52 protein-coding genes (2 of these 52 running past the window's edge) are annotated in these 55,366 nt (G+C 68.4%); 31 read left to right on the plus strand and 21 right to left on the minus strand.

The genetic code is table 11. The features are described 5' to 3' along the window. Positions 1-109: the end of an ATPase gene (locus AC07V5_RS13620; RefSeq protein WP_495116215.1), read on the plus strand. It extends 512 nt beyond the left edge of the window; only the last 109 of its 621 coding nucleotides appear in the window; the start codon falls outside the window, past its left edge; its stop codon occupies positions 107-109. A 36-nt stretch (positions 110-145) separates the two neighbouring features. Beyond that, positions 146-781, plus strand: coding sequence for a response regulator transcription factor (locus AC07V5_RS13625; protein WP_495116216.1), 636 nt, complete (start codon positions 146-148; stop codon positions 779-781). Between the two features lie 10 nt (positions 782-791). Here the strand turns inward: AC07V5_RS13625 and AC07V5_RS13630 are convergent, their stop codons facing one another. From AC07V5_RS13630 to xdhA, 4 genes are read right to left on the minus strand one after another with little or no spacing between them, the layout of a single operon-like run. Then, positions 792-1,733 carry a gliding motility protein GldB-related protein gene (locus AC07V5_RS13630; RefSeq protein ID WP_495116217.1) on the minus strand — a complete coding sequence of 314 codons (942 nt, stop codon included), beginning with the start codon at positions 1,731-1,733 and terminating at the stop codon, positions 792-794. After that, entirely contained in the window at positions 1,733-2,329 is a 597-nt protein-coding gene (locus tag AC07V5_RS13635) for a peptidoglycan recognition protein family protein (RefSeq protein WP_495116218.1), read from the minus strand. The genes AC07V5_RS13630 and AC07V5_RS13635 overlap by 1 nt, the downstream gene beginning before the upstream one ends. Beyond that, the gene (gene xdhB, locus AC07V5_RS13640) at positions 2,326-4,644 is read right to left on the minus strand and encodes a xanthine dehydrogenase molybdopterin binding subunit (RefSeq protein WP_495116219.1); all 2,319 of its coding nucleotides are present in this window, start codon (positions 4,642-4,644) and stop codon (positions 2,326-2,328) included. Before xdhB ends, AC07V5_RS13635 begins: the two co-directional genes overlap by 4 nt. After that, the gene (xdhA, locus tag AC07V5_RS13645; protein WP_495116220.1) at positions 4,641-6,116 is read right to left on the minus strand and encodes a xanthine dehydrogenase small subunit; all 1,476 of its coding nucleotides are present in this window, start codon (positions 6,114-6,116) and stop codon (positions 4,641-4,643) included. The genes xdhB and xdhA overlap by 4 nt, the downstream gene beginning before the upstream one ends. A 39-nt stretch (positions 6,117-6,155) precedes the next feature. On the opposite strand from xdhA, the gene guaD reads away from it, so the two are divergent. From guaD to AC07V5_RS13675, 6 genes are all read left to right on the plus strand, one after another. Next, positions 6,156-7,463, plus strand: coding sequence for a guanine deaminase (guaD, locus tag AC07V5_RS13650; protein ID WP_495116221.1), 1,308 nt, complete (start codon positions 6,156-6,158; stop codon positions 7,461-7,463). Positions 7,464-7,620: 157 nt separating this feature from the next. Continuing rightward, positions 7,621-9,558: a S9 family peptidase gene (locus AC07V5_RS13655; protein ID WP_495116222.1), complete on the plus strand. Its 1,938-nt coding sequence runs from the start codon at positions 7,621-7,623 to the stop codon at positions 9,556-9,558. Positions 9,559-9,572: 14 nt separating this feature from the next. Next, positions 9,573-9,764, plus strand: a complete 192-nt coding sequence (locus AC07V5_RS13660) for a hypothetical protein (protein WP_495116223.1) — start codon at positions 9,573-9,575, stop codon at positions 9,762-9,764. 293 nt (positions 9,765-10,057) lie between these two features. Further along, positions 10,058-10,849, plus strand: a complete 792-nt coding sequence (locus AC07V5_RS13665; RefSeq protein ID WP_495116224.1) for an ABC transporter substrate-binding protein — start codon at positions 10,058-10,060, stop codon at positions 10,847-10,849. 92 nt (positions 10,850-10,941) lie between these two features. Further along, on the plus strand, positions 10,942-11,697 hold the full coding sequence (locus tag AC07V5_RS13670; RefSeq protein WP_495116225.1) for a winged helix-turn-helix domain-containing protein: 756 nt from the start codon (positions 10,942-10,944) through the stop codon (positions 11,695-11,697). After that, complete coding sequence (locus AC07V5_RS13675) at positions 11,698-13,779, plus strand: PAS domain S-box protein (RefSeq protein ID WP_495116226.1); 2,082 nt, start codon at positions 11,698-11,700, stop codon at positions 13,777-13,779. 20 nt (positions 13,780-13,799) lie between these two features. Here the strand turns inward: AC07V5_RS13675 and AC07V5_RS13680 are convergent, their stop codons facing one another. Continuing rightward, complete coding sequence (locus AC07V5_RS13680) at positions 13,800-14,585, minus strand: Crp/Fnr family transcriptional regulator (protein WP_495116227.1); 786 nt, start codon at positions 14,583-14,585, stop codon at positions 13,800-13,802. A gap of 199 nt (positions 14,586-14,784) precedes the next feature. On the opposite strand from AC07V5_RS13680, the gene AC07V5_RS13685 reads away from it, so the two are divergent. Continuing rightward, positions 14,785-15,279 carry an ornithine carbamoyltransferase gene (locus AC07V5_RS13685; RefSeq protein ID WP_495116228.1) on the plus strand — a complete coding sequence of 165 codons (495 nt, stop codon included), beginning with the start codon at positions 14,785-14,787 and terminating at the stop codon, positions 15,277-15,279. Here AC07V5_RS13685 and AC07V5_RS13690 read toward each other — a convergent pair. After that, positions 15,276-15,995 (minus strand): substrate-binding periplasmic protein, encoded by a 720-nt coding sequence (locus tag AC07V5_RS13690; protein ID WP_495116229.1) that lies wholly within the window; start codon positions 15,993-15,995, stop codon positions 15,276-15,278. The genes AC07V5_RS13685 and AC07V5_RS13690 overlap by 4 nt on opposite strands. A 106-nt stretch (positions 15,996-16,101) precedes the next feature. Next, on the minus strand, positions 16,102-16,656 hold the full coding sequence (locus AC07V5_RS13695; protein ID WP_495116230.1) for an NUDIX hydrolase: 555 nt from the start codon (positions 16,654-16,656) through the stop codon (positions 16,102-16,104). 34 nt (positions 16,657-16,690) lie between these two features. On the opposite strand from AC07V5_RS13695, the gene maiA reads away from it, so the two are divergent. The 7 genes from maiA (at position 16,691) to AC07V5_RS13730 (ending at position 26,274) form a co-directional block, all read left to right on the plus strand. Then, positions 16,691-17,326, plus strand: coding sequence for a maleylacetoacetate isomerase (gene maiA, locus AC07V5_RS13700; RefSeq protein ID WP_495116231.1), 636 nt, complete (start codon positions 16,691-16,693; stop codon positions 17,324-17,326). Continuing rightward, positions 17,316-18,047 (plus strand): purine nucleoside phosphorylase YfiH/LACC1 family protein, encoded by a 732-nt coding sequence (locus AC07V5_RS13705; protein WP_495116232.1) that lies wholly within the window; start codon positions 17,316-17,318, stop codon positions 18,045-18,047. Before maiA ends, AC07V5_RS13705 begins: the two co-directional genes overlap by 11 nt. 333 nt (positions 18,048-18,380) lie before the next feature. After that, positions 18,381-20,018: a class I poly(R)-hydroxyalkanoic acid synthase gene (gene phaC / locus AC07V5_RS13710; protein ID WP_495117062.1), complete on the plus strand. Its 1,638-nt coding sequence runs from the start codon at positions 18,381-18,383 to the stop codon at positions 20,016-20,018. Positions 20,019-20,031: 13 nt separating this feature from the next. Further along, complete coding sequence (locus AC07V5_RS13715; RefSeq protein WP_495116233.1) at positions 20,032-21,216, plus strand: acetyl-CoA C-acetyltransferase; 1,185 nt, start codon at positions 20,032-20,034, stop codon at positions 21,214-21,216. A gap of 26 nt (positions 21,217-21,242) precedes the next feature. Then, on the plus strand, positions 21,243-21,980 hold the full coding sequence (phbB, locus tag AC07V5_RS13720; RefSeq protein ID WP_495116234.1) for an acetoacetyl-CoA reductase: 738 nt from the start codon (positions 21,243-21,245) through the stop codon (positions 21,978-21,980). A 208-nt stretch (positions 21,981-22,188) separates the two neighbouring features. Next, positions 22,189-24,129, plus strand: a complete 1,941-nt coding sequence (locus tag AC07V5_RS13725) for a methyl-accepting chemotaxis protein (protein ID WP_495116235.1) — start codon at positions 22,189-22,191, stop codon at positions 24,127-24,129. Between the two features lie 171 nt (positions 24,130-24,300). Beyond that, positions 24,301-26,274: a S9 family peptidase gene (locus tag AC07V5_RS13730; protein ID WP_495116236.1), complete on the plus strand. Its 1,974-nt coding sequence runs from the start codon at positions 24,301-24,303 to the stop codon at positions 26,272-26,274. 31 nt (positions 26,275-26,305) lie between these two features. On the opposite strand, the gene AC07V5_RS13735 is transcribed toward AC07V5_RS13730, so the two are convergent. The 6 genes from AC07V5_RS13735 to AC07V5_RS13760 form a co-directional block, all read right to left on the minus strand. Further along, positions 26,306-26,788, minus strand: coding sequence for a DUF2269 family protein (locus AC07V5_RS13735; RefSeq protein ID WP_495116237.1), 483 nt, complete (start codon positions 26,786-26,788; stop codon positions 26,306-26,308). Continuing rightward, the gene (locus AC07V5_RS13740; protein ID WP_495116238.1) at positions 26,785-27,150 is read right to left on the minus strand and encodes a DoxX-like family protein; all 366 of its coding nucleotides are present in this window, start codon (positions 27,148-27,150) and stop codon (positions 26,785-26,787) included. Before AC07V5_RS13740 ends, AC07V5_RS13735 begins: the two co-directional genes overlap by 4 nt. Further along, complete coding sequence (locus tag AC07V5_RS13745) at positions 27,147-27,965, minus strand: NAD-dependent epimerase/dehydratase family protein (protein WP_495116239.1); 819 nt, start codon at positions 27,963-27,965, stop codon at positions 27,147-27,149. Before AC07V5_RS13745 ends, AC07V5_RS13740 begins: the two co-directional genes overlap by 4 nt. Before the next feature lie 3 nt (positions 27,966-27,968). Continuing rightward, the gene (locus AC07V5_RS13750; protein WP_495116240.1) at positions 27,969-28,361 is read right to left on the minus strand and encodes a hypothetical protein; all 393 of its coding nucleotides are present in this window, start codon (positions 28,359-28,361) and stop codon (positions 27,969-27,971) included. Between the two features lie 21 nt (positions 28,362-28,382). Continuing rightward, on the minus strand, positions 28,383-28,805 hold the full coding sequence (locus AC07V5_RS13755; RefSeq protein WP_495116241.1) for a thiol-disulfide oxidoreductase DCC family protein: 423 nt from the start codon (positions 28,803-28,805) through the stop codon (positions 28,383-28,385). 67 nt (positions 28,806-28,872) lie between these two features. Continuing rightward, a complete protein-coding gene (locus tag AC07V5_RS13760; RefSeq protein ID WP_495116242.1) occupies positions 28,873-29,457 on the minus strand; it encodes a GbsR/MarR family transcriptional regulator in 585 nt (194 codons plus the stop codon). 238 nt (positions 29,458-29,695) lie between these two features. On the opposite strand from AC07V5_RS13760, the gene AC07V5_RS13765 reads away from it, so the two are divergent. From AC07V5_RS13765 to ntrC, 10 genes are all read left to right on the plus strand, one after another. Further along, positions 29,696-30,508 carry a TIGR00266 family protein gene (locus tag AC07V5_RS13765; protein WP_495116243.1) on the plus strand — a complete coding sequence of 271 codons (813 nt, stop codon included), beginning with the start codon at positions 29,696-29,698 and terminating at the stop codon, positions 30,506-30,508. Between the two features lie 64 nt (positions 30,509-30,572). After that, positions 30,573-31,568, plus strand: a complete 996-nt coding sequence (locus tag AC07V5_RS13770; RefSeq protein WP_495116244.1) for a YncE family protein — start codon at positions 30,573-30,575, stop codon at positions 31,566-31,568. Continuing rightward, positions 31,565-32,353, plus strand: coding sequence for a polysaccharide deacetylase family protein (locus AC07V5_RS13775; RefSeq protein ID WP_495116245.1), 789 nt, complete (start codon positions 31,565-31,567; stop codon positions 32,351-32,353). Before AC07V5_RS13770 ends, AC07V5_RS13775 begins: the two co-directional genes overlap by 4 nt. Beyond that, entirely contained in the window at positions 32,353-33,327 is a 975-nt protein-coding gene (locus AC07V5_RS13780) for a sterol desaturase family protein (protein WP_495117063.1), read from the plus strand. The genes AC07V5_RS13775 and AC07V5_RS13780 overlap by 1 nt, the downstream gene beginning before the upstream one ends. Further along, positions 33,327-34,160 (plus strand): EI24 domain-containing protein, encoded by an 834-nt coding sequence (locus AC07V5_RS13785; protein ID WP_495116246.1) that lies wholly within the window; start codon positions 33,327-33,329, stop codon positions 34,158-34,160. Before AC07V5_RS13780 ends, AC07V5_RS13785 begins: the two co-directional genes overlap by 1 nt. A 5-nt stretch (positions 34,161-34,165) precedes the next feature. Further along, entirely contained in the window at positions 34,166-34,957 is a 792-nt protein-coding gene (locus AC07V5_RS13790) for a competence/damage-inducible protein A (protein WP_495116247.1), read from the plus strand. Positions 34,958-35,120: 163 nt separating this feature from the next. Continuing rightward, complete coding sequence (gene glnA, locus AC07V5_RS13795) at positions 35,121-36,536, plus strand: type I glutamate--ammonia ligase (protein ID WP_495116248.1); 1,416 nt, start codon at positions 35,121-35,123, stop codon at positions 36,534-36,536. 99 nt (positions 36,537-36,635) lie between these two features. Beyond that, on the plus strand, positions 36,636-37,127 hold the full coding sequence (locus AC07V5_RS13800) for a hypothetical protein (protein WP_495116249.1): 492 nt from the start codon (positions 36,636-36,638) through the stop codon (positions 37,125-37,127). 32 nt (positions 37,128-37,159) lie between these two features. Further along, positions 37,160-38,257, plus strand: coding sequence for a nitrogen regulation protein NR(II) (gene glnL, locus AC07V5_RS13805; RefSeq protein WP_495116250.1), 1,098 nt, complete (start codon positions 37,160-37,162; stop codon positions 38,255-38,257). A 33-nt stretch (positions 38,258-38,290) separates the two neighbouring features. Beyond that, positions 38,291-39,763, plus strand: a complete 1,473-nt coding sequence (gene ntrC / locus AC07V5_RS13810) for a nitrogen regulation protein NR(I) (RefSeq protein ID WP_495116251.1) — start codon at positions 38,291-38,293, stop codon at positions 39,761-39,763. A gap of 62 nt (positions 39,764-39,825) precedes the next feature. Here ntrC and pepA read toward each other — a convergent pair whose 3' ends face one another. Next, positions 39,826-40,611: a flocculation-associated PEP-CTERM protein PepA gene (gene pepA, locus AC07V5_RS13815; RefSeq protein WP_495116252.1), complete on the minus strand. Its 786-nt coding sequence runs from the start codon at positions 40,609-40,611 to the stop codon at positions 39,826-39,828. Positions 40,612-41,107: 496 nt separating this feature from the next. Here pepA and AC07V5_RS13820 point away from each other — a divergent pair, with 496 nt between their 5' ends. Both AC07V5_RS13820 and AC07V5_RS13825 read left to right on the plus strand, forming a co-directional pair. Further along, positions 41,108-42,985 (plus strand): Ig-like domain-containing protein, encoded by a 1,878-nt coding sequence (locus tag AC07V5_RS13820; RefSeq protein ID WP_495116253.1) that lies wholly within the window; start codon positions 41,108-41,110, stop codon positions 42,983-42,985. Positions 42,986-43,011: 26 nt separating this feature from the next. After that, entirely contained in the window at positions 43,012-44,178 is a 1,167-nt protein-coding gene (locus AC07V5_RS13825; RefSeq protein WP_495116254.1) for an OmpA family protein, read from the plus strand. A 14-nt stretch (positions 44,179-44,192) separates the two neighbouring features. Here the strand turns inward: AC07V5_RS13825 and AC07V5_RS13830 are convergent, their stop codons facing one another. The 5 genes from AC07V5_RS13830 to AC07V5_RS13850 form a co-directional block, all read right to left on the minus strand. Continuing rightward, on the minus strand, positions 44,193-45,920 hold the full coding sequence (locus tag AC07V5_RS13830; RefSeq protein ID WP_495116255.1) for a bifunctional protein-serine/threonine kinase/phosphatase: 1,728 nt from the start codon (positions 45,918-45,920) through the stop codon (positions 44,193-44,195). Between the two features lie 7 nt (positions 45,921-45,927). Further along, positions 45,928-46,740: a formate/nitrite transporter family protein gene (locus AC07V5_RS13835; RefSeq protein WP_495116256.1), complete on the minus strand. Its 813-nt coding sequence runs from the start codon at positions 46,738-46,740 to the stop codon at positions 45,928-45,930. Positions 46,741-46,770: 30 nt separating this feature from the next. Next, positions 46,771-47,094, minus strand: coding sequence for a nitrite reductase small subunit NirD (gene nirD, locus AC07V5_RS13840; RefSeq protein ID WP_477894310.1), 324 nt, complete (start codon positions 47,092-47,094; stop codon positions 46,771-46,773). A 13-nt stretch (positions 47,095-47,107) separates the two neighbouring features. Continuing rightward, a complete protein-coding gene (gene nirB, locus AC07V5_RS13845; protein WP_495116257.1) occupies positions 47,108-49,630 on the minus strand; it encodes a nitrite reductase large subunit NirB in 2,523 nt (840 codons plus the stop codon). 299 nt (positions 49,631-49,929) lie between these two features. Next, on the minus strand, positions 49,930-50,913 hold the full coding sequence (locus AC07V5_RS13850) for an MBL fold metallo-hydrolase (RefSeq protein WP_495116258.1): 984 nt from the start codon (positions 50,911-50,913) through the stop codon (positions 49,930-49,932). A 47-nt stretch (positions 50,914-50,960) separates the two neighbouring features. Between AC07V5_RS13850 and def the strand changes: the two genes are divergently transcribed. Next, positions 50,961-51,500 (plus strand): peptide deformylase, encoded by a 540-nt coding sequence (gene def, locus AC07V5_RS13855; protein ID WP_495116259.1) that lies wholly within the window; start codon positions 50,961-50,963, stop codon positions 51,498-51,500. Positions 51,501-51,608: 108 nt separating this feature from the next. Next, positions 51,609-53,579 (plus strand): DUF6600 domain-containing protein, encoded by a 1,971-nt coding sequence (locus AC07V5_RS13860; protein WP_495116260.1) that lies wholly within the window; start codon positions 51,609-51,611, stop codon positions 53,577-53,579. A 9-nt stretch (positions 53,580-53,588) separates the two neighbouring features. Here AC07V5_RS13860 and AC07V5_RS13865 read toward each other — a convergent pair whose 3' ends face one another. Continuing rightward, positions 53,589-54,233 (minus strand): arylesterase, encoded by a 645-nt coding sequence (locus AC07V5_RS13865; protein WP_495116261.1) that lies wholly within the window; start codon positions 54,231-54,233, stop codon positions 53,589-53,591. On the opposite strand from AC07V5_RS13865, the gene AC07V5_RS13870 reads away from it, so the two are divergent. After that, complete coding sequence (locus tag AC07V5_RS13870) at positions 54,232-54,903, plus strand: ABC transporter ATP-binding protein (protein ID WP_495116262.1); 672 nt, start codon at positions 54,232-54,234, stop codon at positions 54,901-54,903. The two genes, AC07V5_RS13865 and AC07V5_RS13870, sit on opposite strands and share 2 nt — an antisense overlap. A gap of 53 nt (positions 54,904-54,956) precedes the next feature. Here the strand turns inward: AC07V5_RS13870 and AC07V5_RS13875 are convergent, their stop codons facing one another. Next, on the minus strand, positions 54,957-55,366 hold the 3' portion of the coding sequence (locus tag AC07V5_RS13875) for a peptidylprolyl isomerase (RefSeq protein WP_495116263.1). 394 nt of this gene lie beyond the right edge of the window; only the last 410 of its 804 coding nucleotides appear in the window; the start codon falls outside the window, past its right edge; the stop codon is at positions 54,957-54,959.

Consider the following 55,366-nt stretch of genomic DNA (forward strand, 5'->3'; position numbering starts at 1 on the left):
GCAGCCGGTGCTGCTGCTGCAAATGCAGGCCGGCCGTGCGATTGCGCACGCGCCGCTGCGCAGCGTGCCCGCCTGGGCCAAGCCGCTGCTGGCGGCCGCCCTGCGTTGACTATCATCGGCCCCCGATGAACAGGCTTGGGTTGTGATGAAGGTCTTGCTGGTCGATGCTTTTCCGATGGTGCGCGCGGCGCTCACCGGCCTGATCGAGCAGCATTTCGCCGGGGCGCAGGTGCAGGGTGTCGACAGCGCCGCTGCCGCGCGCGCCGCGCTGGCACAGGCGATCCCCCGCCTCGTGCTGCTGGATCTGCGCGTGGACGGCGGCTTCGAGCTGCTGCAGGAGATCCATCGCGAGCACCTGCTGCTGCCTGTCGTCGTCGTCTCGGGCAGCGACGAGACCGAGGATGCGCTGCAGGCCCTGGGCGCCGGCGCCATGGGCTATGTGCCCGAGCGCAGCGACCTGAACACGCTGGTGCAGGCCCTGCACCTCGTGCTGGCCGGTGGCACCTACGTGCCGCAGCTGAAACCGCGTGCTGACGACTCGCCCGCGCCGGCCGGGGCGGCCAGCTCTGCGCCGCCCGACTGGGCCGAGCTGCCGCTGACGCCACGCCAGAAGCATGTGCTGCACCTGCTGACACAAGGCCTGTCGAACAAGCTGATTGCGCGCGAGCTGGGCGTCAGCGTCGACACAGTCAAGGACCATGTCGCCGCCGTGCTGAAGGCGCTGGGCGTCAGCTCACGCACCCAGGCTGTCGTCGCGGCGACGCAGAAGGCCAGGCCCTGAGGTCTGGCGTTCAGCGCGGCGCGTAGCCGCTGGCCTGCAGCAGCGCGGCCGGGTCGCGGTTCTGCAGCAGGTCGCGCAGCGTGGCGCGGCGGTCGGTGGCCTTGTCCAGGCTGGCCTGTGCGATGTTCATGCCCACCCAGTAGCCCAACTCGCTGGGCCAGCCCTCGGGCAGCCCGGGGAACTTGGCACCGTAGTTGCCGAACCAGCGCCGCACGGCTTCATCCTTGGCGGGCTGCTCGCCGCGCAGCACGATGGCACGGTCGGCCTCGAAGCGGCGCCAGATCTCGGCCTCGCGCCCGCGCGCCCAGGCCTCGCGCTCGGCGTTGGGCTGCCGGCCCGTGACGAGGCGGGACAGCAGGTCGGGCGTGCCCTCGGCCAGGGCCGCGTACAGCAGCATGTCCTTGGGCTCGTCGCTGGGCTCGTGCTGCCAGGTATGCGCCGTCTCGTGCGCGAACATGCTGCGCATGCTGGTGCGGAAGGCCTCGGGCGTGGTGCCCACGCGGCACATCACCTCCAGGCCGAGAACCTGCGCGTCCGGCGCCGCCGTGCCGCCGCTGTTGCCGGCGCCGAAGACCAGGTAGACGGCCGGCAGCGGCAGCTCCGGCAGCAGGCCGCGGTAGGCCAGATAGGTCGCCCGCAGTTCCTCGTTGAGGCTGTCCACCATCGGCAGGCAGGTGCGGATGGCGTGGGCATAGTCGGCCGAGCGCCTCGCCACCGACGTGGCCAGCACCTCGGCGCTGCGGATGCGGCCGGGCGTGAAGATCTCGATGCCACGGCTGGCGCCCGTCAGGTAGTCGGCCTGCAACTCGGCCGCGGACGTGCGGCCGGCCTCGAAGGCGCGGGCGAAGCGGCGCGCGTCGTCGGCGCGCAGTTGCACGGTCAGCGGGTCTTCACCCGCGGCAAAGGCAGTGCCGGCCAGCAGCGCGACGGCGAGCAGAAGCAGTCGTTTCATCAATGAGCTCCGGCGTAGAGACGCTTGCCCACCTCGGCCTTGAACCAGCCGGACTCAAGATAGGCATACAGATTCTTGCCCGGGCAGACGGTCTGGCTGCTGTGGTCTTTGTGGCTGGCGATCGCATCCAGCCCCAGGTGGTGTTCGCGGGCCAGCCAGGCGGTCAGCTCCACGGCCGCGGTCAGTTGCGCCGGTGTCGGCTGCTGTTCCTCGAAATTGCCCACCAGCATGACGAGGGCGTGGCCGCGCGGGTCGTACTCGGTGTTGGTGTCGCCGGCCTGGGCGAGCGGCCGGGCGGCGTAGATGCGGCCGTCGGGCGCGATGACGTAGTGGTAGGGGATGTCTGCCCAGCGCTTGGTCAGGCGCGACCATTGCTGCAGCCGGCGCAGATAAGCCTGGACGTCGGCGCCTTCCTTCCAGATCTCGCCCTGGTGGTGGATCGTGATGTGCGTGATCTGCTGCGGCGCGGCGGCCGAGGCGACCGCGTTGCCGCCCCAGGCGTCGACGCTGACGATGTCGGGCGCAGGCGGCGCACTGGCGCAGCTGCCGAGCCCAAGCAAGGCAAGCAGCAGGGCAGGGTTTGCCGCGAACTTCACCGGACGGCGTCGATCGCGTTCAGCACCGCCTCCGCCGTGGCCGGCGCGCGCAGGGGTGGGTCGCAGCGCTCAGGCCCGCAGGCCGCGCAAGCGTCCTTGATCGCCAGCAGCGCCGCGAACCCCAGCAGCAGCGGTGGTTCGCCGACGGCCTTGCTGCGGTGGATGGTTTCGCTGGCATTGGCCACGCCGAAGAGTTCCACGCGCAGCTCGGGCGGGCAGTCGTTGGCGGTCGGGATCTTGTAGGTGCTGGGGGCGTGCGTCGTCAGCAGGCCGGTGACGGGGTGCCAAACGAGTTCTTCCATCGTCAGCCAGCCCATGCCCTGGATGAAGCCGCCTTCGATCTGGCCGATATCCAGGGCCGGGTTCAGGCTGGTGCCCACGTCGTGCAGCAGGTCGGCGCGGGTGATGCGGCTCTCGCCGGTCAGTGTGTCCACCAGCGCCTCGCAAACGGCACCGCCCCAGGCGTAGTAATAGAACGGGTGGCCTTGCAGCTTGCTGCGGTCCCAGTGCAGGCCGGGCGTGGCGTAGAAGCCATCGCTCCAGAGCTGCACGCGCTTCAGGTAGGCCGCGGCGACGAGTTCACCGAAGGGCAGGCTTTGCCCGCCGCCGCTGACCTGGCCGCCATCAAAGGCGATCAGCTCGGCCGCGCAGCCAAAGCGCTCGGCGGCGAAGGTGGCCAGGCGCTGCTTGATCTTGCGTGCGGCGTCCTGGGCGGCCTTGCCGTTCAGGTCGCTGCCGGTGGATGCAGCCGTGGCGGAGGTGTTGGCGACCTTGCTCGTGTCGGTGGCCGAGCAGCGCACGGCACCCAGCGGCAGGCCCAGCTCGTGGGCGACGACCTGGGCGACCTTGGTGTTCAGCCCCTGGCCCATCTCCGTGCCACCGTGGTTCACGAGCACCGAACCGTCGGTGTAGACGTGCACCAGCGCGCCGGCCTGGTTCAGGTGGGCCACGTTGAAGGAGATGCCGAACTTCACCGGCGTGAAGGCCAGGCCCTTTTTCAGCACCGGGCTGGCGGCGTTGAACGCGGCGATCTCCGCGCGGCGCTCGGCGTAGCGGCTGCTGGCCAGCAGTTGCGCCGTCAGCGGCTGGGCGTGCAGCTCTTCCACCTGCTGGCCGTAGGGCGTCATGTCCTGGCCGGCGGCGTAGAAGTTGCGCTGGCGCACCTCGGCCGCATCCTGGCCGAGCTGGCGCGCGATGCCGTCCAGGATCATCTCGATGGCGATGGCGCCCTGCGGGCCGCCGAAGCCGCGGAAGGCGGTGTTGCTTTGCGTGTTGGTCTTGGCGCAGTAGCCGTGCATGGCCACGTGGGGCAGCCAGTAGGCGTTGTCGAAGTGGCACAACGCCCGGGCCATGACGGGCGCCGACAGGTCGGCGCTGTGGCCGGCGTTGGAGACGAGGTCGATCTCGGCGGCGAGGATGCGACCGTCGGCGTCGAAGCCGACGTCCCAGCGGTAGTCGAAGCCGTGGCGGCGGCCGGTGACGAGGAAATCGTCATCGCGGTCCACGCGCAGCTTGACGGGCTTCTTGAGCTTCAGCGCGGCGATGGACGCGACGCAGGCGAACAGCGCGGACTGCGATTCCTTGCCGCCGAACCCGCCACCCATGCGGCGGCATTGCACCGCCACGCGGTGCGCCTGCCAGTGCAAGGCATGCGCAACGAGCTGCTGCATCTCGCTGGGGTGCTGGGTGGAGCAGTGCACGAGGATGCTTTCGCCGCCTTCCTGCGGCACGGCCAGACTGATCTGGCCCTCCAGGTAGAACTGCTCCTGGCCGCCGAGGCTCCACGTGCCTTGCAGGCGATGCGGTGCGGTGGCGAGGTGCTCGGCCGGCTCACCGCGCGTCAGGTGCATGGGGGGCAGCACGTATTGGCCGGCGGCGTGGGCCGCGAGCGCCGTCAGCACAGGCGGCAGCGGCTCGGTGCGGATGACCTGCCTGGCCAGGCCTGCCGCGCGGCGCGCCAGCTCGCGGTTCGTCGCGATGACGGCAAACACCGGCTGGCCGACGTAACGCAGTTCGTCGGCCGCCAGGATGGGGTCGTCGTGCAGCAGCGGGCCGCAGTTGTTCTCGCCGGCGATGTCGGCCGCGCTCAGCACGGCAACCACACCAGGCATCTGCCGGATGCGCGCCAGGTCGATGCCCAGCAGCTTGCCATGAGCGATGGGCGACAGGCCGAGCGCCGCGTGCAGCGTGCCGGCGGGCTCGGGCAGGTCGTCGATGTAGGGCGCCGCACCGCTGACGTGCAGGTGCGCCGACTCGTGCGGCGTCGATTTCCCGACGACAGGCTGCGCCAGGGGCAGGGTTTCGGGCTTGTTCATGCCGGTACCTCCTGCATCGAGGGCCAGATACCGATGGGAACGGCTTGCACGCCGCCGGTTTCCAGCCACAGCTTGGTGAACAGGTTCTGCGCCACTTTGAGCCGGTAGTCCGCCGAGGCGCGCATGTCGGTCATGGGCTTGAAGTCCAACGGCAGCGCAGCGGCAGCGGCCTTGGCCGCGGACTCGCTCCAGGGCTGGCCGATGACGGCAGCTTCGGCCGCGGCGGCACGCTTGACGATGGCCGCCATGCCGCCGAAGGCGAAGCGAGCCTCCTGAACCGTGCCGTTGTCGAGCTTGACGGCCAGCACCGCGCAGACGGCCGAGATGTCGCTGTCGTGCCGCTTGGCGATCTTGTGCGCGCTGAAGCGCCAGTCGGCCGAGAGCAGGGGCACGTGCAGCGCCTCGATGAACTCGCCGGGCTGCAAGTCCTTCTTCATGTAGTCCAGGTAGAAGTCCTGCAGCTTGATCCGGCGCTGCTGCGCGCCACGGCGCAGGATGACGTCGGCGCCTAGCGCGATCAGGGCCGGCGCGCCGTCGCCGATGGGCGAGCCGTTGGCGATGTTGCCGCCCAGCGTGCCGGCATGCCGCACCGGCGGCGACGCGAAGCGCAGCCACAGCTCGCGCAGGCGCGGCACGGCGGCGGTCAATGCGGCCCAGCTGTCTTCCAGCGAGGCGGCGGCACCAATCCACAGGCCCGATTCCTCTTCGCGGATCTCGCGCAGCGCCGCCACGCGGCCGGTGTAGATGACGTCGCCCAGGTCGCGGAACTGCTTGTTGACCCACAGCCCCACGTCGGTGGAGCCGGCCAGCAGCGTGGCCTGCGGATAGGTTTCGCGCAGCAGGGCCAGGTCGAGAACGCTTTGCGGCGCGTGGAAGCGGGCGCCGGGGTTCCCGTAGCCCAGCGGTTCGTCAGCGGCCAGCGCTTGCAGTGCCTGCGCAATCGGCGAGCGGTCCAGGCATCGGGCGGGTGCGTCGAACATCTGCTCGCCGGCGTCCAGGATGGGCCGGTAGCCCGTGCAGCGGCACAGGTTGCCGGCCAGCGCGTCGGCCAGCTGCTGGCGCGTGGGCTTGCTGCCGGCGGCCTGGTGGGTTTCGTAACAGGCCGTCAGGCTCATGACGAAGCCCGGCGTGCAGAAGCCGCATTGCGAGCCGTGGCAGTCCACCAGCGCCTGCTGGGCGGGGCTGAGCTGCTCGGGGCCACCCAGGTCTTCCACGGTCAGCAGCGCTCGGCCGTCCAGCGTGGGCAGGAACTGCGTGCAGGCGTTGACGTTGCGCAGTTGCAGCTGGCCGGATGCATCCAGTTCGCCCTGGATGACCGTGCAGGCGCCGCAGTCGCCCTCGGCGCAGCCTTCCTTGGTGCCGGTGCAGCCGGCATGCTCGCGCAGGTACTGCAACACGGTGGTCGTCGGAGGCAGGTTCTGGACCTCGACGACTTCGCCGCGGTGAAAAAAGCGGATGGGACGGGTATTCATGCTGCTCTGAATTGTGGGCCGTTGCATCAGAATTGCCACATGAGTTTTACTAACCAGGAAAAATTCTCCAACAGTTCCGGCCGATGGGCTTTGCGGGGCGATCTGCTCGATTTCACGGCCGCCCCAAGCTGGGGCGACACCGAATCGCCCGCGGTGCGCTTCGACCGCGACCACTGGCTGTTGATCGAGGACGGCCGCATCGTCGGCCGCCAGGCCACCGCGCCGGATGACAGCTGGGCGCGCAAGGACCATGCCGGCCAGCTGGTGCTGCCGGGCTTCATCGACACCCATGTCCACTGCCCGCAGCTGGAGGTCATTGGCTCCTACGGCACCGAGCTGCTGGACTGGCTGAAGCGCTACACCTTCCCGGCCGAATGCGCGTTTGCCGACCCGGCCCGCAGCCACGCGGGCGCCGAAGTCTTCCTCGACGCGCTGCTGGCCAGCGGCACCACGTCGGCCGTCGTCTTCCCGACCGTCCACAAGGTCTCGGCCGAAGCCCTGTTCGGCAGCGCCGCGGCGCGCGGCATGCGCCTCATCACCGGCAAGGTGCTGATGGATCGCCATGCGCCGGACGGGCTGCGGGACGACGTCGCCCAGGCCGAGAAGGACTGCATCGACCTCATCAGCCGCTTTCATGGCCGCGACCGCTTGGCTTATGCGGTGACGGTGCGCTTCGCGCCGACCAGCACGCCCGAGCAGCTCGCCATGGCCGGCGCGCTGTGCCGCGCCGACGCCAGCCTCTACATGCAGACCCACGTGGCCGAGAACCGTGCCGAGGTCGATTGGGTGGCTCAGCTGTTTCCGCAAGCGCGCAGCTACCTGGACGTCTACGAGAACGTGGGCCTGGTGCACGAGCGCGCCGTGCTGGCCCACGGCATCTGGCTGGACGACGTCGACAAGCGTCTCATCCATGACCGTGGCGCCCAGGTGGCGCATTGCCCGTCGAGCAACCTCTTCCTGGGCAGCGGCCTGTTCGACTGGCCGGGCGCCGGCTTTCATGTCAGCCTGGCGTCGGACGTGGGTGGCGGCACCAGCTTGAGCCTGCCGCGCAACATGCTCGACGCCTACAAGGTGCAAGCCCTGCGCGGATCTCGGCTGACGGCCTGGGCGGCCCTGCACGCCGCCACGCGCGGCGCGGCCGAGGCCCTGCAGCTGGGCGGTGAGATCGGCGGGCTGTCGGTCGGGCAGACGGCGGACATCTGCGTGTGGGACTGGGCCAAGGGCCCGGTCGCCGAGGCGCGGGATGCGGTCGCCCGTGAGCTGCACGAGCGCGTCTTCGCGTGGATGACGCTGTCCGACGAGCGCAACCTTGCTGCCTGCTACGTTGCAGGTCATCGCAAGATTTGAAGCCAGCCCGCCCCCTGAGGGGGTCAAGGCGACTCGGGAACGGCCCGGCGTCGCCTTGGAACCGCCTGTCCCCCGATTCCGCCGCTTCGTCACAACCCTGATGGGAGAGGGCGCGCTGGCTGGCTAGAGTCTGCCCACTTATTTCAACGGAGACTCCATGAGCCGACCCCTGCTGACCCTCGTTGCATCGCTTGCGCTGCTGGCCGCCGTGCCTGATGCCGCCGTCGCGGCCACCAAGCCTGTGGCTGCAACGGCCGCGGCACCCAAACCCGCCAAGCGCTACACCATCGAGCAGTTCATGGCCACCGTGAACATCGGCGGCGCCAGCTTCTCGGCGGACGAGAGCCGCATCCTCTTCCACAGCAACGAGACGGGCATCTTCAACGTCTACGCCATGCCCGTGGGCGGCGGCAAGCCCGTGCAGTTGACGAACTCCAAGACCGACAGCCACTACGCCGTCGGCTTCTTCCCCGGCGACGACCGCTTCCTCTACACCCGCGACCAGGCCGGCAACGAGCTCAACCACCTCTATGTGCGCGAGCTCGACGGCAGCGAGAAGGACCTGACGCCGGGCGACAAGCTCAAGGCCCGCTTCATGGGCTGGAGTGGCGACGACACCGCCTTCTACGCCGCCACGAACGAGCGCGACCCGCGCTTCTTCGACCTCTACCGCTACGACGCCAAAACCTATGCCCGCACGCTGGCCTTCAAGAACGAGGCCGGCTGGGAGGTTGCCGACATCAGTCGCGACGGCCGCTGGCTTGCCCTGGCCAAGGTCAACACGACGGCCGACTCCGACGTCCACCTGGCCGACCTGAAGAGCGGCGAGATCAAGCACATCACCAAGCACTCGGGCGTGGCCAGCTATGCGCCCCAGGACTTCACGCCCGACAGCAAGGAATTGCTGATGACGAGCAACGACGGCGGCGAGTTCACCCGCATCGTCGCCTACGACATCGCCAGCGGCGCCACCCGCGAGGTCGAGAAGGCCGACTGGGACGTGGACTACACCGCCTTCTCCAAGGACGGCCGCCACCGTGTCACCGGCGTCAATGCCGACGCCAGCACGGTGCTGCGCCTCTACCGCGACGGCAAGCCCGTCGCCCTGCCCAAGCTGCCCGGCGGCGAAGTGCGCGGCGTGACCTTCTCGCGCAGCGGCAAGCGCATGGCCTTCTACGTCAACGGCGACCGCTCGCCCAACAACCTCTTCGTCGCCGAGGTCGGTTCCAACGCAGCACCCAAGCAGCTGACGCAGAGCCTGTCCAAGGACATCGACCCGAACGAACTGGTGGACGCGTCGATCGCCCGCTTCAAGAGCTTCGACGGCATGGTCATCCCGTCGGTCTACATGCTGCCGAAGGACGCCTCGCCGACCCACAAGGTGCCGGCCATCGTCTGGGTGCATGGCGGCCCCGGCGGCCAGACCAAGCGCGGCTATTCGGCGCTGATGCAGTACTTCGTCAACAACGGCTATGCGGTGCTGGGCATCAACAACCGCGGCAGCTCGGGCTATGGCAAGACCTTCTTCACGGCCGATGACGGCAAGCATGGCCGCGAGCCGCTGTGGGACTGCATCGAGGCCAAGACCTTCCTCGCCTCCACCGGCGTCATCGACCCCGAGCGCATCGGCATCGTCGGCGGCAGCTATGGCGGCTATATGGTGCTGTCGGCCATGGCCTTCCGGCCCGAGGCCTTCAAGGTCGGCATCGACATCTTCGGCGTCGCCAACTGGATCCGCACGCTGGAGTCCATCCCGCCTTATTGGGAGAGCTTCCGCCTGGCGCTCTACCAGGAAGTCGGCGACCCGGTGAAGGACCGTGAGCGCCTGATGGCCACGTCGCCCCTCTTCCATGCCGGCGAGATCAAGAAGCCGTTGATGGTCATCCAGGGTGCCAACGACCCGCGCGTCATCAAGGCCGAGAGCGACGACATCGTTGCCGCGGTCAAGAAGAACAACGTGCCGGTGGACTACCTGGTGTTCGACGACGAGGGCCACGGCTTCTCGAAGAAGAAGAACACGCTGGAGGGCAACCGCCGCATGGTTGAGTTCCTGGATAAATACCTGAAGCCAGGCGTCAGCCTGCCGGCCAAGTAAGAAGGAGTTCCGCGATGTTCAGCTTCCTGCTCTGGTGCATCCTGTTCGTGATCTGCTGGCCGCTGGCCATCCTGGCCCTGCTGCTGTGGCCGCTGGTCTGGCTGATCACGCTGCCCTTCAGGTTGCTGGGCATCGCGATGGATGGCGTGTTCGGCCTGCTGCGCGCCATCGTCATGCTGCCCGCCCGCGTGCTGGGCGGGCGCTAGCACCCGGCGCGGCCGTATTTGCAGAATTTGCCGACTTCGATGGTCGGTCTTAGGCGGGCTGAACAGCCCGCCTTTTCGTTTGGCAATGCATAGCCGGTGGCCGCCGAACCAGAACTTTTCATGGCTGGCAGCGCAGGACCGCGCTGAGATCTAGCGGTGTCAACCGATAAAAATGATAATTTTCCACAATCAATCTGATTGAGGGAAGTCGCAGGGATGAAAAGATCCAGGCCGTCCACCTCCGAGCCACTGGCGGAGCCGGCACGAGAACCGCGACCCTGGGAAGACCCGTCATGACACTGTTTCGTGCATTCGCGCTGGCCCTGGCCGGCATGGCGCTCGCAGCCTCTTCGGCGCAAGCCCAGACGCTGGAGCGCGTGCGCACGAGCAGCAAGTTGCTCGTGTGCATCTGGCCCGACTACTACGGCGTGACCTACCGCAACCCGCGCACCCAGCAGCTGGGTGGCATCGACATCGACCTGTCCGCCGAGCTGGCCCGGGAGCTGGGCGTGGGGCTGGAGTACGTCGAGTCGTCCTTCCCCCAACTGGTGGCCGACCTCAACGCCGGCCGCTGCGACGTGGCCATGTTCGCCGTGGGCATGCTGGCCAGCCGCAAGGAGCAGCTGGCCTTCACCGAGCCCTATCTGCAGAGCGACATCTACGGCATCACCAACCGCGCCAGCCGCACGGTGCGCCAGTGGGCCGACATCGACCAGCCCGGCGTCGTCGTGGCCGTGCAGGCCGGTACCTTCATGGAGCCCGTCATGCGCGACGCGCTCAAGCAGGCCCGGATGGTGGTGATCCGCCCGCCGGCCACGCGCGAGCAGGAGCTCGAGGCCGGCCGCGTCGACGTGTTCATGAGCGACTACCCCTACAGCCGCCGGCTACTGGACAACGCCGACTGGGCACGCCTGGTGGCGCCGCCCAAGCCCTTCTTCGTGCTGCCCTATGGCTACGCGGTCAAGCGCGGTGATGCGCGCTGGCTGGCGCGGCTGGACGAGTTCGTTGCGGCCATCAAGCGCGACGGCCGGCTGCTCGCTGCGGCGCGGCGGCACGGGCTGGCGGACATCGTCGTGACGCGCTAGCGCGGGCATCGCCGCGCCTGCCCGTGCCTCGGAACGGTGCAAGAATGAGCAGGAACCGCCAACCTGCCTAACTTGCCAAACACGCCGACGCCGTGACGCCTCAGCACATTGCCGTAGTCGACGACGAATCCGCCATCACCGAGCTGCTGGCCCACTACCTCGCCACCCATGGCTTCCGGACCACCCAGCTGCACTCAGGCCGCGCGCTGATGGAGCTGATGCCGGCAGACCCGCCCGAGCTGGTGCTGCTGGATCTGGGCCTGCCGGGCGAGGACGGTTTTGCCATCGCGCGCCAGCTGCGCGAGCACTGGCGCTGCGGCCTCGTCATAATCACCGGCCGGGGCGACGCGGTGGACAAGGTCGTGGGGCTGGAGGTGGGCGCCGACGACTACGTCACCAAGCCCTTCGACCTGCGCGAGCTGGTGGCGCGCATCAAGGCCGTGCTGCGGCGCATCGAGCCAGCACAGCCTGCCGTCGCGGCACCGGCCGCTCCCGCCGTGGCCACCGCGGCTGCGCCGCCCATCGGCACGCGCCTGGGCTTCCTGGGCTGGCGGCTGGACCTGGCCGCGCGCCGCCTGGACGACCCCGTCGGCACCGAGGTGCGGCTCACCACCGGCGAATTCGAGCTGCTGGCGACGCTGGCGCAGCATGCCGGGCGCGTGCTGTCGCGCGACTTCCTGCTGGAGCACACACGCGGCCGCGAGGCGGCGCCATTCGACCGCACGATCGACGTGCAGGTCGGCCGCTTGCGCAAGAAGCTGGAAGTCGACGCGGAGAACCCGCAGATCATCAAGTCGGTGCGCGGCGCCGGCTACATCTTCATCCCGCCCGTGGGCCCGGCACCGTAGATGGACGCACACCGCCCGCCCGCCACGACACCGCAGGCCGTGGACGACCTGGGCGTCTACCGCTCGTTGTTCTCTGCCGCAGCGGATGGCCTGCTGCTGGTGGATACCGCGGGCCAGATCGTGCTGGCCAACCCCGCCGCGGCAAAGCTGCTGGGCTACGCGCCGGACGAGCTCATCGGCACCAGCGTGGATGCGTTGGTGCCCAACAGCATCCGCCCGCGCCACGCGGCCTACCGTCAGGCCTACGGCCAGGCACCGCGCCCGCGCCCGATGGGCACGCAGATGGAGTTGGTGGCCAAGCGGCGCGACGGCAGCGAGGTCATGGTGGAGATCGCGCTGAGCCCGCTGCAGAGCCACGGCCTGCCTTTTGTCGTGGCGGCCATCCGCGACATCGGGGCCTACCCGCGCGTGAAGCAGGCGCTGCAGCGCGCCCGGCACAGCGAGCACCTGGCGCAGCTCGGCCGCATGGCCGTCGACGAGCGCGAACCCCAGCAGCTGCTGATGCGCGTGCCCGAGCTCGCGGCCCAGGCGCTGGAGGCGGAGTTCTCCAGCGTGCTGCTGCTGGAGCCCGACCGGCAGGAATTTCTTGTCGTCAGCCGCTTTGGTGAATTCGCCTCCCTGCCGCTGGGTGCGCGGCTGGCCAACACCGCCCGCACGGCGGCCGGCTACGTGCTGGCACTGGCGCAGCCCCTGGTCGTTGCGGACCTGGCGCTGGAGACCCGCTTCGAGGTGCCGCAGGCCGACCTCGACGCCGGCATGGCCAGCCTGCTGGCGGTGCCGCTGTTCGACCGCGGCCGCATGACCGGCGTGCTGTGCGTGCGCTCGCGCACCGCCGGGCACTTCGGTGCGGACGAAACGCGCTTCCTGCAGTCGCTGGCCAACCTGCTGGCCACCTGCCTGCAGCGCGCGCAAAGCGAAGAGGCGCTCAACCATGCGCAGCGGCTGGAGAGCGTGGGCCAGCTGACCGGCGGCATCGCGCACGATTTCAACAACCTGCTGACCGTCATCCAGGGCAACCTTCAGGTGCTGGAGGAACTGCCTGCGCTGGCCGGCCACGAGTTCGGGCAACAGCTCGTCAGCGCGGCAACGCGGGCGGCGCGGCGCGGTGCCGAGCTGACCGGCAAGCTGCTGGCGTTCTCGCGCCGCCAGGTGCTGCAGCCGGCCGCGGTGGATGTGGGCGCGCTGTTGCACTCGCTGGCGGACATGCTGCGCCGCACGCTGGACCAGCGCATCGAGATCGGCGTCGAACTGTCAGGTGATCGGCTCGTCGTGCTGGCTGACCCCGGCCAGCTGGAGGCATCGCTGCTCAACATCGCCATCAACGCACGAGATGCCATGCCCGACGGGGGCTCGCTGCGCTTCAGCGCCGGGCCGGCCGGCACGCTGCCCGCCCAGGTGCGGCGCGAGATCGACGACCCGAGTGCGCCGGACGAGCGCTTCCTGCGCATCGTCATCGCCGACACCGGCTCGGGCATGGCCGAGGAAGTCAGGGAGCGCGCCTTCGAGCCCTTCTTCACGACCAAGCAGGCCGGGCGCGGCACGGGGCTGGGGCTGAGCACCGTCTACGGCTTCGCCAAGCAGTCGCGTGGCGCGGTGGCCATCGAGTCGGCGCCGGGCACGGGCACGACGATCTCGCTGTATCTGCCGCGGCCCTGGGGCCAGCAGCTGGCGCGCGATGAGCCCGAGGGCGAAGTCGGCGCACTGCCGCCGGGCTTGAAGGTGCTGATGGTGGAAGACGACACCGAGGTGCGCGCGGTGGCGCGGCAGTTCCTGGATGCGCTGGGCTGCGAAGTGACGGCCTGTGCCAGTGCCGAGCAGGCGCTGCTGCTGTTGACGAACGACGCTGCGTTCGAGCTGCTACTGACGGATATCGCGCTAGGCCCAGGCATGCGCGGCACCGAGCTGGCCGGCCTGGCGCAGCAGCGCCTGCCCGGCCTGGCCGTGCTGCTGATGTCGGGCTTCTCGGCCGAGCTGCTGGAGGCCGACCAGGACTCGCCACCCGGCTGGGAGCTGCTGCAAAAGCCTTACTCACGGGCCGAGCTCGCCCAGGCCATCGCCAGGGCGCTGTCAGGCGGCGGTTAGCCGTTCTTCTGCTGTGAGGCTCAGTGCAGGCCGGCCAGCGTGTCGCGGCGTTCCACGTAGGCCGCGAGTGCCCGCAGATCGGGAATGCAGATGTCGCGGCGGCTCTTCTCGTTGAAGGCGATCAGCTTGGCCCGGGCCAGCCGGGACAACACGCGGCTGACGGTCTCCAGCGTCAGGCCCAGGTAGTTGCCGATCTCGGCGCGTGTCAGGCGCAGGCTGAACTGGTCCGCGCGCAGGCCACGCACGGCCAGGGCGTCGGCCCAGTAATGCAAGAAGGTGGCCACGCGGGCGTCGGCGGGCAGCGTGCAGATGGCCATCAGCGAGTCGCGGTCGCGCATGATCTCGTTGCTCATGGCCTCGTGCATGCTGGTCATCAGCGCGGGATGCTCGGCGCAGGCTTGCAGCAGCGCGTCGTAGCGCACCGTCCAGACTTCGGCGGTGTCCAGCGCGATGGCGTCGCAGCCGTAGCTGCCCTGGGAGATGGCGCTGAAGCCCAGCCAGTCACCGCGAAACCGCAGGCCCACGACCTGCTCGCGCCCATCGCTGGACAGGCTGATCAGCTTGAAGAAGCCCGAGTTCAGGATGTGCAGGTGGTCGAACCGGTCGCCAGCGCGGTAGATGACGTCGCCCGCATGCACGATCCGGCGCTTGGGCGCCAGCACGGCGGCGATCAGCTTGAGCGTGTCGGCGATGCGCTGGCCCGTGCCGGCCCGCACGTCGTCCCGGGTGCCGATGGCCGCACGGCGGCCGAGGGCGAGGTGGGCGATCTGGTGCACTGCGGGCTGCGAGGTGAGGGGCTGTTGCATGCGGTTCTCCGTGGGGGGCGTTTGATGGAGGTCATGCTATGAAGCGCCGGCCAACGCTTGAGCAACACGCCAAATCGCTCGGTAGCGCTCCGTAACAGCGCGTGAACAGACGGTGACGAACGGCGCAACAACAAGGGAGATCCCTTCAGGTTGACCTGCGTCAAGGCCCGCGCAGTTGGCTTCGCTACGCTGCAAAGCCATGTGTTCGCTGGCCGTCGAAGGTGCCGTTGGTGCCGACTTTTCCAACCCCGCCCAGGCGGCCGCGTTGTTGCGGCAGGCCAGGGCGCTCGCGCGTGCGGGCGCCGCCGGGCTGCAGCTGATGGCGGGCAAGCAACTGGCGCTGCTGTCGCCCACTGGCGGCGACGAGCAGGCCCTCGAATTCATCGAGGCGGCCCGGGCGCTCGGCGCGCATGTGTCCTTCGTGCAGGCCCGGCTGGACGAGGGCAGCAGCGAGCCGCAGATCGACGCCACGGCCCGCGTGCTGGGCCGGCTCTACGACGCGGTGGAGTGCCAGCATCTGCCGGCCGAGCTGGTCAGGCGCATCGCCCGCGGCGCGGGCATCCCGGTCTTCGCCGGCCTGGCCATGCCGGATCATCCAACGGCCACGCTCGTGGATGACCTGGGCGGCGAAGCGACCCCGCAGGTCCGGCGCCGCAGCATCCTGCAGGCGGCGTTGCTCGTCAGCCTGACCTAGAGCGGCGTCACCGGCCGGTCCACGCCCCAGCGGCGGTAAAGCTCCGCGGCCGAGCCCGTGCGCAGCCACTGCTCGAAAGCAAGGTCGTAGCGCTGCGACAGCGTCTCGCCCGCGGCGCTGCGGGCGAAGGCCATGTGGCCGTGCAGCACGTCCAGCGGCGGCGAACAGCGCGCCACGGCGTCGCCCAGGTTCAACTTCTGCAGCACTGGCTGGCAGTTGCGGTCATTGGCCGCGAACAGCTCGACGCGCCGCTTCATCAGCATCTGCAGGCCCGCGTCCACGTTCTGCACCCAGGTGAGCTGGTTCATCGAGGTCTTCATGCGCTCGAAGCGGCTGCCATAGGCCCAGCCGCGCACGGCAGCCACCGGTGTCTGCGCCAGGTCGGCGAACTCGCCCGTCCAGCGCGCCTCCTCGCCCCGGCGGGCATACCAGACCATGGCGTCCGAGTAGAAGGAGCGCACGCTGAACAGCATGCGCGCCTCGCGCTCCGGCGTGCGGTAGGGGCCGATGAGGATGTCGGCCTCGCCCTGCTCCAGCATCAGCTGGGCGCGCGACCAGGGCACCCATTCGCAGCGCAAGCTGTCGCCGAAGAGCTGGCCCAGCAGGTCCACCGCCAGGCCCTTGGGTGCCTGACCTTCCGACCCTTCGAAGATGCGCGCGAACTGCGAGCCCACGGCTCGCAGCGGCGCAGCATGGGCCGGCTGCAGCATGGCCATCCCGCCCATCCAACCCAGCCCCGCCCTGCACCACGCCCGCCGCGTCTGCATGCTCAGCTCCCGTCGTTGGAGACGACGCTGATGATGCGCGCGTGTCGCGCCGGCATCAAGGAATGTCGATCTCGTGCAGCGCGAACTCGCCACCCCGGCGGCGGTCCTCGAAGAAGCAGCGCAGCGTCTCACGCGTCGTCTTGAAGGCAATCTCGTCCCAGGGAATCTCGCTCTCGTCGAACAGGCGCGCTTCCAGCGATTCCGGGCCTGGGTTGAAGTCCGGCGAGCGCAGCCGGGCGCGGTAGAAGAGGTGGATCTGCCCCACACGCACGACGTTGAGCACGGTGTACAGCGGCCCCATCTCGGCGTCGGCACCGGCCTCCTCCTGCGTCTCGCGCAGGGCGCCTTCCGCGGTGGTTTCGCCCAACTCCATGAAGCCGGCCGGCAGCGTCCACAGGCCGTGGCGCGGCTCGATGGCGCGGCGGCACAGCAGCACGCGGCCGTCCGCCTCCCAGACGGGCAGCGTGCCGACGACGTTCAGCGGGTTCTGGTAGTGGATGCTGCTGCAGCTGGGGCAGACGGCGCGCTCCCGGTTGTCGTCCGCCGGGATGCGGTATTCCACGGCGGCGCCGCAGTTCGGGCAATGCTTGAAGCGGCTGGGAAAGGGCATGTGCCCCAGTTTATAGAGCGCGAGAATCAGTGCCATGAAGCTCTACAACTACTTCCGATCCTCGGCCTCGTGGCGCGTGCGCATCGGCCTCGCGCTCAAGGGGCTGGACTACGACTACGCGTCCATCCACCTCGCGAAGAACGAGCAGTTCGCCGAGCCCTTCGCCAACCAGCAGGTCTCGCACCTGGTGCCGGCGCTGGTGTTGGACGACGGCCGCTGGCTGAGCCAGTCCATGGCCATCCTGGAGTACCTGGACGAGACCCACCCCGAACCGCCGCTGCTGCCGCGCGACCCGTTTGCCCGCGCGCAGGTGAGGGCGTTGGCCCAGGACGTCGGCTGCGACATCCACCCCATCAACAACCTGCGTGTGCTGCGCTACCTGAAGAACGATCTCGGCCAGGAGCAGGACACCGTGGACCGCTGGTACCGCCACTGGGTCGCCACCGGCCTGGCCATCGTCGAGCAGCGCCTGGCCGCCACGGCCGGGCAGTTCAGCTTCGGCGACACGCCGGGCCTGGCGGACTGCCTGCTGGTGCCTCAGGTCTACAACGCCCAGCGCTTCGAATGCCCGCTGGACGACTACCCGACCGTGATGCGCGTGAACGCCGCCTGCCTGGCGCTGCCGGCCTTTGCCAACACCCATCCCAGCGTCTGCCCCGATGCTGCTTGATTCGACGCACTGGCTGCGGCCTGGCTGGCCCGAGGTCAACGCCTTCATGACGACGCTTGGCGCCAACTTCGGCCGCAAGGCGGGAGACCCGGAGGTGGCCCAGGCCAACCGGGCCGGGCTCGCCCCACTGCTCGGCGCGCGGCCCATCTTTCTCGATCAAGTCCACGGCGCCGACGTCGTCCGCCTGAGCAGCGGCTGGCATGACGACAACGCGCCCAAGGCCGACGCGGCCGTGTCGACCGACCCCGAACTGGCCGTGGCCATCCTCGTCGCCGATTGCCTGCCGGTGCTGTTCGCTGCACCCGGCGGCGTGGCCGGCGCACACGCGGGCTGGCGAGGCCTGGCGGCCGGGGTGCTGGAGAACACGGTGGCCGAGCTTTGCGACGCAGCCGGCTGCGCGCCGCATGAGGTGAAGGCCTGGCTGGGCGCCTGCATCGGCCCGGAGGCCTTCGAGGTCGGCCCCGAGGTCGTCACGGCATTCGGCCGCGAGCCGCTGCCGCACGACCAGCCCGGTTTCCGCTATCGCCCCAACCCCGAGCCTCGTTGGCTCGCTGACCTGGCCTTGCTGGCTCGCGAACGCTTGAGCACGGCCGGTGTCACCGAAATCAGCGGCGGTTCGTGGTGCACGCTGACCGATGATTCACGCTTCTTCTCGTTTCGGGGCGAGGCCCTCGGCCGGCCCCGTGGCCGCATGGCCGCCTGCATCGCCCTCCGCCGCTGATTCAGCCGCACGACGACGACGCTTGCGACCCGGTGTGCCGAGGATGTAGAGCAGCAGGCCCAGTGGAAGGACACCGTAAAGCATCAGCGTGACGAAGGCACCGAACAGCGACCCCTGAGGGCTGATCGCTTCGGCTGCAGCCATCATCAGCGCAACATACGCCCAGGCAATCGCAACGAGATACATGTGTCATTGGCACGTCAGCGCGTGCGGTTAAAAAACTGGGTCAGCGAGATGTGGCAAGCTTATTGCAACGGATCGAGACAACACCGCCAAGGCGGAAGCTCCGAGGAAGACATGGCCACTCGCAAGAAGAACGACGCACCGCCCACGATGGACGGGCAGCCCTTCGCGGACCTGATGCAGCAGATGGCGCATCTCCCGCAGATCTCGCCGGCAAGCCTGGCTGAATTGCAGGCCGACTACCTGAAGCAGGCCACGGCGCTGTGGAACACGTCGCTGGGCCAGGGCGAAACGCCCGCAGCTGGCGACCGCCGCTTCGCCGCGCCCGAATGGCGGGCCAACCCGGCCGCCAACTTCATGAGCCAGCTCTACCTGCTCAACGGCCGCACGCTGGGCAAGATGGCCGAGCAGGTCGAGGCCGACGACAAGACCAAGGCGCGCATCCGCTTCGCGGTGCAGCAGTTCGTCGACGCCGTGTCACCCAGCAACTACCTGGCGCTGAACCCCGAGGCGCAGAAGCTGGCGCTCGACAGCAAGGGCGAAACGCTGACGCGCGGCCTGCAGCATCTGTGGGGCGACGTGCAGCGCGGCCATGTGTCGCAGACGGACGAGAGCGCTTTCGAGGTCGGCAGGAACGTGGCCACCACCGCGGGCAGCATCGTGTTCGAGAACGAGCTGTTCCAGCTCATCGAGTACGCGCCGCTGACGGCCGAGGTGCATGCGCGGCCCTTCCTGCTGGTGCCGCCCTGCATCAACAAGTTCTACATCCTCGACCTGCAGCCGGACAACTCGCTGATCCGCTATGCCGTGTCCGAAGGCCATCGCGTCTTCGTCGTCAGCTGGCGCAACCCGGACGAATCGGTCAAGCACCTGAGCTGGGACGACTACATCGAGGAAGGCGCCATCGAGGCCATCCGTGTCGTTCAGGAAATCTCGGGCCAGGACAAGATCAACACGCTGGGCTTCTGTGTCGGCGGCACCATCCTCACAACGGCCCTGGCCGTGCTGGCCGCGCGTGGCGAGCAGCCGGCCGCCAGCCTGACGCTGCTGACCACGCTGCTGGACTTCGCCGACAACGGCATCCTGGACATCTTTGTCGACGAAGCCAGCGTTCGGCTGCGCGAGGCCACACTTGGCCCGGATTCGCCCAAGGGCCCGCAGCTGCTGCACGGCCAGGAGCTGGCGACGACCTTCAGCTTCCTGCGCCCGAACGACCTGGTGTGGAACTACGTCGTCGGCAACTACCTCAAGGGCGAGGCGCCGCCGGCCTTCGACCTGCTGTACTGGAACGGTGACTCCACCAACCTGCCGGGCCCGATGTACTGCTGGTACCTGCGCCACACCTATCTGCAAAACGAGCTCAAGGTGCCGGGCAAGCTGACTGTCTGCGGCGAGAAGCTGGACCTCGGCGCCATCGACGCGCCGGTCTACATCTACGGCTCGCGCGAAGACCACATCGTGCCCTGGCAGGCGGCCTACCGGAACACGCAGATTTTCAACGGCAAGAAGCGCTTCGTGATGGGCGCCTCGGGTCATATCGCAGGCGTCATTAACCCGCCGGCCAAGGGCAAGCGCAGCCACTGGATTGCCAAGGCCAGCGCGCTGCCGGCCGAAGCCGAGGCCTGGTTCAAGAGTGCGACCGAGCACCCGGGGAGCTGGTGGCCGGACTGGTCCGCCTGGCTGGCTGCGCATGCCGGCGCCAAGAAGCCCGCGGCCAAGACGCCGGGCAACCGCAAGTTCAAGCCGATCGAGCCCGCGCCCGGTCGTTACGTCAAAGTCAAAGCCTGAAGGAGACCTCACCATGAGTCAGCAAGACATCGTCATCGTCGCCGCCGCGCGCACCGCCATCGGCAAGTTCGGCGGCACGCTCGCCAAGACACCCGCCAGCGAACTGGGCGCGGCCGTCATCCAGGACCTGCTGCGCCGCACCGGCTTGGCGGGCGACCAGATCAACGAGGTCATCCTCGGCCAGGTGCTGACGGCCGGCGTCGGCCAGAACCCGGCGCGCCAGTCGGTCATCAAGTCGGGCCTGCCGCAGGCGGTGCCGGCCATGACCATCAACAAGGTCTGCGGCTCCGGCCTGAAGGCCGTGATGCTGGCCGCCCAGGCCATCCGCGATGGCGACAGCGACATCATCATTGCCGGCGGCCAGGAGAGCATGAGCCTGAGCCCCCACGTGCTGCCGGGCTCGCGCGACGGCCAGCGCATGGGCGACTGGAAGATGGTCGACACGATGATCGTTGACGGCCTGTGGGACGTGTACAACCAGTACCACATGGGCATCACCGCCGAGAACGTCGCCAAGAAGTACGGCATCACCCGCGAGCAGCAGGATGCACTCGCGCTGGGCAGCCAGCAGAAGGCCGCCGCGGCCCAGGACGCCGGCCGCTTCAAGGACGAGATCGTGCCGTTCAGCATTGCGCAGAAGAAGGGCGACCCCATCGTCTTCGCTGCCGATGAGTTCATCAATCGCAAGTCCAACGCCGAAGTGCTGGCCGGCCTGCGCCCCGCCTTCGACAAGGCCGGCAGCGTGACGGCCGGCAACGCCTCGGGCCTGAACGATGGCGCCGCTGGTGTCGTCGTCATGACAGCCGCCAAGGCGGCGGCACTGGGCCTTACGCCGCTGGCCCGCATCGCGTCCTACGCGTCGGCCGGCCTCGACCCCGCGCTGATGGGCATGGGCCCCGTGCCCGCCGCGCGCAAGGCGCTGGAGCGCGCGGGCTGGAAGCCTGCCGACCTGGACCTGCTGGAAATCAACGAAGCCTTCGCCGCCCAGGCCTGTGCCGTGCACAACGAGATGGGCTGGGACATGAGCAAGGTGAACGTCAACGGTGGCGCGATTGCACTCGGCCACCCCATCGGTGCCAGCGGCTGCCGCGTGCTCGTCACGCTGCTGCACGAGATGGTCAAGCGCGATGCCAAGAAGGGCATAGCATCACTGTGCATTGGCGGCGGCATGGGCGTGGCCCTGACCGTTGAACGCTGATTCCCCACAACAGCCAGGAGACAAACATGAGTCAAAAAGTTGCCTACGTCACCGGAGGTATGGGCGGCATCGGTACCGCCATCTGCCAGCGCCTGCACAAGGAGGGCTTCAAGGTCATCGCGGGCTGTGGCCCGAGCCGTGACTATCAGAAGTGGCTCGACGAGCAGAAGGCGCTGGGCTACAGCTTCTACGCCTCCGTCGGCAACGTGGCCGACTGGGATTCGACCGTCGAGGCCTTCCAGAAGGCGATTGGCGAACATGGCTCCGTGGACGTGCTCGTCAACAACGCCGGCATCACCAAGGACCGCATGTTCCTGAAGATGACGCCGGACGACTGGCACGCCGTCATCGACACCAACCTGAACAGCATGTTCAACGTGACCAAGCAGGTCGTGCCGGGCATGGTGGAAAAGGGCTGGGGCCGCATCATCCAGATCTCGTCCGTCAATGGCGAGAAGGGCCAGGCCGGGCAGACCAACTACTCCGCCGCCAAGGCCGGCATGCACGGCTTCACGATGGCGCTGGCGCAGGAGCTGGCGAGCAAGGGCGTGACGGTCAACACGGTCAGCCCCGGCTATATCGGCACCGACATGGTCCGCGCCATCAAGCCCGAGGTGCTGGAGAAGATCGTCGCGACCATCCCCGTGAAGCGCCTGGGCGCGCCCGAGGAGATCGGCTCCATCGTCGCGTGGCTGGCCAGCGGAGACTCCGGCTTCTCGACCGGCGCCGATTTCTCCTGCAACGGCGGCATGCACATGGGCTGACCCCTCACGGGGCCTCGCCTGAAGCCGGCTGCCTGTGCAGCCGGCTTTTTCTTGGCCGCACCGCCTTGGGGCGGGATGGCAACAATTCCACGCTTGCGCGCGGAACGGTGCGCGGCTGTGAATTCGTCCCCTGAATCAGGGGCTTGGCCTGACTACATTCCCGATTTAGCGCCGCGCAGCTGGCGCATTAGCAATAGGGATGAGTCGGATGAACCTGATCTTTCTGCCCGCCGTGAGATTGATGCGCCGCCTGCCGATGGCGCACAAGTTCTTCATTGTTTGCCTCTGCTTTGCGATTCCGCTGGCGTACCTGCTGGTGTCGCTGGCGGGTGACCGAGCCGATGCCCGCGACTTCTCCGCCAAAGAGTTGATCGGTGTCGCGCAGGTGCGGGAGGTCAGCAGCCTGTTGAACGCCGCCATGGTGCTGCGCGGCACCTCCATCGGCCTCAGCGCCAAGACGCCCGGGGCCGAGGCCAAGCGTGATGACGCCCTTGCCAAGTTCAACGCCCAGGCCCAGGCGCTGGAGAAACACATCGGTGCGGCACAGGACCCGCTCAAGCTCACCGCCGGCCTGGCGGCCGCGCGGGACAAGGCCAAGGCCCTGGCCGCCCTCGGTGCGGCGGAGCCCGAGCCGGTCATCGTGGCCAGCTTGATGTTGACGGACACGGTGCAGTCGCTCGTCGAACAGGCCTCGTCCGAGTCCAACCTGGCCCTGGATCCTGACGCTGATACCTATTACCTGATGCTGAGCGTCACCGACGCCCTGCCTCACCTGCGAGACGCCATCGGCCGCATGCGCGCACTCGGCGCCGCCGCCGCCCAGATGGGCTCACCGCCGGCTGGCGTGCTGCAACGCCTGCACCAGGCCGACACGCTGACCGAGGAATACCTGACCCGCCTGACCGGCGCGCTCAATCGCGTCGCGGCAGCCAATCCCGAGGCCATGAAGGGTCTGGACGTGCAACTCACGGACCGCATCCGCAAGGACTTCCGCGAGAAGTTCGCCCAGGGCTTTGTGCTGGGTGAGGCGCCCAAGGTCGAGGCCGCCGAGTGGTTCGCCCTTGGCACGGCCCAGATCGCCGCGACCGACAAGCTGGAGCGCGCTGCCGAGGCCAAGTTGGCCGAGCTGGTCGAGGTGCGGGTCAAGCGCCTGACGCGCGAGCTGTGGACGGCCATGGGGCTGGCCATCGCCTTCGTCGCCATCGCGGTCTATGCGCTGGTGAGCTACTACCTTGCCTCGCGCAGCACCTGCGCCGCGCTGGGCCGCCGCATCGAGGCCCTTGGTGCCGGCGACCTCAGCGAGACGCCGGCCCTGGACGGCCGTGACGAGGTCGTGCTGGCGACGAATGCGCTGCGCGACGCCATGCGGCGCCTCAGCGGCCTCGTGCACGAGGTGCGCGCCGGTGCCGAGCACATCTCCAGCTCCGCCACGCAGATCTCGGGCGCCAACCAGGACTTGTCGGCACGCGGCAACGCGATGGCCTCCGTCGTCGAGCAGACCAGCGCCAGCACCGGCATGCTGGAGCAGACGGTCGACCACAACATGAGCAGCGCGCGCGAGGCCCACGACCTCGTGCAGGGCGCCGCCAGCCTGGCCGGCCGGGGGGGCGAGATCGTGCAGCGCGCGGTGAGCTCCATGGGCGAGATCACCGCCAGCTCGCGCCGCATCGGCGACATCATCCAGGTCATCGACTCCATCGCCTTCCAGACCAACATCCTGGCGCTCAACGCCGCCGTCGAGGCCGCGCGTGCGGGCGAGCAGGGCCGCGGTTTCGCCGTCGTTGCGAGCGAAGTGCGCTCGCTGGCCCAGCGGTCCGCCGAGGCAGCGAAAGAGATCAAGACGCTGATCAACACGTCCATCGAGACCGTCCACCAGGGCGAGGCCTACGTGACGCAGGCCGGCGGCTCCATGGGCGAGATCGTGCAGGCCATCCACCGCGTGGCCGCCATCGTCGGCGACATCACAAGCCAGTCTTCGTCCCAGGCCGACCAGATTCGCCAACTCGCCGCCGCCATCCGCGAGGTGGACTCAACGACACAGCAGAACGCGGCGTTGGTGGAGGAAACAGCAGCATCGGCGTCGTTGCTTGAAGACCGGGCCGGGCAGCTGCGGGATGCGGCGGCGAGGTTCAGGACGGCGAGGGCCTGATTCCATGGGCGGTCTGTTGATGTTGGCTGTGCATTGAAAGCGACCTGTCGCTGCGGCAGCCCGGTACGAGCGCTATCGGCCACGAGCTGCTGATCACCAAGGGCGACGTTCCGCCCGCTCCCCCTACCTCGCCGAGCGCCATGTCGGCAGGGCGCAGGCCGGCCCTTTTGTTTGCGTCGCAGCTGTCAACCCTGCGGGCGTCGCTCATACCATCGCCGGACTGATTCCGACCGAATCGCCGACTGGGCCGCCCACATGAAAACGCTCGCGCTTGCCGCCACCGCTCTCCTTTTCAGCCTCAGCGGCACGCCGGCCCTGAGTCAGCAGCAAACGCTGGCCGAGCGCATCGAGGCACTGGGTCGGCTCGGCTCAGCACAGTCGCCGGCGCTGTCGCCGGATGGCAGCCGCATGGCCTATACCAGCAACGAAAGCGGCAGCCCCCAAGTCTGGGTGCGCTCGACAGCCGAACTCACCGCGCCCCCGAGCCAGCTCACCCGGCTGACCGATCCCGTCGGCCGTGTGGTCTGGTCGCCGAAGGGCGATTGGCTGGCCTACACGGTGGCACCTGGCGGCGGGCTCAACACCCAGATCTGGGTGATGAAGGCCGATGGTTCCGACCCTCGCCGGCTCACGCCGGGCGGGCGGGACAACAACGCGCTGTATGGCTGGACCCGCGACGGCGCCAAGTTGATGGTCGACTCCAACAAAGACGATCCGGCCGCACGGCACGCGGCCTTGATCGACGTGGGGTCGGGCGAGTGGCAGATGCTGACCCACGGCCAAGGCCTGAATGCGCCCTTGGACGTACGCGGCGGCCGAGCCATCGTCAGCCGCTTGCTCGGGCGTGGCGACAACAACCTCTATGCCATCGACACGAAGACGGGCGCAGCGACCTTGCTCACGCCGCATGCGGGCAAGGCCGAGAACGACTGGGGCGCGCTGTCGGTCGACGGGCGGACCGTTTATGTGATCTCGAACGTTGGGCGCGACCGGGCTGGATTTGGCGTCGTGACGATGCGCCGCGACGGCACGCCTGCCCCCATCCGGTACCTGGCGACCCGGGACGATGCCGTGGCCGATGGTGCGGTACTGAGTAACGACGGGCGTATCGCCGCACTGTCCTGGAATGTCGGTGGGCGCAACGAGATCGCGTGGCTGGACACCGCCAGCGGCAAGGTCAGGCCGGGGCCCAAGCTGCCGGTGGATCTCGCGTCGCTGGTGCGCTTCAGCGCCGATGGGAAGAAGCTCACCCTGACGGGCGCGGCGGCCGACCGCACGAGCGACATCTACTGGGTCGACGTGGCCTCGGGTGAGGTCACCCGCGTGACGGAGAGTCGCCACGACGGCGTTGACCTTGCCAGCCTCGCGCGGCCGGAGCTGATCGAATACGCCGCGCTCGATGGCGTCAAGCTGTCGGGTTGGTTGTATCGGCCCAAGGGTGCGGTGGCGACTGCTGGCCCGCTGCCTTTGGTGTTCAGCTATCACGGCGGTCCTGAGGGCCAGGCCAGGCCCAGCCTGAACCCGGACGCACAGGCGCTGGTGGCCAGCGGCATCGCGGTGTTCGTGCCGAACGTTCGCGGTTCGTCGGGCTTCGGCAAGGCTTTCATGGCCATGGACGACGGCGCCAAGCGGGTGGGTGCCGTGGCCGACATCAAAGCCACGACGGCCGCGTTGGTGCGGGCGGGCATCGCCGACCCCAAACGCCTCGGCATCATGGGTGGCAGCTACGGTGGCTACATGGTGATGGCGGGCGTCACGGAGTTCCCGGACATGTTCGCCGCCGGCGTCAACCTGTTCGGCATCGTCAACTTCGAAAGCTTTTTCCGCGAGACCGAGCCCTGGATGGCGGCCATCTCCACGACGGAATACGGTGACCCCGTCACCCAGGCCGACATGCTGCGCAGCCTGTCGCCCATCCACAAGCTGGACCGCATCACCACGCCCCTGTTTGTGCTGCATGGTGCCAACGACACCAATGTGCCGGTGGTGGAGGCCGAGCAGATCGTCGCCGCGCTGAAGGCTCGATCCGTGCCCGTGAAGTACCTCCTCTTTCCCGATGAAGGCCATGGCTGGCGCAAGACCCCCAACCGGGTTCGTTCCACGACCGAGATTGCGGCGTTCTTCGTCGAGCACCTGAAGAATTAGCCCGGCATTGGGCGCAGTCTGCTCACGGCAGCTACGGCCCACCCCAAAGCGCTGGCTTGTTCACCATCAGGAAGAACACCGCCAGCATGGCCGCGAAGGCCGGGTAGCCCAGCCATTCCCAGGCGCGTTGCCAGCGCCGGTATGGCGCCGACAACGGCCGGCGGTGAGCCAGCGCGGCCTCGACATCGCGGGCCATCTTCAACTGCAGCCACAGCACCGGCAGCCAGCAGGCACCGGCCAGCGCGTAGAGCAGCACGGATGCCAGCAGCCACGGCGTGCTCGGCGGCCAGCCGGCGGTGTGCGCGAGCCAGATACCGCTGAGCGGCTGCACGATGACCGCCGGTGTCGTGAACCACAGATCGGCGCGCACGACGAGGCGGGCGACGACGGCGCGGGCTTCGAGGCTGGCGCTGCGGTTGGCGAAGAACAGGTAGAAGGCCGAACCGAAGCCGGTGCCCACGAGCACGACGCTGGACACGATGTGCAGCCATTTGACGAGCAGGTAGGTGGTCATGCGCGCCCCTCGTTCCGAGCCATCAGTGCCAGTAGCGCCAGCACCGGCAGGTTCTTCAGCAGCGCGCCGAACGGGTCCAGCCACAGCGTGGGCACGAGGGCGGTGGCCATCAACGTCATGCCGATGACGCCGGCCGCGGCGAGCCGGTAGGTGAGGGCGCTAGGGCGCAGCAGGAGCAGCAGGCCGATGGCGGCGTCCCACGCGCAGCCCAGCAGTACGAGGGCCAGCGCCGCGCCGGGGCCGATGCCGGAGGCCTGCTGCAGCAGCGCGATGCCGGCTGCGCCGCCGTCGTGCAGGCTGGCCGCTACGGTGCCCCACCACAGCAGCGTGAGGGAAGCACGGGCGAGCGTCGTGGACCTCATGCCCATGCGCCTTCCATCGCATCGCGCAGCGGCCGGCCCAGCGGTGAGGGGGCTTGCGGCTCGGCGCTGTCGTGGGCCAGCAGTTCCAGCGCGGTGCTGCACCAGGGGCCGAGCGCGATGACGTCGCCCAGCCGGGCCGACGCGCGCGTCAGCGCCTGCGGCAGCTCGATGTGGCGGGCCGGGCCGCTGCCTCGCGCGGCACGGCGGCGGGCGATCCATTCGGCCACCGTCGCGGCCTCGGGGCCCACGGCCGTCCACGACGCGGGCGGTTGGGGCGAGGCCAGCGCCGCGACGATGCCGGCGGCCAGGTCTTCCACGCGGATGGGCTGCACGCGGCAGCGCGCGACTTCGGCCGGCAGCGGCAGCCAGGGCAGGCGGGCGAGCAGGTCCAGCATGCGGCTGCTGACGCCGCCCACGCCGACGACGAGGCTGGGCCGCACGATGCAGGCGCGGCCCGCCAGTGCGACCTCGCCGGCGTGCTTGCTGCGCGCATAGCCGCTGACACCGCCGCACAGCGCGGACACATGCACGAAACGCGTGATGCCGGCCGCCTCGCAGGCCTCGGCCAGCGCGGCGGGCGCGCGGTGATGCAGCAGGTCGAGCAGGTCGGCCACGCCGTCCGCCTGGTCGCGCAGGCAGCCGGCGGCGTAGACGACACCTTGCACGCCCGCCAGCAGCGGCCGCCAGGCCTCGGGCCGCTCCCAGTCGGCAACGGGCCGCAGGCCGGCGCGTACGGCCTCATGGCCGGCTTCGGCCAGTGCCCGGCACAGGTGGCCGCCGATGAAGCCACCGGCGCCGATGACGAGGACCTTCATGGCTCAGCCTTCGGTCCTGTTGGCTGCCGCAGCGGCAGCGATGGGGCCGAGCGGCGCCACGGGCTTGGCCAGCCGCTCCTGCACGGGCGCCCAGACGCGGCGCGTGATGATGGCGATGCTGATGAAGCAGCCCCCTGCGGCCAGCAGCAGCGCGCGGTGCACGGCGGCCAGCGGCTCTCCGTTGAACTCGCCAAACAGCAGCGCCAGCACCAGCGTGCCGGCCACGGCCAGCACGTAGGCGCTGCGCACCCAGAAGTGCGCGCCGATGGCACCCGGCATGGGCTCCACGCAGAGGGCGTTCAGCACCGGCACGAGGATGGGTCGCAGATAGCTGATCGCGACGATGGGGCCGGCGATGGCGATGAACAGGGTGAGGGCGAAGTTCAGTTCAGACATGGTGCTCTCCTTGGGTTGAATTCATTGGGTACGGCAGGCGCCGTCGACGGGGCAGGCACGGTCCTGGATGCGGAACGCCGTGCGGATCAGCGTGTGCGGCAGCTGGTAGCGATGGCGCACGAGCCAGGGGTAGGCCCGCGCGGCCAGGCGTGCGAACCAGGGGCGGCGCAGCCAGCGGGCCACGCCGTCGAAGCCGGTGGCCTCGTACATGACGACGAAGGCCGGGATGCCGATGAGCCAGCCGCCGTCGGGGCGGCGCACGTGCATGAGCGTCAGCATCGCGTCCAGGCTGACGCCCAGTGGCGCCGCGTCGAAGCCAGGCGCGGCGATGTCGACGAAGACGAGGTGGCCGGCGCCGTTGCGAGCCATCAGCAGCGCCATCTCGCCGCTGCACAGCGGGCAGGCGCCGTCGTAATAGACCGTGTGAATTGTTTTGGCAGTCATGGCGGTTATTTCTGTATAAAGAGAAATTAAGAGGCAAAAAAAGGGGCGACGATGCGGCCCCAGGTTGTCATCCGATAGGCGGCATGGGCGGGGTCACGGGGAAGATGTTGGGTGCGGACTCGGTGGCGTCGGCCGGGCGCACGAAGCGCTGCACCTGGGCGCCCAGGCGCAGGATCTTCTCCAGCGTGGCGGGGGTCAGCCGCAGCATCTCGTCGCTCCAGCTGCCCAGCGTCTGCATGAAGTCCAGCGTGCTGCGCAGCCGGTCCTGCATGGCGGGCGATTCCTTGTCCAGCGCCGGGTCGTTGGACAGCTCACGCAGCAGCGCCACGGTGGGGTCGAATTCGCGCTCCTTGCGCTCGCGCACGATGGTGCGGAACAGCTCCCACACGTCACCCGAGGTCTCGTAGTAGTCGCGCCGGTCGCCCAGCAGGTGGGTGACGCGGATGAGCCGCCAGTTGATCAGCTCCTTCAGGCTGTTGCTGACGTTGGAGCGGGCCAGCGCCAGCGTGTCGGCCAGATCCTCGGCGTGCAGCGGCTGGCCGTGCACGTAGAGCAGCGCGTGGATCTGGGCGACGCTGCGGTTGACGCCCCAGTTCGAGCCCATCTCGCCCCAGTGGACGATGAAGCGGCGGCTGATATCGGTGAGTTCCATGCTTCTCAGCGTACTGCGTCTGAAATTTCTGTCAATAGAGAAATAAAGTCAATACGAATGCGCCCACCGAGCACGAATTGCGGGCCGAGCGCCGGGCCGCTCCCAAGCCGGCCCGCGTTGGGCGATGTGCTTGCCGGTCAATCCGGCAAGCATCGCCGTCCCCGCGGGGGACCGGCCAAGGTATTCCTTGGACGAGGGGCGCTAGCATTCGGGCCGTTTTCTAGCCTGGAGAGCCGGCATGGCAATGGATGTAGTGGACTTCGAGATCAAGGGTTCGGAGATGCAGTTCGTCGAGATCGAACTCGATCCCGGCGAGGCGGCCATCGGTGAAGCCGGGTCGATGTTCTTCATGGACTCGGCCATCAGCATGGACGCCGTCTTCGGCGACGGCTCGGCGGCGCAGAGCGGCTTCCTGGGCAAGCTGCTGGGCGCGGGCAAGCGGCTGCTGACGGGCGAGTCCCTGTTCACGACGGTCTACACCAACCACGGCAGCGGCAAGCAGCGCGTGGCCTTCGCGGCGCCCTACCCGGGCAAGATCCTGCCGATGGACCTGCGCCAGCTCGGCGGCACGCTGATCTGCCAGAAGGACGCCTTCCTGTGCGCCGCGCGCGGCGTGTCGCTGGGCATCGCCTTCCAGCAGAAGCTGTCTGCCGGTTTCTTCGGCGGCGAGGGCTTCATCATGGAAAAGCTCGACGGCGACGGTCTGGCCTTCGTGCATGCCGGCGGCACCTGCGTGCGCCGCACGCTGCAGCCGGGGCAGACGCTGCTGGTGGACACCGGCTGCGTGGTGGCCTACACGCCCAACGTCAACTTCGAGATCCAGTACGTCGGCAAGATCAAGACGGCGCTGTTCGGCGGCGAGGGCCTGTTCCTGGCCAAGCTGACCGGCCCGGGCGAGGTCTGGCTGCAGAGCCTGCCGTTCTCGCGCCTGGCCTCGCGCATCTTTGCAGCAGCGCCGCAGAACGGCGGCCACAAGGAGGAAGGCTCGATGCTTCCTGGATTTGCCGGCGCCGGCCTGCTGGGCGGCCTGCTCGGCGGCGATGACGATTGACCCCCGGTAAACTGGCGAGGTGAGGGCGGCAGCTGCCGCCCTTTCTGCTTTTTGAGGACTTGGAATGTTTCGTTGTGGCGCCGCCGCTCTCTTGTTCGCGCTCCTGCTGTCGGCCGGCCTGGCCAGCGCCCAATCGGCGCGGCCCCCGGTGTTCGTGCTGAACTCGCTGGACGCCGACATCGCCGTCATCGACCCGGCCAGCTTCACCGTCGTCAAGCGCATCCCGACGGGCAAGGAGCCGCACCACCTCTACCTGTCGCCCGACGAGAAGTCCCTCATCGTCGCCAACGCACTGGGTGATTCGCTGACCTTCGTGGACCCGCGCACGGCCGAGGTCCAGCGCGTGGTGCGCGGCATCTCCGACCCCTACCACCTGCGCTTCTCGCCGGACATGAAGTGGTTCATCACCGCCTCCAACCGGCTGGACCGCGTCGACCTCTACCGCTGGCAGGGCAGCGCCGCCACCGAGCCGCTGCAGCTCGTCAAGCGCATCCCCGCGCCCAAGACGCCCAGCCACCTGAACATCGACAGCAAGAGCACCACGCTCTACGTCAGCCTGCAGGACAGCGACGAGCTGCTGGCCATCGACCTGGCCACGCAAGCCATCAAGTGGAAGACGCCGGTGGGCAAGATGCCGGCCGACATCTACCTGACGCCCGACGACCGCTTCGTCCTCATCGGCCTGACGGGCGACAAGCTCGTCGAGGTCTGGGACGTCAGCGGTGCCGCGCCCAAGCTGGCCAAGCGCATCCAGACCGGTGCCGGCGCCCACTCCTTCCGCGCCTGGGGCGACAAGCGCCACGTGCTGGTGTCCAACCGCGCCGGCAACACCATCAGCAAGATCGACCTGACCACGCTGACCGTGGTGGACCAGTTCCCCGCGCCGGCCGGCCCTGACGACATGGAGCTGCTGACCGACGGCAAGACGCTGCTCGTCACGTCGCGCTGGGCCGGCAAGCTGACGCAGATCGACACGACGACGCGCAAGGTCGTGCGCCAGGTCAAGGTTGGCAAGTCGCCGCACGGCATCTGGACGCTGGACCACACGCCCCGTCAATGAAAGCCTGGCTCCTGGCGCTGGCGGCCACCACGGCCGCCATCTTGGTTCATGCAGAGCCGGCTTGTGACAAGCCGGTCTACCTCACCTTCGACACCGGCCACATGGGCGTGGCGCCACTCATCGCGCAGACGCTGAAGAAGCACAACGCCAAGGCCACCTTCTTCCTCGCCAGCGAGCCCACGCAGACCGGCGGCACGACGCTGGACGACACCTGGGCGCCGTGGTGGCGCGAGCGCGCGGCCGAGGGGCACGACTTCGGCGCCCACACCTGGGACCACGACGTCTTCCTGGAAGACATCGCCGACGCCGACGGCAAGGTCACGCGCTTCAAGGTGCGCACCCAGGCCGGCGTCAACCCGCCCGTCGTGCGCGAGGTCACGGCCGAGCAGTACTGCGCCAGCCTGAAAAAGGTCGGCGACCGCTTCACCGCCATGACCGGCAAGCCGCTGGCGCCGCTTTTTCGCGCGCCGGCTGGCCGCACATCCACCGCGCTACTGAACGCGGCCAAGGCCTGCGGCTTCACGCACGTCGGCTGGGCCCGCGCCGGCTTCCTGGGCGACGAGCTGCCCAGCGGCCCGCACCCGAACGCGCAACTGCTGGAGATGGCGCTGCGCGACATCAAGGCCGGCGACATCCTCATCGCCCACCTCGGCATCTGGGAGCGCCAGGACCCCTGGGCGCCGGCCGTGCTGGAGCCGCTGATGACGGGCCTTGAGCAGCGCGGCCTATGCTTCGCGCCGCTGCGCGATCATCCGCGGTACTCCTCGTTGTTCAAGAAGCCGTGATCGACTGGATCTCCAACACCTTCGACAGCCTGCAACTGGCGCTGTACGAGAACTTCGTGCAGCCCATCGTCTTTGGCCTGGGCCAGGGCAACCTGCTGGAGGACGCCTATGACGCGACCGGCTGGCTGCTGCTCGGGCTGGTGCAGATCGTCGTCATCGCGCTGGGCATCCGCATCCTGGAGCGCCGCTGGCCCGTCGAGCCCGTCACCGACCACGCTGCCGTGCGCGTGGACGTCATCTACACGCTGATCCACCGCCTGGGCCTCGTGCGCCTGGCGATGTTCTTCACCATCGACCCCGTCTGGGACGCCATCGCCAGCGAGCTGCGCCTGGCCGGCCTGCCCACCTGGCAGCTCGATGCGGCCTGGCCCGGCGTCACCGACATCGCATGGGTCAGCCTGTTCCTCTACCTCGTCGTCTTCGACTTCGTCGGCTACTGGCTGCACCGCGCCCAGCATCAGTTCGGCTGGTGGTGGGCGCTGCACAGCCTGCACCACAGCCAGCGCCAGATGACGATGTGGAGCGACAACCGCAACCACCTGCTGGATGACGTGCTGCTGGGCACCGTCTTCGCGCTGCTGGCACGCCTCATCGGCGTGGAGCCGGGGCAGTTCGTCGCCATCACCGTCATCAGCCAGTTGCACGAGAGCCTGCAGCACGCCAACGCGCGCATCAGCTTCGGTTTGATCGGCGAGCGGCTGCTGGTCAGCCCGCGCTTCCATCGCCTGCACCACAGCATCGGCATCGGTCACGAGAGCGCCGGCCGCGGCACGCTGGGCGGGCACAACTTCGGCATCCTGCTGCCGCTGTGGGACATGCTGTTCCGTACCAGCAATTTCGAGAACCGCTTCGACGCCACCGGCGTGCGCGACCAGTTGCCGCAAGAAGGCGGCCGCGATTACGGCAGCGGCTTCTGGCAGCAGCAGTGGCTGGGCCTGCGGCGCCTTCTCACTTCGTTCAAAAGGGCCACCTGATGCAGAGTCTTGTCGACTCGTTCTGGCGCGCCGCAGCCTATTGCCTGCACCCGCGCGTCATCGCACTGTCGCTGCTGCCGCTGGTCATTGCGGGCGTGCTGGTGTTCGGCTTCATGTTCTTCTTCTGGGAAGGCGCCATCGCCGCCGTGCGCGCAACGCTGGAGAGCTGGCGCCTCATAGAGAGCCTGCTCCAGTGGCTGGACGCAATGGGCCTGCAGGCCTTCCGCAGCGCGCTCGCGGCCATCGTCGTGCTGGCCTGCGTGCTGCCGGTCGTCATCCTGTTGAGCCTGCTGCTGGTGGCGCTGTGCATGACGCCGGCCATCGTTCGCCTAGTGGCGCAGCGGCGCTTCCCGCTGCTGGAGAAAAAGCGCGGCGGCACGCTGCTGCAGAGCGTTGCCGCGTCGCTGGGTGCGATGCTGATCGCCCTCGTGCTCATCGTGCTGTCGATGCCGCTGTGGCTGCTCCCGCCGTTGGTGATGGTGCTGCCGCCGCTGATCTGGGGCTGGCTGACCTACCGTGTCTTTGGCTTCGACGTGCTCGCCGAGCATGCCTCGGCCGAGGAGCGCCGCGCGCTGCTGAAAGAGCAACGCATTCCCATGCTGACCATGGGTGTCGTCTGCGGCTACCTGGGCGCTGTGCCGTCGCTGATCTGGGCCGTCTCCGGCGTCACAGGCGTCATCTTTGCGCCCTTCGTCCTGCTGCTGGCCATCTGGCTCTACACGCTGGTCTTCGCCTTTTCCACGGCCTGGTTCACGCACTACGCGCTCGCGGCCTTGCAGGCCAGGCGGGCGGCGGAACCGGTGGCTGAATCCGCGGTCCTCTTAGAGAGCTGAAACGCATGCAAGTCGGACTGATCATCATTGGCGACGAGATCCTGTCCGGCAAACGCCAGGACTCGCATCTGGCCAAGTTCATCGAGTTGTTGTCCGCACGCGGCATGCAGCTCGCGTGGGCGCAATACCTGGGTGATGACCGCGAGCTGCTGACGGCGCGGCTGCGCGAGGCCTTCGCCAGCGGTGATCTGGTGGTGAGCTGTGGCGGCATCGGCGCCACGCCCGACGACCACACCCGCCAGTCCGCCGCTGCCGCGCTGGATCGCCCGTTGGCACTGCACCCCGAGGCGCGCGAGTTGATCTGGCAGCGCATCCAGCAGATGGCCACCGAGCAGGGCAAGACGGTCCTGCCCGATGAGCCCGACAGCCTGCGCCGCTTCGAGATGGGCGTCTTCCCCGAGGGCGCCGGCATCATCCCCAACCCCTTCAACAAGATCCCCGGCTTCTTCGTCGGCAACGTGCACTTCGTGCCGGGCTTCCCGGTCATGGCGCATCCGATGATGGCCTGGGTGCTGGACCGCTTCCCGCAGCTGCACCGGCAGGTGGGCGTCATCGAGCGCTCGCTGATCGTGCAGGGCGCGATGGAGGCCAGCCTGACGCCGCTGATGGAGGCCATCGAGACCGACTTCGCCGGCATCAAGGTCTTCAGCCTGCCGAGCGTCGACCATCCCCAGTGGGGGCGCTGCATCGAGCTTGGCGTCAAAGGCGATGCGGAGAAGCTGGATCCGGCCTATGACGCTCTAAAACGGGGCGTGATCCAGTTTGGTGCATCAATCAGCACTGAGCTGGTGCGATAGTTCTCCCGCCGTAACGAGCCCCGTCTCATAATGCCGCGCCGTGCTTGCGGCAACCCATGTCGGTGCATCTGGCATGCAACCTGCTTTGAATCCCCCCGTGGCCGCTGATGCGTGTGCGTTGGCGGCGGCATTCCACCCCTCTCGATTCCGCTAGGAGCTATTGATGGCCAAGACCGTCGCCGATGTGATGCAACTGGTGAAGGACAACGAAATCAAGTTCGTTGACTTCCGCTTCACCGACACCCGAGGCAAGGAGCAGCACGTCACCGTGCCCGTTTCCCATTTCGATGAAGACAAGTTCACGTCGGGTCACGCCTTCGACGGCTCCTCGATCGCCGGCTGGAAGGGCATCGAAGCCTCGGACATGTTGCTCATGCCCGATCCCAACACCGCCAACATCGACCCCTTCTTCGAAGAGCCGACGCTGATCCTGTCCTGCGACGTGGTCGACCCCGCCGACGGCAAGGCCTATGAGCGCGATCCGCGTTCGCTGGCCAAGCGCGCCGAGGCCTACCTCAAGGCCTCCGGCCTGGGCGACACCGCCTACTTCGGCCCCGAGCCCGAGTTCTTCATCTTCGACAGCGTGCGCTGGGGCAATGAAATGTCCGGCTCGTTCTTCAAGGTCGAGTCCGAAGAAGGCGCCTGGAACTCGTCCAAGGAATACGAGCACGGCAACAGCGGCTACCGCCCCACCGTCAAGGGTGGCTACTTCCCCGTGCCCCCGGTCGACAGCGGCCAGGACATGCGCTCGGAGATGTGCCTGATCCTCGAACAGATGGGCATCCCGGTCGAAGTGCATCACCACGAAGTGGCGAACGCCGGCCAGATGGAAATCGGCACCAAGTTCAGCTCGCTGGTTGAGCGTGCTGACTGGCTGCAGCTGCAGAAGTACATCATCGCCAACGTCGCCCACGCCTACGGCAAGACCGCGACCTTCATGCCCAAGCCCCTGGTGGGCGACAACGGCTCCGGCATGCACGTTCACCAGTCCGTCTGGAAGGACGGCAAGAACCTGTTCGCCGGTGACGGCTACGCCGGCCTGAGCGACTTCGCGCTGTACTACATCGGCGGCATCATCAAGCACGCCCGTGCGCTGAACGCCATCACCAACCCCGGCACGAACTCGTACAAGCGCTTGGTGCCTGGCTTCGAAGCCCCGGTGAAGCTGGCCTACTCGGCCAAGAACCGTTCGGCCTCGATCCGCATCCCGTACGTCGCCAACCCCAAGGGCCGCCGTATCGAGGCGCGCTTCCCGGATCCGTCCGCCAACCCCTACCTTGCCTTCGCTGCACTGCTGATGGCTGGCCTGGACGGCGTGGAAAACAAGATCCACCCGGGCGAAGCCGCCACGAAGGACCTGTACCACCTGCCGCCCGAGGAAGACGCGAAGATCCCGACCGTCTGCCACAGCCTCGACCAGGCTCTGGACTACCTCGACAAGGACCGTGCCTTCCTGACCAAGGGTGGCGTGTTCACCGACTCCTACATCGACGCTTACATCGAGCTGAAGATGCAGGAAGTGACCCGCTTCCGCATGGCCACGCACCCGGTCGAATTCGACATGTACTACGCGCTGTGATGGCCATGGGCAGCACGCACGCTGCCTCTGTCATCCCGACGGAAGGGGGTCGCCTGTGCGACCCCTTTTTTGTTGGTGGCGCTGAGCCACAATCCCGCCATGCTGAATCGACTGCTGGCACCGTTGTTCGTCCTGGCCAGCCTGGGCGCGCAAGCGCAGGGCACGGTGTACCGCTGCCCCGGCCCGCCGGTGCTCTACACCGACGCGCTTTCCGCCAAGGAAGCCAACGAGAAGGGTTGCCGCACGATCGAGGGCACGCCCATCACCGTCCTGCAGTCGCCCAAGCCGCGCCCTGCCGCGACGGCAGCGCCCGCGGAAGGGGTGCGCAATGGTGACAACCGCGTCGACGCCCAGCAGCAGCGCGTGCGCGACGACGAGCGCCGCCGTGTGCTGCAGACCGAACTGCGCCAGGCCGAGGAACGCCTCGCCAATGCGCAGCGGGACTTCAGCAATGGCCAGGGTGAGCGCCGCGGTGACGAGCGCAACTACCAGAAGTACCTCGACCGCATGGCCGAACTCAAGGACAACATCGCCCGCTACGAGGCCGATGTGCAGGCGCTCAGGCGCGAGATCGCAAAACTTCCGTCCTGAGGCGCATGGCGCCTTGGTGCGCCATGACCTTCATGACTGATTCCCCCCTGCTGCCGGCCGAATTCGCCGGCCTGGACCTGCTGGCCACGATGGTTGTCGTCGTCAGTTCCAGCGGCGAATGCCTGTTCGCCAATGCCGCGTTCGAGAACATCATGCGGCTGTCGCGCCGCACCGTGCAGCGGGCCCAGCTGCCCGACTGGTTTGACGACGCCCAGCGCCTGACCGAGACGCTGGCTGGCGTGGCCGCCAACCACTACTCCAGCAGCCGCTTCGACGCGCTGCTGCGCCGCGGCTCCTGGGCCCACGAGGACGGGCTGCCGGTGCACGTCATCGTGTCGCAGATGGACGTCAGTGACGACGGCGAGCCGCGCGTGCTGGTGGAACTCATCGAGATCGCCCAGCAGGCCCGCCAGGACCGTGACGAGCGCAGCCTGGACCAGGTGCAGGCCACCAAGGAGCTGACCCGCAACCTCGCCCACGAGATCAAGAACCCGCTGGGCGGCATCCGCGGCGCGGCCCAACTGCTGGCCCTGGAACTGCAGGACGGCAACCCTGAGCTGACCGAGTACACCCAGGTCATCGTGCATGAGGTGGACCGGCTGCAGAGCCTGGTTGACCGCCTGCTCGCGCCGCATCGCAAGGCCCAGGTCGTCGGTGACGTCAACATCCACGAAATCTGCGAGCGTGTGCGCGCGTTGGTGCTCATCGAGCACCCCAAGGGCCTGGACATCCCGCGCGACTACGACACCTCGCTGCCCGACTTCCGAGGCGACCGCGAGCAGCTCATCCAGATGGTGTTGAACATCGTGCAGAACGCTGCCCAGGTGCTGGGATCGCGCATCGCGACCGGTGACGCCCAGATCGTGCTGCGCACCAGGGTGGCCCGGCAGGTCACCATCGGCAAGCAGCGCTGGCGCTTGGCACTGGAATTGCATATCGAGGACAACGGTCCCGGCGTCCCCGCCGAGATCCGGGATCGCATCTTCTTTCCCCTGGTCTCAGGGCGGGAGGGCGGCTCGGGCCTCGGACTCACGCTTGCGCAGACGATCGCCCAGCAACACCAGGGCATGATCGATTGCGAAAGCGAGCCGGGCCTGACGAATTTTCGAATCACGCTGCCGCTGCCCTAACTCACAAGGTGAGGGGCGCGGCTGAGGAACCGCATGAAATCCATCTGGGTTGTTGACGACGACCACTCGATCCGCTTCGTGCTCGAGAAGGCCCTGGCCCGCGAGGGGCTGCCGGTGCGCAGCTTCAGCAATGCGCGCGACATGCTCGCGGCACTCGACGACGACAGTCCGCAAGTGCTCGTGTCCGACATCCGCATGCCCGGCGGCTCGGGCCTGGAGCTGCTGGCCAAGGTCAAGGCGCGGCTGCCGGCCCTGCCCGTCATCATCATGACGGCCTATTCCGACCTGGACAGCGCCGTGTCGGCCTTCCAGGGCGGCGCGTTTGAGTACCTGCCCAAACCCTTCGACCTACCGCGCGCCGTCGAGCTGATCCGCCGCGCGCAGGAGGAAAGCCAGCGCGAGGCCGGTGAGCAGGAGGCCTCGGCACAGGTGCCCGAGATGCTGGGCCAGGCCCCGGCGATGCAGGACGTGTTCCGCGCCATCGGGCGGCTGTCTCAGAGCAATGTCACCGTGATGATCACGGGCGAGAGTGGCTCGGGCAAGGAGCTGGTTGCGCGTGCGCTGCACAAGCACAGCCCGCGCGGCGAGGGCCCCTTCGTTGCGATCAATACCGCGGCGATCCCGAAAGACCTGTTGGAGAGTGAACTCTTCGGCCACGAGCGCGGCGCCTTCACCGGTGCCCAGGCCTCGCGGCGCGGCCGCTTCGAGCAGGCCGACGGCGGCACGCTCTTCCTCGACGAAATCGGCGACATGCCCTTCGAGCTGCAGACGCGCCTGCTGCGCGTGCTGTCCGACGGCCAGTTCTACCGCGTCGGCGGCCACAGCCCGATGCGCAGCAATGTGCGCGTCATCGCGGCCACCCACCAGAACCTGGAAGACCGCGTGCGCCAGGGCGTGTTCCGCGAGGACTTGTTCCACCGCCTCAACGTCATCCGCCTACGCCTGCCGCCGCTGCGCGAGCGCCGCGAAGACGTGCCTTCGCTGGCCCGCCACTTCCTGCAGCGCAGCGCGACGGAGCTGGGCGTCGAGCCCAAGCGCCTGTCCGACGCGGCCCTGACCGTGCTGACGGCTTTCGACTTCCCCGGCAATGTGCGCCAGCTGGAGAACATCTGCCACTGGCTCAGCGTCATGGCGCCCAGCCAGGTCGTCGAGCCCAAGGATCTGCCGGACGAATTGCAGCCCGGTTATGTCGCGGCACCGTCCATGACGGCGATGACGAGCCCACCGCCGGCCCAGCCCAGTGCAGCCGCGCCGCAGCCGGCCGCAGCCCCGGCGAGCACCAGCAGTGGTGAAGGCTGGCTGGCCGACATGGCCGCTGACGCGCGCGCACGACTGCTTGCCGGCGACTCGGACGTGTGGGATGCGTTGACCAAGCGCTTCGAGGCTCAGCTCATCCTGACCGCGCTCGACATCACACGCGGCCGCCGCATCGAGGCCGCCCAGAAGCTGGGTATCGGCCGCAACACGATCACGCGCAAGATCCAGGAACTGGGCTTGGACGTCTGAACCCGAGCCCGCGGGCTCGGCAGGCGATCAACGGGCGTCGGTGACGCCCGGCGCGCCTGCCTTCAGCGAGCGCCGCGGCGGCGTGCGACGAAGCCGACAACACCCAGGCCACCCAGCAGCAGCGCCGATGTCATCGGCTCCGGCACGGCGGTGGCGAAGTTGATCGAGCCGCCGCCTTGGCTGACCATGAAGCCGCCCGCGAACAACTGCACCTGCGAGCTGGTGTTGGTGAAGGAGGTCAGCGCCTGGTTGTAGAAGGCGGCCGGCACCGTGAAGGCCGGCGACACGCCGCCGACGGTGACCGTTGCGCCAGCCGATGGCGAGAAGGAGCCGCCGACCGGGAAACTGACGACGCCGCCGCTGACCAGCGTGCCCGAGGCCAGTGCCACCGGCGAGGCGGCGGTGGTCATCGGCGTTGTGCCGCTGAAGCCGAAGCTGGCCGTGCCGTTGTAACCGTACAGCGTGTAGGTCAGCGACGTGAAATTGCCCACCGAGATCTGCGTCAACGGGTTGTTGCCGTCCGTCGTGCCGGTGCCGGTGAAGGCGATGTATAGGCCGTAGGTACTGTTCAGGCCAGTCACCGTCAGCGTGGAGTTGTTCAGCTGCGCGCCGGTGATGACCAGGAAACCGGTGTCGGTGAACGTCGTCCCCGAGGTGTAGTTCACCGTCGCGTAGTCCGAGATCAGCAGGTTGTCCGCCGTGAACGCCGGGCCTGCCAACCCGGCGGTGGCCGGATCGAAGGTGAACGAGTTCAGCGCACTGGCGCTGGCCGATGCCGCCAACAGACCTGCTGCCAACAATCCGCGCTGAAGCCAGGTGGCGGACGAGGTTTGGGAATCTGTGCGCATGGTGAACGCTCCTTGCTGGCAACGGCGAACTTGCGCTGGCACTCCGGCCGGCGACCTAGCTGCCGATTCTGTGAGGAGACGGTTGGATGACCAAGAGGCAAGACGGCAAAAGGTTAGGGGGTTTCCCTGCATTCGGGGGGCGAATTGCCCGTCGCCGCTAACGCGCCGTCGCGAGCAAGCCCAGCGTTGCCAACCCAACAAGCGTCAGCCGGCGCCAAAGCAGCTGCGGATGGCGTCGCTGCGGCGATGTGCGGTCGCGGCTGGTGAATTCAGCGCCCGGCCGAGGTAGGCCTGCCCCCCGTGTGGCTGGTGCCGAGCGGGAACGACTGTCCGTACCGGCACCAGCGCCTACAGCCGCTGGTGCCTTCAGCGCTCGCCCCGAGGCGCCTTGTCCCACAAGCGGGCAGGAGCCCGCTGCTTACTCTCCGACAGAGGCCTACACGGGCCAACTCTCACCTACTTTCGTTTGATGCGGCCCCGCCGCAGGGAAGACCTCATGCCCACGCTTCACAGCTTTCTGAAATCTCGCATGGGGCTGATGCCCTTGCTGCTGGCTGCTTTTGTCGCAGGCTGTGGCGGGGGGCTGGACCCCATCCTCGGCACCCCCGGTGCGGGCATGGTTCCCAGCGTGACGGTCACGTCACCTCTGGCCACCACCCCACCGGCAGGCAACGTGGCCGCCAACACGCGCGTCCTTGCCACCTTCAGCGAGCCGATGGCAAGCGCCTCGCTCACCAATGCCTTCACGCTGGCCTGCCCTGCGGGCGGGCCGGTCAGCGCGTCGGTCTCGTACGACGCGGCGACGCGCACCGCCACCCTCACGCCGACGGCGCCCCTGCCGGCAGTCACGCTGTGCGTGGCCACCATCAGTACCGCCGCGCAGGACGTGAGCGGCGTCGCACTGGCGGCCAACTTCGTTTGGTCGTTCACCACCGCCAATCCGCCCGAGACGACCCGACCGACGGTCTCGTTGACCGTGCCGGCTGCGGGCGCCGTCAACGTGGCGAACAACACCAAGGTCACTGCGGCCTTCAGTGAGGATATGAACCCGACGACGATCTCGGGCAGCAGCTTCACCTTGACGAACAACACGCTCGGCGCCGCAGTGGTGGGGACAGTGACCTATTCAGCCGCTGCGCGCACGGCGACCTTCACGCCGACGGCCGGGGCCCTGGCCAACAACACCCTGTACACCGCGACCGTCACCTCTGCCGCGACCGACCTGGTCGGCAACGGCCTGGCCGGCAACACCGCCACGCTGCCGAACGCCGGCAACCATGTGTGGACCTTCACCACATCTGCCGCCGCTGACAGCACCGCCCCGACAGTCACCACCGTCAACCCGCTTGATGCCAGCACCGCCTGCCTCACCAAGAGCGTGAGCGCGACCTTCAGCGAGCCGATGGATCCTTCCACCATCACCACCGGCACGTTCGGCGTGACCGACAACGGTGCTGCCGTCGCCGGCAGCGTCAGCTACGACGCTGCCACCCGCGTCGCCACCTTCGTGCCGACCAGTGCGGCCGGGTTCGCTGCCAGCAAGTCCTTCGTTGTCACCGTCAAGTCGGGCGTCAATGGCGTGAAGGATCTCGCGGGCAACCCGCTCGCCGCTGACAGGACCTGGGGCTTCACGACGAGCTCACAGTCTTGCGGAGCCACAGCCACCGGCGTGAACCTGCGCAGTGCTGCATCGTTCGGCAGCTTCGGTGGTGCCGCGGGCGTCACCAACCAGGGCATCAACACCGTCGTCAACGGCAACATTGGCACCACCGCCGCCTGCACGCTGATTACCGGCTTCCATGACGGTGCCAACGTCTACACCGAAACGCCGCTGAACGTCGGCGCGGTCAATGGCAGCGTTTTCTGCGCACCGCCGGCACCGGGCACGGCCTCCAGCATGACGGTCGCGACCCAGGCGCTGGCCGACGCGCAAACTGCGTACAGCGAGCTGGCTGCCAAGCCGGCCGGCAGCGACCCGGGCGCCGGCCAACTCGGCGGCCTGACGCTGCAGCCGGCGGTCTACACCGCCGCGGGGGGCACCTTCGCGATCACCACCGGCGACCTCGTGCTCGATGCCCAGGGCGACGCCAACGCGGTGTGGGTGTTCCAGAGCGCAGCGGCCCTGACGGTGGGCCTGCCGGCCACGCCGCGCCGGGTGTTGCTGATCAACGGTGCGCAGGCCAAGAACGTGTTCTGGAAGGTCGGCAGCGCCGCTCGCATCGAGGCGGGTAGCACGATGGTCGGCACGATCATCGCGCCGGCCGGCGTGACGGTCTCGACCGCTGGCCAGACGATTCAAACCACCCTGATCGGACGCGCCCTGGGCCTCACGGCTTCGGTGACCCTGGTCAACACCACCATCGTCGCGCCTTGAGCGATCCACGGACCCGAAAGCATCAGATGAATAAATTCAGCAAACTGCGGGCGATCAGCCTGGCCGGACTTGGCTCGCTCATCGCGGCGTCTTCCTTCGCCCAAGAGGGCGGTTATGCCTACGGTGGCGTCGCGGCGGGCCAGTCACGCGCCAAGATCGACGCGGAGCGCATCAGCGCCGGCCTGCTCGGCGCAGGCCTGACCACCACCTCGATGACGCGTGACGAAAGCTCCGGCGCCTACAAGCTCTTCGGCGGCTACCAGTTCAACCGCAACTTCGCGGTTGAGGGCGGCTACTTCAAGCTTGGCAAGTTCGGCTTCAACACCGTCACCACGCCGCCCGGTACGCTCAGCGGCCAGATCAAGCTGCAAGGCTGGAACCTGGACCTGGTGGGCACGCTGCCGATCACCGAACGTTTCTCGTTCATCGCCCGTGTTGGCGCGCAGAGTGCGACGGCGCGTGACAGCTTCCAGGCTACTGGTGCGGTGAGCATGCTCAACCCGAGCCCGAGCAAGCGCGAGCTCAACTACAAGCTCGGGGCCGGCCTGCAGTACGAAGTCACCCGTAGCTTGTTCGTGCGTGGTGAAGCCGAGCGTTACCGCATCAACGATGCCGTAGGCAACCACGGTGACGTCAACATGGTGTCGCTCAGCCTGGTGCTGCCGTTCGGCCGCTCACCCGAATCCGTGCCTCGCATGCCGATGGCACCGGCCTACGTGGCGCCGCTGCCCGCACCGGCGCCCCCGCCGCCGCCGCCGCCGGTAGCCGCCGCGCCGGTCGCGGCGGTCGTACCGGCCGTGGCCCCGGCGCGCCAGCGTGTCAGCTTCGCCGCCGACTCGCTGTTCGGCTTTGACCAGTCGACGCTGCGCCCGGAAGGCAAGCTGGCGCTCGACACCTTCGCCCGCCAGCTCAACGGCACCGAGTTCGACACGGTACGGGTGGAAGGCCACGCCGACCGACTCGGCTCACCTGCCTACAACCAGAAGCTGTCCACGCGTCGCGCCGAATCCGTGCGAGACCACCTCGTCGCATCGGGTCACATCCCTGCCGGCAAGATTTCGGCAGTCGGCAAGGGCGCGACGACCCCGGTCACGAAGCCGTCGGACTGCAAGGGCAGCAAGCAGACCCCGGCGCTTGTCGCCTGCCTTCAGCCCGACCGCCGAGTCGACGTCGAAGCCACCGGCATGCGCTGAAGCACCAGGGCCCCTCAGTGGCCCGTCACGCGCAGGCCCAGCAGGGCCAGCGTAGCCAATCCGAACACCAGCGTCAGCCCCCGCCAGAACAGCAGGGGGTGGCGCTGCTGCAGCGGAGTGCGGTCACGGTTGGTGAACTCGGCGCCTGGCGCGTGGAGGTCATGCACGAACTCCGATAGTGCCTGCTGGCGCCGTGAGGTTTGAGGCTGCAGGGCCTTGCGCAGCACGCGGTCCAGCCACTCGGGCAGGTCGGGGCGGCGGGTGCGCAGCGGCACGTACTGCAGCTTGTGCAGGTCGCGCGCGCCGCGCACCTGCGGCACCTGCAGGCCATAGGGCAGGGCGCCCGTCAGCATCTGGTAGGTCAGTACGGCCAGCGAGAACAGTTCGGACAGCGGCGTGCCGCCATCGCCGGTGAAGTACTCGGGCGCCGTGTACTGCAGCGTGCCGGCGATGTCCGTGGCGCGTGCGTCGCCCAGGCCTTCGCTCAGGCCCGCGACATGGGCCGAGGCGAGGTCGATGAGGACGACGGTGCCCTGGCGGTCGATCATCAGGTTTTCGGGGCGCAGGTCCTGGTGCAGCATCTCCTTGCGATGCAGGGCCTGCAGGCCGCGGGCGATCTGGTCCACCAACTGGCGCACTTCGTCGAGCCCGGGGCGGGGGTGGTCGGTCATCCACTGCGCCAGCGTCTGCCCGGCGATGAATTCCATCGACGTGAACAGGTGTTCGCGCCGCTTCTCGGGCGGCGCGGCCTTGATGACGTGCGGGCTGTCGATGCGGCGCGCTACCCATTCCTCGGTCGCGAAGCGGTCCAGCGCCGTCGCGTCGTTCGCCAACTCGGCAGAGGGCAGCTTGAGCGCCCACTCGCGCCCGTCCGCGTCGACGGCCAGCACGACCTGGCTGCGCGCGCTTGCATGCAGTTCGCGCACGATGCGATAGCCCTCGAACTCCATCCGTGGCGCCAGCCGCGGCGGCAGGCGCAGGCGGTCGCGGCGCACCGGCGGCGTGAGCTGGTTGGGCAGGGATTCGACGCGGGCCAGCATGACGGTCGCGTTGTCCTGGCTGCCGCGCGCCAGCGCTGCGGCCACCAGTGCCTGCGCAGCGGCCTGCAGGTCGGCGCCATGGCGGGCGACGGTGCTGAGCACCTGCATCGCGTCCAGATGCTCGTAGGCGCCGTCGGTGGCGAGCAGGAAGGTCTCGCCAACCTCGGTGGGCCAGCAGGCGTGGTCGATCTCGAGATGCGGGCTGATGCCCAGCGCGCGGCCGAGATAGGTCTGGCCGCCGTCCAGGCGCACGCGGTGGTCCTGGCTCAGCTGCTCCAGCGCCGTGTCGTGGATTCGGTAGACACGCGTATCGCCCACATGCAGCAGGTGCACCTCGCGGCCCTTGAAGACGAGGGCGCTGAAGGTGCAGACATGGCCGCGGTCCTTGTCGAAGCGGCCGTCGCCGCGCTGGGTCTGGGCATGCAGCCAGCCGTTGGTGGCGGCCAGCACGCATTGCGCGGCGCGGCGCACCGTCCACGCCTCGGAGGTGCCGTAGTAGTCCTCCAGGAAGCCGCGCACGGCGGCCGCGCTGGCGACCTGGCTGACCGCGCTGCTGCTGATGCCATCGGCAATCGCCAACGCGATACCGCGTGAGCGGCGCTGCGCGTCGGTCGGCAGCGCCGCGCCGTGGAAGTCCTGGTTCAGCGGCTTTGGGCCAGCCTCGGAGTGCTGGCCCAGCGTCAGCCTCAGGGCTGCGCCCATGGCCGGATCAGCTCAGTACGCGCTTGGGCGCCGTCTTGTAGTGGGTCGCGTACAGCGACAGGCCGACGAAGGTGAGGCCGCCCACCAGGTTGCCGACGACGGTGGGGATCTCGTTCCAGATCAGGTAATCCATGATCGTGAACTTGCCGCCCAGCATCAGGCCCGAGGGGAACAGGAACATGTTGACGATGCTGTGCTCGAAGCCCATGTAGAAGAACACCATGACCGGCATCCACATGCCGATGGCCTTGCCCGACACCGAGGTGGACATCATGGCCGCCACGACACCGGTGGACACCATCCAGTTGCACAGCACGCCGCGGATGAAGAGGGTCAGCATGCCGGCGGCGCCGTGGGCTGCGTAGCCCACCGTGCGGCCTTCGCCGATGGTGCCGATCTTCTGGCCCACCAGGTTGGGCGCCTCGCTGAAGCCGAAGGTGAAGATGATGGCCATGAAGACGGCCACCGTCAGCGCACCGGCGAAGTTGCCGAAGAACACCAGCGTCCAGTTGCGGAACACGCCGCCCCAGGTCGCGCCCGGGCGCTTGTCCAGCACGGCCAGCGGCACCAGCGTGAACACACCGGTCAGCAGATCGAACCCCATCAGGTAGAGCAGGATGAAGCCGACAGGGAACAGCACGGCGCCCAGCAGCGGGTTGCCGGTGTTGACGCTCACCGTCACCGCGAAGGCCGCCGCCAGCGCCAGGATGGCACCCGCCATGTAGGAGCGGATCAGCGTGTCGCGGGTGGACATCAACAGCTTGGATTCACCCGAATCGACCATCTTGGTCACGAACTCGGTGGGTACAACGTAGGCCATGGTTTGTCTCCTCTATCGCTTATGGAATGTTCAACGCAGCGCGACGAGCACGCGGCCGTCCTGCACCTGCACGGCATGGGCGCGCACCGACTGCTCGGGCGCCTCCAGGCATTCGCCGGTGCTCAGATCGAAGTGGTTCTTGTAGAGGGGCGACGCGACGACGATGCGCTCGCCGAGGTTGCCCACCAGGCCGCGTGCCAGCACGCTGGCGCCGGAGCGCGGGTCGATGTTGTCGATGGCGTGGAAGCTTTCCTGGCCGACGCGGAACACGGCCACATGGCGGTCGCCCACGCGAGCGGCAACACCGGTGTTGGGCAGGATGTCGTCGACGGCACAGATGGGGGTGTAGGTCATGTCGGGTCCTTGATCAGGCGGTGGCTTCTTCTTCACGCTCTTCGGCACGCGCCGGGCGGATCTGCCCGCGCTCTTCCACGAAGATGATTCGCTCGTCCGGCTTGTCGCTGTTGACGAAGGAGCGGAAGCGCTGGCGCACCTCGGGTGTGGTGACGGCCGTCTTCCATTCGCATTGGTAGGTGTCCACCACGGCCTGCATCTGCGCTTCCAGCTCGGCGCCCAGGCCCAGGCTGTCGTTGATGACGACGTCCTTCAGGTAGTCCAGGCCACCTTCGAGGTTGTCGCGCCAGGTGCTGGTGCGCTGCAGGCGGTCGGCCGTACGCACGTAGAACATCAGGAAGCGGTCAATGAACTTGAGCAGGTCGGCCTTGCTCAGGTCGCTGGCGATCAGCTCGGCGTGGCGCGGCTTCATGCCGCCGTTGCCGGCGACGTACAGGTTCCAGCCCTTCTCCGTGGCGATGATGCCGACGTCCTTGCCCTGGGCTTCGGCGCATTCCCGTGTGCAGCCGGAGACGCCGAACTTGATCTTGTGCGGCGCGCGCAGGCCCTTGTAGCGGTTCTCGATCTCGACGGCGAGGCCCACCGAATCGTCCACGCCATAACGGCACCAGGTGCTGCCTACGCAGCTCTTCACGGTGCGCAGCGACTTGCCGTAGGCATGGCCGCTCTCGAAGCCGGCGGCGATGAGTTCTTCCCAGATGAAGGGCAGTTGCTCGACGCGGGCGCCGAACATGTCGACGCGGGCACCACCGGTGATCTTGGTGTACAGGCCGTACTTCTTGGCGACCTGGCCGACGGCGATCAGGCCATCGGGCGTGACCTCGCCACCCGGCATGCGCGGCACGACGGAGTAGCTGCCGTCCTTCTGGATGTTGCCCAGGTAGTAGTCGTTGCTGTCCTGCAGCGCGGCCAGTTGGGGCTCCAGCACGAACTCGTTCCAGCAGGACGCGAAGATGCTGGCCGCGGCGGGCTTGCAGATGTCGCAACCCAGGCCCTTGCCATGCTTGGCCATCAGGTCGCTGAAGGTCTTGATGCCGCCCACGCGGATCAGGTGATACAGCTCCTGGCGCGAATGCGGGAAGTGCTCGCAGATGTGGTTGTTGACGGCCATGCCGCGCTTGGCCATCTCGAACTTCATCACCTGGGTGACGAGCGGCACGCAGCCGCCGCAGGTGGCGCCGGCCTTGGTGCAAGCCTTGAGCGCACCGATCGTCGTCGCGCCATCGCCCACGGCCGCGCAGATCTGGCCTTTCGTGACGTTGTTGCACGAGCAGAGCTGGGCGCTGTCGGGCAGGGCGTCGGGGCCGATGCCGACCTTGGCCTTGCCATCGCTGCTGGGCAGGATCAGGAACTCGGGGTCGGCAGGCAGCTTGATGCCGTTCAGCGCCATCTGCTGCAGCGTGCCGTACTCGGCCGCATCGCCCACCAGCACGGCGCCGAGCAGCTTCTCGCCGTCTTCACTGACGACGATCTTCTTGTAGACCTGCTTGCGCTCGTCCACGAACTGGTAGCTGCGGCAGTTGGGCGTCTTGCCGTGGGCGTCGCCGATGCTGGCCACGTCCACGCCCATCAGCTTGAGCTTGGTGCTGAGGTCGGCGCCCGGGAAGGCCGCTTCGGCGTCACCCGCGATGTGGCGGGCCGCCACGCGGGCCATCTCGTAGCCTGGGGCGACGAGGCCATAGGTCTGCTCGTTCCAGGCTGCAACCTCGCCGACGGCGTAGACGTTGCGGTCACTGGTGCGGCAGTGGTCGTCGACGACGACGCCGCCGCGCGGGCCGATGGCCAGCACGCACTGGCGGCCCAGTTCGTCACGCGGGCGGATGCCGGCGGAGAACACGATCATGTCGGTTTCCAGCCAGGTGCCGTCGGCAAACACCATGCGGTGGCGTGCCATCGCGCCGTCGGTGATCTCCAGCGTGTTGCGGCCGGTGTGGACCTGCACGCCGAGGTCTTCGATCTTCTTGCGCAGCACGCGGCCGCCGCCGTCGTCGATCTGCACGGCCATCAGGCGCGGGGCGAACTCGACGACGTGCGTCTGCAGGCCCATGTCGCGCAGCGCCTTGGCGCACTCCAGCCCCAGCAGGCCGCCGCCGATGACGACGCCGGTCTTGGAGACGGCGCCGCTGGCCTTCATGCCTTCCAGGTCCTCGATGGTGCGGTAGACATGGCAGTGAGGCCGGTCGCGGCCCGGCACCGACGGCACGAACGGGTAGGAGCCGGTGGCCAGCACCAGCTTGTCGTAGTGGACGACTTCGCCGTCGGCCAGCGTGATGGTGTGGTCGCGGCGCTCGATGGCGACGGCCTTGGCGGCCAGGCGCAGCTTGAAGCCGCTCTTCTCGAAGAAGCCCGCCGGCACGAGCGACAGGTCCTCGGCCGACTTGCCTGAGAAGAACTCGGACAGATGCACGCGGTCGTAGGCGGGGCGCGGCTCCTCGCACAGCACCGTCACCTGCACGTCGGCACCGGCAGGGCCTTCGGCGAGGGATTCGAGAAATTTCTGGCCCACCATTCCGTGGCCGATGAGGACGATGTGCATGTGTGTTCTGGCGAAGCAGGCTGCGCCGACCGGGCTTTGCGCGGCCAGGTCGGAGCGACCAATAAGAAGGCCCCGAGAGCAGCGGTCTGCTCGGTCGGGGCCGGAAGATGAGGTTCGCCGTCTTTGGCGATGCTTCTGCGGAAGCAAAGGGCCGCTTCAGCGCAGCGCCTCAGGCAGAGCTCCGCAAGACGCATGCCTGCGCCTGAAATGGGCATCGCCCTGGGGATTGACCGCTGCGCGCGTCGGCGCGGCACTGGCGCGGTGCGGCGGCGCGCACCGTGGCGGGGCGTATCGCCCCGTCAGCGGGCCGGGCGGTCCAGCATGACCTCGAGGCCTTGGGCGTTCAGCTCGGCGTCCAGCGCCAGCCAATCCGCCGCCGCGGCCATGTCGCCGCGATAGCCGTGGCCTTGCACTCGAGCCAGATAGGCGGCCAGCAGGCCGCCTTTGAGCGTTTCGTGGCGGTCGTGTGCATCTTTCAGCAACAGGGCCAGGGCCACCATCTCGTCCACTTGCTCCAGCATCACGTCGGCGAGGCGCCGCACCTCCGCCACCGAGCCGCCGATGCGGCCGTAGTGCGTGACCTGCATGGCCAGCGGCTCGGCAGCCAGCAGGCGGGCCACGGTGGCCTTCAGCGCCTCCGGCTCGAACTGCACTGGCGTGCTCGTCGGCAGGATCCAGGCGCGGCCGTCGACGTCGAAGGCGCGGTAGGACAGGCCAAAGGTGTCGCCGGTGAACCAGCTGCGGCTCCGGGCGTCCCAGATCGCGTGGTGGTGCCTGGCGTGGCCCGGCGTGTCGATGAGGCGCAGCGGTCGGCCGGCGAGGTGGATGACCTGCTCGTCATGGCTGGCCTCGGCGCGCTCGGCCGGCACCGGCACCAGCTTGCCGTAGGAGCGTTGCATCTCCTCCTCGCCGTAGACAGCCAGCGCGCCCAGCCACAGCGCCTTCGGGTCCACCATGTGGCGCAGGCCACGCGGGTGCACCAGCACGCGGGCTCGCGGCAGCGCCTGCGTCAGCAGGCCCACGCCGCCGGCATGGTCCAGGTGCACATGGGTGGGGATGACCCAATCCACTGCGTCCGGCGTCAGGCCCAGCGCGGTCAACGATTCGAGCAGGCGAGGCACCGCGTGGTTGGTGCCGGTGTCGATGAAGGCGGCGCGGCCTTCCTCGACGACCAGATAGGCCGCATCGAAGCGCGGGCGCTGGAAGCCGGTGTCGATGGCATAGATGCCGTCGCCGAGGTCTTCGAGGAAATCGGGCAACTGAGCGGGCAACTGAGCAGACATGGGATGCGTTTCTAGAATGGCCGGCACGATAGCCCAAGGAGGCCCGCTTGGCCGTTCACGAGATTCTGAAGATGGGCGACCCGCGCCTGCTGCGCGTTGCCCAGCCGATCACCCAGTTCGGCACCCCCGAGCTGAAGGCGCTGATCGCCGACATGTTCGAGACGATGGTCGCCGCCAACGGCGCCGGCCTGGCGGCGCCACAGATCGGTGTCGACCTGCGCCTGGTCATCTTTGGCTACACGAAGAATGTGCGCTACCCCGACGCGCCGCCGGTGCCGCCGACGGTGCTGATCAACCCGGTCATCGAGGTGTTGGACGGCGGCCGCACCGAGGGCTGGGAGGGCTGCCTGTCCGTTCCTGGCCTGCGTGGCGTCGTCGAGCGCGACGAGCGCATCCGCTACACCGGCTTCGACGCCGATGGCCAACCCATCGACCGCATCGCTGACGGCTTCCACGCCCGCGTGGTGCAGCATGAGTGCGACCACCTGGACGGCATCCTCTACCCGATGCGGGTTACCGATTTCAGGCGCTTCGGCTTCACGTCCGTGCTGTTCCCGGAGCTGGACCCGAATGCCGACGACGATTGATTGATCAGGCTCCGGGAGCGGCTGACGCACCCGGCAGACATGAAATCTTTGTAAGCGCCGTCCACCGCTTGCCAGGCTGATACGTTAGCTTCGCGCAAAGGAGCCTCCATGGCCACGCTCGCCGAATCCAAGCTTGTTCTGACCCGCCGCACCTGGCGCGTCCTGGCACTGACCCTGCTGGTCGCCATCGCCCCCGGCGTCAAGGCGCAGGACGCCGGCCGCGACCCGCCATCGCGCGCCGCCCGCGTCGTCGATGTCGTCGGCGATGCCTGGCTGTTCGACAACGACACGCGCGAATGGACCCGCCTGACGCGCAACCAGACCGTGGGCGAGGGTGACCGTGTTCGCACCGACGATCGCGCCCGCGTCAGCCTGCGCGCCGGCTCCACGACGATCTGGGTCGACGAGCGCAGTGACCTGGAGCTGAGCCAGCTCGACGAGGGCCAGACGGTGCTGCAACTGGACCGCGGCGACGTGGCGCTGCGCCTGCGCTCACCCGAGAACGCCGCCGAAACGCGGCTGCGCACCCGCGAGGGCGTGGCCCAGCCGGAGCGCGATGGCCTCTACCGCGTTGAACAGCTCGACCGCGGCAGCAAGCTCTATGTCTGGCAGGGCCGCATGCGCTTTGAATGGGCGCGCGGGGCTTCACCGGTTGCCCTGAGCACCGGAGAGCAGATCGAGCTCTGGTGGCCGGACGGCCCGCGCGCCGAGCGCTCGCCGCTGTACAGCGACGCCTTCGGCGACTGGGTGCTGGCCGAAAGCCGCGAGGAGGGCGACCGCCCGGTGGCTCGCTACGTATCGCCGGAGATGACCGGTGCCGAGGACCTGGACCGCTATGGCCGTTGGGAGACCGCGCCCGAGTTCGGCACGGTCTGGATCCCGACCAGCATCGCCGTTGCCGACTGGGCGCCCTACCGCTACGGCCGCTGGGCCTGGTCGCGCCACTGGGGCTGGACCTGGGTGGACGATGCGCCCTGGGGCTTCGCGCCCTTCCACTATGGCCGTTGGGTGAGCTGGGGCGGCCGCTGGTGCTGGGCGCCGGGCACCTATGTGCATCGCCCCGTCTACGCGCCGGCCCTGGTGGGCTGGGTGGGGGGTGGCTCCGTCAGCGTTGGCATCAGCGTCGGCAATCGCCCGCCGCCACCGCGCTTCGGCTGGTATCCGCTGGCGCCGCGCGAGGTCTACCGGCCGGCCTATCACCACAGCCCACGCTATGTGAACCGCATCAACGACCCGCGCGACGTGCGCGACCCGGTCACCGTGCAGCGCCCGCACCGCTACCGCGACGTGCCGACGGCCGTCAGCACGCTGCCGGCGCCGGGTGCTGCCATCCAGCCCATGCCGGTGCGCGGCCCCGACCGCCGCGCCGAGCCCGGCTGGGGCCGCCCGCTGCCGACCGCGCCAGGCCGTGGCGACCTGGCTGCCGTGCTGCCGACGGCACCGACGCGCCCGCCCGAGACGGTGCTGCCGCGCCAGCGTGACCGCGAGCGTGAGCCCGGCGTCGGCTGGCGCAGCGAGGGCCAGCTGCCCTTGCGCCGCGACAACCGTGGCCCCGACGTGCAGCCGCAGGTGCCCATGCCCGCCGTGATTCAGCCGGCCACGCCAGCCATCGTCCAACAGCCTCAGGCGCCCCAAATGCGCCCCGGCTTCGAGCCGCAGCAACAACGTGGCGGGGACAACATGCCTTGGCGAGCACAGCAGCAGCAACGCGAGGCGCAACAGCAGCAGCAACAGCAGCAGCAGCGTGAGTTGCAGCAGCGGGAAACCCAGCAACGCGAGATGCAGCAGCGAGACCTGCAGCAACGCGAGATGCAACAGCGCGAGATGCAGCAACGTGAGATGCAGCAACGCCGCGAAGAGTTCCAGCGCCGCGCGCCCCAGCTGGAGCCGCAGCGTCAAGCCGAGCCTCAACGCCAGCCCGAGCCTCAGCGTGTGCAGACGCCTCAGCCTCAGCCGCAACCTCAGCAGCAGGCCCAGCCCCGCGCCCAGCCGCGCGACGAAGGCCCGCAGCGAGGCCGCCAGGACGGCGTGCCGACACGCGGCGACAAGCCGCGTGACCCCAAGCAGCAGGAGCGCTGAGGCGGCGTTCTAGACGAGTGGCTTGAGCGCCGGCCAGACGTTGTCCAGCATCTGCGGGTGCGCCTTGGCCAGCGGGTGGATGCGGTCGGGCTGGAACCAGTCCATCGCATCGGCCCGGTCCGCCACGCCCTTCAGCAGGAAGGGCACGAGGCCGGCCTTGGTCTGCTTGGCAACCTCGGTGAACAGGCCCTCGAAGTCGCGCGCATAGCTGGCGCCATAGTTGGGCGGCACCTGCATGCCGATGACGATGACCTTGGCGCCGGCCGCCTGGGCGGCTTTCGCCATCGTCAGCAGGTTGTCTCGCGAACTGGACAAGGGCAGGCCACGCAGCGCGTCATTGCCGCCGAGCTCGATGATGACGATGGCCGGCTTGTGCGTGCGCAGCGCCACCGGCAGCCGGCTGCGGCCGCCGGCGGTCGTGTCGCCGCTGATGCTGGCGTTGACGACGCGGTGCGGTTTCTTCTGCGCGGCCAGCCGGACCTGCAGCAAGGCCACCCAACCGTCGCCGGCCTTCAAGCCGTACTCCGCCGACAGGCTGTCGCCGACGACGAGGATGACGGGCGCCTCGGCCGCGGCCATCGACCCTGACGTCCAGCCGGCCAACAGCCCCAGGCTACAGTGCGCCACCATTGCCCGCCGACGCAGTCCCGACATGCCCGAAGTCCTTGTCCAAGTTGATCAGATCACCAAGCGCGTGCGTGACGCGACCGGGGAGCTGACGATTCTGCATGACATCAGCTTCACGCTGACCGCACGGGAATCCGTCGCCATCGTCGGCGCCTCGGGTTCGGGCAAGAGCACGCTGCTGGCCATCCTGGCCGGCCTGGACACGCCGAGCAGCGGCACCGTCAATTTGCGCGGCCAGGACCTGTTCACGCTCGATGAAGATCAGCGCGCCGCCGTGCGTGCCCGCGAGCTGGGTTTTGTGTTCCAGAGCTTCCAGCTGCTGCCGAACCTGACGGCACTGGAGAACGTCATGCTGCCGCTGGAGCTGCGCGGGGACCGCGACGCCCGAGACCTGGCCGCGGCCATGCTGGGCCGTGTCGGCCTGGCCGAGCGCCTGGGCCACTATCCGCGCGTGTTGTCCGGCGGCGAGCAGCAGCGCGTGGCGCTGGCCCGCGCCTTCGTGCTGCGCCCGGCCCTGCTGCTGGCCGATGAGCCCACCGGCAGCCTGGACTTCGCGACCGGCGCGTCCGTGATGGCGCTGATGTTCGAGCTCAACCGCGAGGCCGGCACGACGCTGGTGCTCGTCACCCACGACCGCGAGATCGCCACGCGCTGCGAGCGCCAGCTGCGCATCGAGGCGGGCCGCCTGGCCGCATAAGGAAAAAGCCCGCTGACCTTGCGGTCAGCGGGCTTGTCTTTCAGCTCAGCGGCTTACTTGCTGAACGTGTAGTCCGTCTTGGCCTTCTTGATCAGGCCGTCCTGGAACTCGGCCATCTTCTGCTGCTCGATGCGCTGCTTGATCTGCGCCTTGACGTCGTCGAAGGCCGGGAAGGTGGCCGCGCGGGTGTCTTCGAGCTTGATGATGTGATAGCCGAACTGGCTCTTCACCGGCTCCTGCGTCATCTCGCCCTTCTTCAGCTCGACCATGGCTTTGCTGAACTCGGGCACGAAGTTGTTCGGGTTGGCGAAGTCCAGGTCACCACCGTTGGCTGCGGAGCCGGTGTCCTTGGAGTTCTTCTTGGCCAGTTCCTCGAAGTTGGCGCCGCCCTTGATCTGAGCGATCAGGGCCTTGGCGTCTTCTTCCTTCTCCACCAGGATGTGGCGGGCGCGGTATTCGTTGC

The sequence above is a fragment of the Roseateles sp. GW821-FHT02E12 genome (assembly GCF_059421665.1).

Excerpts from the sequence above, each read along its gene's own strand:
- AC07V5_RS13760 (WP_495116242.1), bottom strand. The coding sequence starts at position 29,457 with ATGGAACTCACCGATATCAGCCGCCGCTTCATCGTCCACTGGGGCGAG.
- AC07V5_RS13755 (WP_495116241.1), bottom strand. The coding sequence starts at position 28,805 with ATGACTGCCAAAACAATTCACACGGTCTATTACGACGGCGCCTGCCCG.
- phaC (WP_495117062.1), top strand. The coding sequence starts at position 18,381 with ATGGACGGGCAGCCCTTCGCGGACCTGATGCAGCAGATGGCGCATCTC.
- AC07V5_RS13665 (WP_495116224.1), top strand. The coding sequence starts at position 10,058 with ATGACACTGTTTCGTGCATTCGCGCTGGCCCTGGCCGGCATGGCGCTC.
- AC07V5_RS13630 (WP_495116217.1), bottom strand. The coding sequence starts at position 1,733 with ATGAAACGACTGCTTCTGCTCGCCGTCGCGCTGCTGGCCGGCACTGCC.
- AC07V5_RS13820 (WP_495116253.1), top strand. The coding sequence starts at position 41,108 with ATGCCCACGCTTCACAGCTTTCTGAAATCTCGCATGGGGCTGATGCCC.
- AC07V5_RS13800 (WP_495116249.1), top strand. The coding sequence starts at position 36,636 with ATGCTGAATCGACTGCTGGCACCGTTGTTCGTCCTGGCCAGCCTGGGC.
- xdhB (WP_495116219.1), bottom strand. The coding sequence starts at position 4,644 with ATGAACAAGCCCGAAACCCTGCCCCTGGCGCAGCCTGTCGTCGGGAAA.
- glnL (WP_495116250.1), top strand. The coding sequence starts at position 37,160 with ATGACTGATTCCCCCCTGCTGCCGGCCGAATTCGCCGGCCTGGACCTG.
- AC07V5_RS13775 (WP_495116245.1), top strand. The coding sequence starts at position 31,565 with ATGAAAGCCTGGCTCCTGGCGCTGGCGGCCACCACGGCCGCCATCTTG.
- AC07V5_RS13785 (WP_495116246.1), top strand. The coding sequence starts at position 33,327 with ATGCAGAGTCTTGTCGACTCGTTCTGGCGCGCCGCAGCCTATTGCCTG.
- AC07V5_RS13790 (WP_495116247.1), top strand. The coding sequence starts at position 34,166 with ATGCAAGTCGGACTGATCATCATTGGCGACGAGATCCTGTCCGGCAAA.
- AC07V5_RS13870 (WP_495116262.1), top strand. The coding sequence starts at position 54,232 with ATGCCCGAAGTCCTTGTCCAAGTTGATCAGATCACCAAGCGCGTGCGT.
- AC07V5_RS13860 (WP_495116260.1), top strand. The coding sequence starts at position 51,609 with ATGGCCACGCTCGCCGAATCCAAGCTTGTTCTGACCCGCCGCACCTGG.
- AC07V5_RS13735 (WP_495116237.1), bottom strand. The coding sequence starts at position 26,788 with ATGACCACCTACCTGCTCGTCAAATGGCTGCACATCGTGTCCAGCGTC.
- AC07V5_RS13765 (WP_495116243.1), top strand. The coding sequence starts at position 29,696 with ATGGCAATGGATGTAGTGGACTTCGAGATCAAGGGTTCGGAGATGCAG.
- AC07V5_RS13770 (WP_495116244.1), top strand. The coding sequence starts at position 30,573 with ATGTTTCGTTGTGGCGCCGCCGCTCTCTTGTTCGCGCTCCTGCTGTCG.
- phbB (WP_495116234.1), top strand. The coding sequence starts at position 21,243 with ATGAGTCAAAAAGTTGCCTACGTCACCGGAGGTATGGGCGGCATCGGT.
- guaD (WP_495116221.1), top strand. The coding sequence starts at position 6,156 with ATGAGTTTTACTAACCAGGAAAAATTCTCCAACAGTTCCGGCCGATGG.
- AC07V5_RS13680 (WP_495116227.1), bottom strand. The coding sequence starts at position 14,585 with ATGCAACAGCCCCTCACCTCGCAGCCCGCAGTGCACCAGATCGCCCAC.
- AC07V5_RS13660 (WP_495116223.1), top strand. The coding sequence starts at position 9,573 with ATGTTCAGCTTCCTGCTCTGGTGCATCCTGTTCGTGATCTGCTGGCCG.
- AC07V5_RS13715 (WP_495116233.1), top strand. The coding sequence starts at position 20,032 with ATGAGTCAGCAAGACATCGTCATCGTCGCCGCCGCGCGCACCGCCATC.
- AC07V5_RS13685 (WP_495116228.1), top strand. The coding sequence starts at position 14,785 with ATGTGTTCGCTGGCCGTCGAAGGTGCCGTTGGTGCCGACTTTTCCAAC.
- AC07V5_RS13690 (WP_495116229.1), bottom strand. The coding sequence starts at position 15,995 with ATGGCCATGCTGCAGCCGGCCCATGCTGCGCCGCTGCGAGCCGTGGGC.
- nirB (WP_495116257.1), bottom strand. The coding sequence starts at position 49,630 with ATGCACATCGTCCTCATCGGCCACGGAATGGTGGGCCAGAAATTTCTC.
- AC07V5_RS13705 (WP_495116232.1), top strand. The coding sequence starts at position 17,316 with ATGCTGCTTGATTCGACGCACTGGCTGCGGCCTGGCTGGCCCGAGGTC.
- AC07V5_RS13850 (WP_495116258.1), bottom strand. The coding sequence starts at position 50,913 with ATGTCTGCTCAGTTGCCCGCTCAGTTGCCCGATTTCCTCGAAGACCTC.
- AC07V5_RS13675 (WP_495116226.1), top strand. The coding sequence starts at position 11,698 with ATGGACGCACACCGCCCGCCCGCCACGACACCGCAGGCCGTGGACGAC.
- AC07V5_RS13830 (WP_495116255.1), bottom strand. The coding sequence starts at position 45,920 with ATGGGCGCAGCCCTGAGGCTGACGCTGGGCCAGCACTCCGAGGCTGGC.
- AC07V5_RS13625 (WP_495116216.1), top strand. The coding sequence starts at position 146 with ATGAAGGTCTTGCTGGTCGATGCTTTTCCGATGGTGCGCGCGGCGCTC.
- glnA (WP_495116248.1), top strand. The coding sequence starts at position 35,121 with ATGGCCAAGACCGTCGCCGATGTGATGCAACTGGTGAAGGACAACGAA.
- AC07V5_RS13865 (WP_495116261.1), bottom strand. The coding sequence starts at position 54,233 with ATGTCGGGACTGCGTCGGCGGGCAATGGTGGCGCACTGTAGCCTGGGG.
- AC07V5_RS13740 (WP_495116238.1), bottom strand. The coding sequence starts at position 27,150 with ATGAGGTCCACGACGCTCGCCCGTGCTTCCCTCACGCTGCTGTGGTGG.
- AC07V5_RS13835 (WP_495116256.1), bottom strand. The coding sequence starts at position 46,740 with ATGGCCTACGTTGTACCCACCGAGTTCGTGACCAAGATGGTCGATTCG.
- pepA (WP_495116252.1), bottom strand. The coding sequence starts at position 40,611 with ATGCGCACAGATTCCCAAACCTCGTCCGCCACCTGGCTTCAGCGCGGA.
- AC07V5_RS13695 (WP_495116230.1), bottom strand. The coding sequence starts at position 16,656 with ATGCCCTTTCCCAGCCGCTTCAAGCATTGCCCGAACTGCGGCGCCGCC.
- nirD (WP_477894310.1), bottom strand. The coding sequence starts at position 47,094 with ATGACCTACACCCCCATCTGTGCCGTCGACGACATCCTGCCCAACACC.
- AC07V5_RS13655 (WP_495116222.1), top strand. The coding sequence starts at position 7,621 with ATGAGCCGACCCCTGCTGACCCTCGTTGCATCGCTTGCGCTGCTGGCC.
- AC07V5_RS13745 (WP_495116239.1), bottom strand. The coding sequence starts at position 27,965 with ATGAAGGTCCTCGTCATCGGCGCCGGTGGCTTCATCGGCGGCCACCTG.
- AC07V5_RS13750 (WP_495116240.1), bottom strand. The coding sequence starts at position 28,361 with ATGTCTGAACTGAACTTCGCCCTCACCCTGTTCATCGCCATCGCCGGC.
- ntrC (WP_495116251.1), top strand. The coding sequence starts at position 38,291 with ATGAAATCCATCTGGGTTGTTGACGACGACCACTCGATCCGCTTCGTG.
- AC07V5_RS13825 (WP_495116254.1), top strand. The coding sequence starts at position 43,012 with ATGAATAAATTCAGCAAACTGCGGGCGATCAGCCTGGCCGGACTTGGC.
- AC07V5_RS13725 (WP_495116235.1), top strand. The coding sequence starts at position 22,189 with ATGAACCTGATCTTTCTGCCCGCCGTGAGATTGATGCGCCGCCTGCCG.
- xdhA (WP_495116220.1), bottom strand. The coding sequence starts at position 6,116 with ATGAATACCCGTCCCATCCGCTTTTTTCACCGCGGCGAAGTCGTCGAG.
- maiA (WP_495116231.1), top strand. The coding sequence starts at position 16,691 with ATGAAGCTCTACAACTACTTCCGATCCTCGGCCTCGTGGCGCGTGCGC.